Origin of the sequence: Streptomyces sp. NPDC008092 (assembly GCF_042957285.1) — a bacterium.
Lineage (GTDB): Bacteria > Actinomycetota > Actinomycetes > Streptomycetales > Streptomycetaceae > Streptomyces.
In genome coordinates this window covers 226,108-280,470 of sequence record NZ_JBIBHY010000009.1, presented here as the reverse complement: position 1 = coordinate 280,470, position 54,363 = coordinate 226,108, and the positions used below count along the sequence as shown (strand labels likewise).

At 72.9% G+C, this 54,363-nt stretch carries 57 protein-coding genes (2 of these 57 cut by a window edge); 28 read left to right on the top strand and 29 right to left on the bottom strand.

All coding sequences use genetic code 11. The features are described from left to right. The 5 genes from ACFZB3_RS29295 to ACFZB3_RS29275 all read left to right on the top strand — a co-directional run. On the top strand, nt 1-1,325 hold the 3' portion of the coding sequence (locus tag ACFZB3_RS29295) for an ABC transporter substrate-binding protein (protein WP_391380373.1). Its footprint begins 493 nt before the window's first position; 1,325 of the gene's 1,818 nt are visible here — the last part of the coding sequence; the start codon falls outside the window, past its left edge; its stop codon occupies nt 1,323-1,325. Between the two features lie 72 nt (nt 1,326-1,397). After that, nucleotides 1,398-2,384, top strand: coding sequence for an ABC transporter permease subunit (locus ACFZB3_RS29290; RefSeq protein ID WP_391380371.1), 987 nt, complete (start codon nt 1,398-1,400; stop codon nt 2,382-2,384). Continuing rightward, complete coding sequence (locus ACFZB3_RS29285; protein ID WP_391380369.1) at nt 2,377-3,297, top strand: ABC transporter permease subunit; 921 nt, start codon at nt 2,377-2,379, stop codon at nt 3,295-3,297. The genes ACFZB3_RS29290 and ACFZB3_RS29285 overlap by 8 nt, the downstream gene beginning before the upstream one ends. A 35-nt stretch (nt 3,298-3,332) precedes the next feature. Continuing rightward, a complete protein-coding gene (locus ACFZB3_RS29280; protein WP_391380643.1) occupies nt 3,333-4,424 on the top strand; it encodes an oligopeptide/dipeptide ABC transporter ATP-binding protein in 1,092 nt (363 codons plus the stop codon). Further along, nucleotides 4,421-5,482 carry an oligopeptide/dipeptide ABC transporter ATP-binding protein gene (locus ACFZB3_RS29275; protein ID WP_391380367.1) on the top strand — a complete coding sequence of 354 codons (1,062 nt, stop codon included), beginning with the start codon at nt 4,421-4,423 and terminating at the stop codon, nt 5,480-5,482. The genes ACFZB3_RS29280 and ACFZB3_RS29275 overlap by 4 nt, the downstream gene beginning before the upstream one ends. Here the strand turns inward: ACFZB3_RS29275 and ACFZB3_RS29270 are convergent. From ACFZB3_RS29270 to ACFZB3_RS29260, 3 genes are all read right to left on the bottom strand, one after another. After that, a complete protein-coding gene (locus ACFZB3_RS29270; RefSeq protein ID WP_391380365.1) occupies nt 5,455-6,525 on the bottom strand; it encodes a protein kinase family protein in 1,071 nt (356 codons plus the stop codon). The genes ACFZB3_RS29275 and ACFZB3_RS29270 overlap by 28 nt on opposite strands. A gap of 10 nt (nt 6,526-6,535) precedes the next feature. After that, nucleotides 6,536-6,730, bottom strand: coding sequence for a hypothetical protein (locus tag ACFZB3_RS29265; protein ID WP_391380363.1), 195 nt, complete (start codon nt 6,728-6,730; stop codon nt 6,536-6,538). Nucleotides 6,731-6,904: 174 nt separating this feature from the next. Continuing rightward, the gene (locus tag ACFZB3_RS29260) at nt 6,905-8,260 is read right to left on the bottom strand and encodes a M20/M25/M40 family metallo-hydrolase (protein WP_391380361.1); all 1,356 of its coding nucleotides are present in this window, start codon (nt 8,258-8,260) and stop codon (nt 6,905-6,907) included. A gap of 192 nt (nt 8,261-8,452) precedes the next feature. On the opposite strand from ACFZB3_RS29260, the gene ACFZB3_RS29255 reads away from it, so the two are divergent. Beyond that, nucleotides 8,453-9,736 (top strand): geranylgeranyl reductase family protein, encoded by a 1,284-nt coding sequence (locus ACFZB3_RS29255; RefSeq protein ID WP_391380359.1) that lies wholly within the window; start codon nt 8,453-8,455, stop codon nt 9,734-9,736. Here the strand turns inward: ACFZB3_RS29255 and ACFZB3_RS29250 are convergent. Then, nucleotides 9,726-10,190 carry a nitroreductase/quinone reductase family protein gene (locus tag ACFZB3_RS29250; protein WP_391380357.1) on the bottom strand — a complete coding sequence of 155 codons (465 nt, stop codon included), beginning with the start codon at nt 10,188-10,190 and terminating at the stop codon, nt 9,726-9,728. The genes ACFZB3_RS29255 and ACFZB3_RS29250 overlap by 11 nt on opposite strands. Before the next feature lie 205 nt (nt 10,191-10,395). On the opposite strand from ACFZB3_RS29250, the gene ACFZB3_RS29245 reads away from it, so the two are divergent. Next, nucleotides 10,396-11,103, top strand: a complete 708-nt coding sequence (locus tag ACFZB3_RS29245; RefSeq protein WP_391380354.1) for a WHG domain-containing protein — start codon at nt 10,396-10,398, stop codon at nt 11,101-11,103. A 10-nt stretch (nt 11,104-11,113) separates the two neighbouring features. Here the strand turns inward: ACFZB3_RS29245 and ACFZB3_RS29240 are convergent, their stop codons facing one another. Then, nucleotides 11,114-11,608: an FBP domain-containing protein gene (locus tag ACFZB3_RS29240; RefSeq protein ID WP_391380351.1), complete on the bottom strand. Its 495-nt coding sequence runs from the start codon at nt 11,606-11,608 to the stop codon at nt 11,114-11,116. Between the two features lie 78 nt (nt 11,609-11,686). Between ACFZB3_RS29240 and ACFZB3_RS29235 the strand changes: the two genes are divergently transcribed. Next, nucleotides 11,687-12,259: a WHG domain-containing protein gene (locus ACFZB3_RS29235; protein WP_391380348.1), complete on the top strand. Its 573-nt coding sequence runs from the start codon at nt 11,687-11,689 to the stop codon at nt 12,257-12,259. Between the two features lie 24 nt (nt 12,260-12,283). Beyond that, the gene (locus ACFZB3_RS29230; protein WP_391380345.1) at nt 12,284-13,543 is read left to right on the top strand and encodes a GDSL-type esterase/lipase family protein; all 1,260 of its coding nucleotides are present in this window, start codon (nt 12,284-12,286) and stop codon (nt 13,541-13,543) included. 11 nt (nt 13,544-13,554) lie between these two features. On the opposite strand, the gene ACFZB3_RS29225 is transcribed toward ACFZB3_RS29230, so the two are convergent. After that, complete coding sequence (locus ACFZB3_RS29225) at nt 13,555-14,667, bottom strand: zinc-binding dehydrogenase (protein ID WP_391380342.1); 1,113 nt, start codon at nt 14,665-14,667, stop codon at nt 13,555-13,557. Nucleotides 14,668-14,868: 201 nt separating this feature from the next. Here ACFZB3_RS29225 and ACFZB3_RS29220 point away from each other — a divergent pair, with 201 nt between their 5' ends. The 3 genes from ACFZB3_RS29220 to ACFZB3_RS29210 all read left to right on the top strand — a co-directional run bounded on the left by ACFZB3_RS29220 (nt 14,869) and on the right by ACFZB3_RS29210 (nt 17,626). Further along, nucleotides 14,869-15,531, top strand: a complete 663-nt coding sequence (locus ACFZB3_RS29220) for a WHG domain-containing protein (RefSeq protein ID WP_391380341.1) — start codon at nt 14,869-14,871, stop codon at nt 15,529-15,531. 137 nt (nt 15,532-15,668) lie between these two features. Beyond that, entirely contained in the window at nt 15,669-16,964 is a 1,296-nt protein-coding gene (locus ACFZB3_RS29215; protein ID WP_391380339.1) for a histidine kinase, read from the top strand. After that, the gene (locus ACFZB3_RS29210) at nt 16,961-17,626 is read left to right on the top strand and encodes a response regulator (protein WP_391380337.1); all 666 of its coding nucleotides are present in this window, start codon (nt 16,961-16,963) and stop codon (nt 17,624-17,626) included. Before ACFZB3_RS29215 ends, ACFZB3_RS29210 begins: the two co-directional genes overlap by 4 nt. On the opposite strand, the gene ACFZB3_RS29205 is transcribed toward ACFZB3_RS29210, so the two are convergent. Both ACFZB3_RS29205 and ACFZB3_RS29200 read right to left on the bottom strand, forming a co-directional pair. Next, the gene (locus tag ACFZB3_RS29205) at nt 17,587-17,871 is read right to left on the bottom strand and encodes a DUF6332 family protein (RefSeq protein WP_391380335.1); all 285 of its coding nucleotides are present in this window, start codon (nt 17,869-17,871) and stop codon (nt 17,587-17,589) included. The genes ACFZB3_RS29210 and ACFZB3_RS29205 overlap by 40 nt on opposite strands. Before the next feature lie 73 nt (nt 17,872-17,944). Next, nucleotides 17,945-19,420, bottom strand: coding sequence for an MFS transporter (locus tag ACFZB3_RS29200; protein ID WP_391380332.1), 1,476 nt, complete (start codon nt 19,418-19,420; stop codon nt 17,945-17,947). An 86-nt stretch (nt 19,421-19,506) separates the two neighbouring features. On the opposite strand from ACFZB3_RS29200, the gene ACFZB3_RS29195 reads away from it, so the two are divergent. Next, nucleotides 19,507-19,908, top strand: coding sequence for a MarR family transcriptional regulator (locus tag ACFZB3_RS29195; RefSeq protein ID WP_391380330.1), 402 nt, complete (start codon nt 19,507-19,509; stop codon nt 19,906-19,908). A gap of 42 nt (nt 19,909-19,950) precedes the next feature. On the opposite strand, the gene ACFZB3_RS29190 is transcribed toward ACFZB3_RS29195, so the two are convergent. From ACFZB3_RS29190 to ACFZB3_RS29180, 3 genes are read right to left on the bottom strand one after another with little or no spacing between them, the layout of a single operon-like run. Continuing rightward, nucleotides 19,951-20,685, bottom strand: a complete 735-nt coding sequence (locus tag ACFZB3_RS29190) for a maleylpyruvate isomerase N-terminal domain-containing protein (RefSeq protein WP_391380328.1) — start codon at nt 20,683-20,685, stop codon at nt 19,951-19,953. 37 nt (nt 20,686-20,722) lie between these two features. Then, complete coding sequence (locus ACFZB3_RS29185; protein ID WP_391380325.1) at nt 20,723-21,427, bottom strand: type II CAAX prenyl endopeptidase Rce1 family protein; 705 nt, start codon at nt 21,425-21,427, stop codon at nt 20,723-20,725. A gap of 13 nt (nt 21,428-21,440) precedes the next feature. Continuing rightward, entirely contained in the window at nt 21,441-21,674 is a 234-nt protein-coding gene (locus ACFZB3_RS29180; protein WP_391380323.1) for a hypothetical protein, read from the bottom strand. A 122-nt stretch (nt 21,675-21,796) separates the two neighbouring features. Here ACFZB3_RS29180 and ACFZB3_RS29175 point away from each other — a divergent pair, with 122 nt between their 5' ends. Further along, complete coding sequence (locus tag ACFZB3_RS29175) at nt 21,797-23,542, top strand: alpha/beta-hydrolase family protein (protein ID WP_391380320.1); 1,746 nt, start codon at nt 21,797-21,799, stop codon at nt 23,540-23,542. A 39-nt stretch (nt 23,543-23,581) separates the two neighbouring features. Here ACFZB3_RS29175 and ACFZB3_RS29170 read toward each other — a convergent pair whose 3' ends face one another. Both ACFZB3_RS29170 and ACFZB3_RS29165 read right to left on the bottom strand, forming a co-directional pair. Then, on the bottom strand, nt 23,582-24,748 hold the full coding sequence (locus ACFZB3_RS29170) for an MFS transporter (protein ID WP_391380317.1): 1,167 nt from the start codon (nt 24,746-24,748) through the stop codon (nt 23,582-23,584). A gap of 103 nt (nt 24,749-24,851) precedes the next feature. Next, nucleotides 24,852-26,246 (bottom strand): aminotransferase class I/II-fold pyridoxal phosphate-dependent enzyme, encoded by a 1,395-nt coding sequence (locus ACFZB3_RS29165; RefSeq protein WP_391380315.1) that lies wholly within the window; start codon nt 26,244-26,246, stop codon nt 24,852-24,854. A gap of 227 nt (nt 26,247-26,473) precedes the next feature. Here ACFZB3_RS29165 and ACFZB3_RS29160 point away from each other — a divergent pair, with 227 nt between their 5' ends. The 3 genes from ACFZB3_RS29160 to ACFZB3_RS29150 all read left to right on the top strand — a co-directional run bounded on the left by ACFZB3_RS29160 (nt 26,474) and on the right by ACFZB3_RS29150 (nt 29,068). Then, the gene (locus ACFZB3_RS29160; protein ID WP_391380313.1) at nt 26,474-27,697 is read left to right on the top strand and encodes a Tm-1-like ATP-binding domain-containing protein; all 1,224 of its coding nucleotides are present in this window, start codon (nt 26,474-26,476) and stop codon (nt 27,695-27,697) included. A 73-nt stretch (nt 27,698-27,770) separates the two neighbouring features. Further along, the gene (locus tag ACFZB3_RS29155) at nt 27,771-28,595 is read left to right on the top strand and encodes a phosphoenolpyruvate hydrolase family protein (protein ID WP_391380311.1); all 825 of its coding nucleotides are present in this window, start codon (nt 27,771-27,773) and stop codon (nt 28,593-28,595) included. A gap of 41 nt (nt 28,596-28,636) precedes the next feature. Next, complete coding sequence (locus tag ACFZB3_RS29150; RefSeq protein ID WP_391380309.1) at nt 28,637-29,068, top strand: cupin domain-containing protein; 432 nt, start codon at nt 28,637-28,639, stop codon at nt 29,066-29,068. Nucleotides 29,069-29,105: 37 nt separating this feature from the next. Here the strand turns inward: ACFZB3_RS29150 and ACFZB3_RS29145 are convergent, their stop codons facing one another. Beyond that, the gene (locus ACFZB3_RS29145) at nt 29,106-29,741 is read right to left on the bottom strand and encodes a TetR family transcriptional regulator (protein WP_391380307.1); all 636 of its coding nucleotides are present in this window, start codon (nt 29,739-29,741) and stop codon (nt 29,106-29,108) included. 58 nt (nt 29,742-29,799) lie between these two features. On the opposite strand from ACFZB3_RS29145, the gene ACFZB3_RS29140 reads away from it, so the two are divergent. From ACFZB3_RS29140 to ACFZB3_RS29130, 3 genes are all read left to right on the top strand, one after another. After that, nucleotides 29,800-30,477 (top strand): class II aldolase/adducin family protein, encoded by a 678-nt coding sequence (locus tag ACFZB3_RS29140; protein ID WP_391380305.1) that lies wholly within the window; start codon nt 29,800-29,802, stop codon nt 30,475-30,477. Continuing rightward, nucleotides 30,474-31,403 carry a PfkB family carbohydrate kinase gene (locus ACFZB3_RS29135; RefSeq protein WP_391380303.1) on the top strand — a complete coding sequence of 310 codons (930 nt, stop codon included), beginning with the start codon at nt 30,474-30,476 and terminating at the stop codon, nt 31,401-31,403. The genes ACFZB3_RS29140 and ACFZB3_RS29135 overlap by 4 nt, the downstream gene beginning before the upstream one ends. A gap of 204 nt (nt 31,404-31,607) precedes the next feature. Further along, nucleotides 31,608-32,003 carry a luciferase family protein gene (locus ACFZB3_RS29130; protein ID WP_391380301.1) on the top strand — a complete coding sequence of 132 codons (396 nt, stop codon included), beginning with the start codon at nt 31,608-31,610 and terminating at the stop codon, nt 32,001-32,003. Between the two features lie 36 nt (nt 32,004-32,039). Here ACFZB3_RS29130 and ACFZB3_RS29125 read toward each other — a convergent pair whose 3' ends face one another. Next, a complete protein-coding gene (locus ACFZB3_RS29125) occupies nt 32,040-32,819 on the bottom strand; it encodes a DeoR family transcriptional regulator (RefSeq protein WP_391380299.1) in 780 nt (259 codons plus the stop codon). Between the two features lie 133 nt (nt 32,820-32,952). On the opposite strand from ACFZB3_RS29125, the gene ACFZB3_RS29120 reads away from it, so the two are divergent. Beyond that, a complete protein-coding gene (locus ACFZB3_RS29120) occupies nt 32,953-33,846 on the top strand; it encodes an SIS domain-containing protein (protein ID WP_391380297.1) in 894 nt (297 codons plus the stop codon). Nucleotides 33,847-33,848: 2 nt separating this feature from the next. Next, entirely contained in the window at nt 33,849-34,715 is an 867-nt protein-coding gene (locus ACFZB3_RS29115; RefSeq protein WP_391380295.1) for a ketose-bisphosphate aldolase, read from the top strand. On the opposite strand, the gene ACFZB3_RS29110 is transcribed toward ACFZB3_RS29115, so the two are convergent. Beyond that, nucleotides 34,702-35,832: a methyltransferase gene (locus ACFZB3_RS29110; protein WP_391380293.1), complete on the bottom strand. Its 1,131-nt coding sequence runs from the start codon at nt 35,830-35,832 to the stop codon at nt 34,702-34,704. The genes ACFZB3_RS29115 and ACFZB3_RS29110 overlap by 14 nt on opposite strands. Nucleotides 35,833-35,899: 67 nt before the next feature. Here ACFZB3_RS29110 and ACFZB3_RS29105 point away from each other — a divergent pair, with 67 nt between their 5' ends. Both ACFZB3_RS29105 and ACFZB3_RS29100 read left to right on the top strand, forming a co-directional pair. Further along, a complete protein-coding gene (locus ACFZB3_RS29105) occupies nt 35,900-36,550 on the top strand; it encodes an alpha-ketoglutarate-dependent dioxygenase AlkB (RefSeq protein WP_391380291.1) in 651 nt (216 codons plus the stop codon). A gap of 123 nt (nt 36,551-36,673) precedes the next feature. Continuing rightward, nucleotides 36,674-37,909, top strand: coding sequence for an ROK family protein (locus tag ACFZB3_RS29100; protein WP_391380289.1), 1,236 nt, complete (start codon nt 36,674-36,676; stop codon nt 37,907-37,909). 124 nt (nt 37,910-38,033) lie between these two features. Here the strand turns inward: ACFZB3_RS29100 and ACFZB3_RS29095 are convergent, their stop codons facing one another. Genes ACFZB3_RS29095 through ACFZB3_RS29080 form a run of 4 tightly spaced genes read right to left on the bottom strand, consistent with a single transcriptional unit; the run spans nt 38,034 to nt 40,503 of the window. Further along, a complete protein-coding gene (locus ACFZB3_RS29095; RefSeq protein WP_391380286.1) occupies nt 38,034-38,942 on the bottom strand; it encodes a phosphotriesterase in 909 nt (302 codons plus the stop codon). Next, nucleotides 38,939-39,523 (bottom strand): DUF4865 family protein, encoded by a 585-nt coding sequence (locus ACFZB3_RS29090; protein ID WP_391380285.1) that lies wholly within the window; start codon nt 39,521-39,523, stop codon nt 38,939-38,941. Before ACFZB3_RS29090 ends, ACFZB3_RS29095 begins: the two co-directional genes overlap by 4 nt. A gap of 15 nt (nt 39,524-39,538) precedes the next feature. Then, nucleotides 39,539-39,928, bottom strand: coding sequence for a cupin domain-containing protein (locus tag ACFZB3_RS29085; RefSeq protein WP_391380283.1), 390 nt, complete (start codon nt 39,926-39,928; stop codon nt 39,539-39,541). Between the two features lie 5 nt (nt 39,929-39,933). After that, nucleotides 39,934-40,503 (bottom strand): TetR family transcriptional regulator C-terminal domain-containing protein, encoded by a 570-nt coding sequence (locus ACFZB3_RS29080; RefSeq protein WP_391380282.1) that lies wholly within the window; start codon nt 40,501-40,503, stop codon nt 39,934-39,936. A 160-nt stretch (nt 40,504-40,663) separates the two neighbouring features. Between ACFZB3_RS29080 and ACFZB3_RS29075 the strand changes: the two genes are divergently transcribed. Then, entirely contained in the window at nt 40,664-40,954 is a 291-nt protein-coding gene (locus ACFZB3_RS29075; protein ID WP_391380280.1) for an SHOCT domain-containing protein, read from the top strand. A gap of 49 nt (nt 40,955-41,003) precedes the next feature. Here ACFZB3_RS29075 and ACFZB3_RS29070 read toward each other — a convergent pair whose 3' ends face one another. Together ACFZB3_RS29070 and ACFZB3_RS29065 are read right to left on the bottom strand one after the other, a co-directional pair. Then, the gene (locus ACFZB3_RS29070; protein WP_391380278.1) at nt 41,004-41,594 is read right to left on the bottom strand and encodes an ATP-binding protein; all 591 of its coding nucleotides are present in this window, start codon (nt 41,592-41,594) and stop codon (nt 41,004-41,006) included. Nucleotides 41,595-41,808: 214 nt separating this feature from the next. Beyond that, nucleotides 41,809-42,132, bottom strand: coding sequence for a hypothetical protein (locus ACFZB3_RS29065; protein WP_391380275.1), 324 nt, complete (start codon nt 42,130-42,132; stop codon nt 41,809-41,811). Between the two features lie 368 nt (nt 42,133-42,500). On the opposite strand from ACFZB3_RS29065, the gene ACFZB3_RS29060 reads away from it, so the two are divergent. After that, nucleotides 42,501-43,625, top strand: a complete 1,125-nt coding sequence (locus ACFZB3_RS29060) for a pyridoxal-phosphate dependent enzyme (protein WP_391380273.1) — start codon at nt 42,501-42,503, stop codon at nt 43,623-43,625. 4 nt (nt 43,626-43,629) lie between these two features. Here ACFZB3_RS29060 and ACFZB3_RS29055 read toward each other — a convergent pair whose 3' ends face one another. Next, nucleotides 43,630-44,100, bottom strand: a complete 471-nt coding sequence (locus ACFZB3_RS29055; protein ID WP_391380271.1) for an SRPBCC family protein — start codon at nt 44,098-44,100, stop codon at nt 43,630-43,632. Between the two features lie 88 nt (nt 44,101-44,188). After that, nucleotides 44,189-45,007, bottom strand: a complete 819-nt coding sequence (locus ACFZB3_RS29050; RefSeq protein ID WP_391380269.1) for a DeoR family transcriptional regulator — start codon at nt 45,005-45,007, stop codon at nt 44,189-44,191. Between the two features lie 293 nt (nt 45,008-45,300). Here ACFZB3_RS29050 and ACFZB3_RS29045 point away from each other — a divergent pair, with 293 nt between their 5' ends. After that, a complete protein-coding gene (locus tag ACFZB3_RS29045; RefSeq protein ID WP_391380268.1) occupies nt 45,301-47,613 on the top strand; it encodes a hypothetical protein in 2,313 nt (770 codons plus the stop codon). On the opposite strand, the gene ACFZB3_RS29040 is transcribed toward ACFZB3_RS29045, so the two are convergent. From ACFZB3_RS29040 to ACFZB3_RS29025, 4 genes are all read right to left on the bottom strand, one after another. Next, nucleotides 47,614-50,052, bottom strand: a complete 2,439-nt coding sequence (locus tag ACFZB3_RS29040; RefSeq protein WP_391380266.1) for a right-handed parallel beta-helix repeat-containing protein — start codon at nt 50,050-50,052, stop codon at nt 47,614-47,616. A gap of 175 nt (nt 50,053-50,227) precedes the next feature. Further along, the gene (locus ACFZB3_RS29035; RefSeq protein WP_391380264.1) at nt 50,228-50,833 is read right to left on the bottom strand and encodes a hypothetical protein; all 606 of its coding nucleotides are present in this window, start codon (nt 50,831-50,833) and stop codon (nt 50,228-50,230) included. Nucleotides 50,834-51,184: 351 nt separating this feature from the next. After that, on the bottom strand, nt 51,185-52,009 hold the full coding sequence (locus ACFZB3_RS29030; protein WP_391380262.1) for an MOSC N-terminal beta barrel domain-containing protein: 825 nt from the start codon (nt 52,007-52,009) through the stop codon (nt 51,185-51,187). 42 nt (nt 52,010-52,051) lie between these two features. Next, complete coding sequence (locus tag ACFZB3_RS29025; protein ID WP_352362959.1) at nt 52,052-52,510, bottom strand: DUF6643 family protein; 459 nt, start codon at nt 52,508-52,510, stop codon at nt 52,052-52,054. 279 nt (nt 52,511-52,789) lie between these two features. Here ACFZB3_RS29025 and ACFZB3_RS29020 point away from each other — a divergent pair, with 279 nt between their 5' ends. Continuing rightward, the gene (locus tag ACFZB3_RS29020; protein ID WP_391380641.1) at nt 52,790-54,154 is read left to right on the top strand and encodes a TerD family protein; all 1,365 of its coding nucleotides are present in this window, start codon (nt 52,790-52,792) and stop codon (nt 54,152-54,154) included. A 22-nt stretch (nt 54,155-54,176) separates the two neighbouring features. Here the strand turns inward: ACFZB3_RS29020 and ACFZB3_RS29015 are convergent, their stop codons facing one another. Continuing rightward, nucleotides 54,177-54,363: the end of a glycosyltransferase gene (locus tag ACFZB3_RS29015; protein WP_391380259.1), read on the bottom strand. It continues 1,007 nt past the right edge of the window; the window shows 187 of its 1,194 coding nt (coding positions 1,008-1,194); its start codon lies off the right edge, out of view — the gene reads right to left on this strand; its stop codon occupies nt 54,177-54,179.

Sequence of the window (54,363 nt, the reverse complement as noted above, 5' to 3'; positions counted from 1 at the left end):
CGCCCGCCAGCGACTCCACCCAGACCAAGGGCTGTCTGCCGGAGAGCACCGCCGGCTACGACCGCATCAAGTCGGTCACCGGCTCCGACAACGGCAAGACCGTCACCGTGGTGATGGCCAAGCCCTACGCCGACTGGAAGTCCCTGTTCGGCGCGGGCTACCCGTTCTACCCGGCACACGTCGCCGAGAAGGTCTCCGGTGCCAAGGCGGGCGACGCGGCCCACATGACGGCCGCCCAGCTGACCCAGGGCTGGCAGTACTTCCAGAAGAACCCGCCCACCAAGTACGCGACCGCGGGCCCGTACAGGATGACCGAGTGGGTGGACAACGACCACGCCACCTATGAGCCCGACCCGAAGTGGACGGGCACGAAGGCCACCCTGCAGCGGCTGATCTTCAAGGTCATCTCGGACGCCACCCAGGAGCCGATCGCGCTGCGCAACAACGAGGTCCAGGGCATCTACCCGCAGCCCGAGGTCGACCTCGTCAACCAGGTCAAGGCCATCCCCGATGTCACGTACACCATCGGCAGCGGGCTGACCTGGGAGCACTTCGACCTCAACCTGCACAACCCGGTGATCGGCAAGTACCTGGCCCTGAGGCAGGCGATGTTCACGGCGATCAGCGTCAAGGACATCATGGCCAAGACGGTCGCCCAGTTCGATCCCGGCGTGAAACAGCTCTACAACCACAACTTCGTGCCGGGAACCGCCGGTTACAAGGACGTGGTCAGCGCCAGCGGCCAGGGCTCGGGTGACCTCACCAAGGCCAAGAAGTACCTGACCGACGCCAGGTTCACCGGAGTCGGCACCGCCCTGAAGACCCCGGACGGCACGGCCGTCGGGCCCTTCAACTGCCGCTACACCACCGGCAACCAGATCCGGCAGAGCGAGTGCCAGATCCTGCAGAGCGACCTCGCCAACCTCGGGATCAAGGTCACGATCAAGCCGATCGGCGCCGCCGACCTCGGCACGGTCCTGGCCGGCCACCAGTACGACATCGTCGTCTTCGCCTGGGTCGCCTCGCCGTTCGCGATCAGCGGCGCCCAGCAGCTGTGGACGACCGGGGCCGGCGGCAACTACGGCGGCTACAGCAACAAGAAGGTCGACTCCCTGATCAGCACGGCCATCGGCGAGACCGACCAGACCAAGGCCGCGGCCCTGCTCAACCAGGCCGACCAGCTGATGGTGAACGACGCCTACGTGCTGCCGCTCTACCAGAAGCCGACCTTCCTCGCGGTGCAGACCCGGTTCGTCAACATGCGCAACAACTCCACCAACGTCGGACCGCCGTACAACGTCGGCGAGTGGGGCCTCAAGAAGTAACCCCCAGCGACCGGCCGGACCGACTCCCGGCCCCGGAGACCCCGGGGCCGGGCCTCCGCGAGAGAAGACCGCATGCTCGCCTACACCGTGCGCCGCATCCTCGTCTCCCTACCCGTCCTGATCGTCTCGACGTTCGTCGTCTTCCTGGTCGTCGTCAACTCCGGCGACCCGGTGGCCAACTTCGCCACCTCCCGGCAACCGCCGCCCAGCAAGGCCGCCGTGACCGCCTTCGCCCGGCACATCCACGCCGACCAACCGGTCGTGGAACGCTACTGGAACTGGATCACCGGCGTCCTGCACGGCGACTGGGGACCGTCCGTCCAGACCAACCTGGACATCGGCCACGACCTGTTCACCCGCTTCCGGGTCACCGTCACCCTGGTCGCCGCCGCCATGCTGCTCGCCCTCGTGATGGCGGTCGTCTTCGGCGTGTTCAGCGCGATCCGCCAGTACAGCGCCGCCGACTACACCATCACCTTCCTCGGCTTCCTGTTCCTCGCCATGCCCGTGTTCTGGTTCGCGGTGCTGCTCAAGCAGGCCGGGATCTGGTTCAACCAGGAGACCGGCAGCCAGTTCCTCGGCACGATCGGCGAGAAGTCCCCGTACCTCGAAGTCGACACCACCTGGAACGAGTTCACCGACCGCGTCGGCCATCTGATCCTGCCCACCATCACCCTCGCCCTGGTCTCCTTCGCCTCCTGGACCCGCTACACCCGGGCCTCCATGCTCGAAGTCCTCGACAGCGACTACGTCCGGCTCGCCCGCGCCAAGGGGCTGCGCCGCGGCCGGGTGCTGGTCCGGCACGCCCTGCGCACCGCCCTGATCCCGCTCGCCACCGTCACCGCCCTCGACATCGCGATCATCCTCGGCGGCGCGGTCATCACCGAGACGATCTTCCAGTGGCACGGCATGGGCGAGATGCTCGTCGAGGCCGCCACCACCCTCGACGTCTACCGGACCATGGCCTGGCTGCTGCTGTCCGCCGTCGTCGTGATCGTCTTCAACCTCTTCGCCGACCTCCTCTACGCCGTACTCGACCCGAGGATCCGCTATGACTGACATCGGAGCACTCGGGCCGGCCGGCACCCGGACGCCGGGCGGCGACCACGAGTTCACCGTCGCCCAGCGCAGCCAGACCCAGCTCGTCCTGCGCCGCTTCCTGCGCCACCGGGCCGCGATGATCAGCCTGGTCGTCTTCCTGCTGATCGTGCTGTGGGCCTTCGCCGGCCCGCACTTCTGGCACTACTCCTACGCCAGGTTCACCCCGGACAACTCCCGACCGCCGTCCTGGAAACATCCGTTCGGCACGGACTCCTCCGGGTACGACGCCTACGCGCAGGTGATGCGCGGCACCCAGACCTCCCTGAAGATCGCCATCCTGATCGCGCTCGGCTCGACCCTGGTCGGCGCCGTGTGGGGAGCCGTCGCCGGCTTCTACCGGGGATTCGTCGACGCGCTGATGATGCGCATCGCCGATCTCGTGCTCACCCTCCCGCTGTTCGCGATCGCGCTGGTCATCTCCTCCCGCAGCGGCGGCTCCTGGTACTGGATCGCCGCGGTGATCGCCGGACTCACCTGGGCCTACGTGTCCCGGGTGGTGCGCTCCTCCGTACTCTCCCTGCGCGAGAAGGAGTTCGTGGAGGCCGCCCGGGCGCTCGGCGCCTCCGACACCCGGATCATCTTCCGGCACCTGCTGCCCAACGCGCTCGGCCCGATCATCGTGAACGCCACGATCCTGGTCGCCACCGGCATCCTCACCGAGACCGCCCTGTCCTTCCTCGGATTCGGCGTCCAACCGCCCGACACCTCCCTCGGGTTGCTGGTCGCCCAGGCGCAGACCGCGGTCGACACCCGGCCCTGGCTCTTCTACATCCCCGGCGCCTTCATCATCGCCATCGCCCTCACCGTCAACTTCATCGGCGACGGGCTCCGCGACGCCTTCGACCCCCGGCAGCAAAGGGTGCGACAGTGACCGACACCGACACCGGCACAGGGAACGGCAAGGGCATCGACAGGGTGCTGGGGAAGGGCGAGGAGTCCGGTGCCGTCCTCGAAGTCGAGGACCTGAGCGTGGAGTTCCCCACCGAGGACGGGACCGTACGGGCGGTGCGCGGCGCCGGCTACCGGCTGGAGCGGGGTAAGGCGCTGGGCATCGTCGGCGAGTCGGGATCGGGCAAGTCGGTCACCGCCCTGGCCGTGATGGGGCTGCTGCCCGGCTCGGCCCGGGTGCGCGGCTCGGTCCGGTTCGAGGGCACCGAGCTGCTCGGGATGTCCGACGCCCGGCTCTCCGACGTACGGGGCAGCGGCATCGCCATGGTCTTCCAGGACCCGATGACCTCCCTCAATCCCGTCTACACGGTCGGCTACCAGATCGCCGAGACCCTCCTCAGACACCATCCCAGGCTCGGCAGGCGCCCCGCCCGCGCCCGCGCCGTCGAACTCCTCGGCACGGTCGGCATCCCGAGCCCCGAGCGGCGCGTCGACAGCTACCCGCACGAACTCTCCGGCGGCATGCGCCAGCGCGTCGTCATCGCCATCGCGATCGCCAACGACCCGGACGTCATCATCGCCGACGAGCCCACCACCGCCCTCGACGTCACCGTCCAGGCCCAGATCCTGGAGGCCCTGGAGGCCGCCCGCGCCGAGACCGGTGCCGCCCTCGTCCTGATCACCCACGACCTGGGCGTGGTCGCAGGACACACCGACCGGGTCGCCGTCATGTACGCCGGGCGGATCGTCGAGACCGGCTCGGTCGAGGACATCTTCTACACCCCGCGCATGCCCTACACCCTGGGCCTGCTCGGCTCCCTGCCCCGCCTCGACCGCGAGGAGGACCGCCTGACCCCCATCACCGGCTCCCCGCCCTCGCTGCTCAACCTGCCCCCGGGCTGCCCCTTCGCCCCGCGCTGCCCGATGCGCCGGGAGCTCTGCGACAGCACCGAACCTGCCCTGCGCCCGGTCGGATCCGGCGCCCACCGCAGCGCCTGCCACTTCGCCGAGGACCTGGCCGGCACGGCGGCGGGCGAGGTCTTCGACGCCGTCGGCGCCGACACCGAGGCGCTGGCCCGGTTCGCGGACCTGGAGGACGATTCCCGATGACGGATCCGCTGCCCCCGCTGCCCCCGCTGCCGGGTCACGCCGGCACCGGCGACCCCGTCCTCCAGGTCCGCGACCTCGTCAAGCACTTCCCGGTGATGTCGCGGGGCGTGGTCCGACGCCGGGTCGGCGACGTGCACGCCGTCTGCGGGGTCTCCTTCGACCTGTACGAGAACGAGACGCTGGGCCTGGTCGGCGAGTCCGGCTCCGGCAAGACGACCGTGTCCCGGACCCTGCTCAACCTGGAGACGGCCACCTCGGGCTCCGTCCACTACCGGGGCCGGCTCCTCACCGACCTGAGCAGACGTCAGATGCGGCCGCTGCGCCGCGAGTTGCAGATCGTCTTCCAGGACCCGTACGCCTCCCTGGACCCCCGGATCTCCGTCCACGAGATCGTCGCCGAACCCCTGCGCATCCACGGCCGCTACGGTCCCGGCGCCGCCGACGAGGTACGCGAACTGCTGCGCCTGGTCGGCCTCAACCCCGAGCACGGCAACCGTTTCGCGCACGAGTTCTCCGGCGGGCAGCGCCAGCGGATCGGCATCGCACGGGCGTTGGCGCTGCGCCCCAAGGTGGTCGTGCTGGACGAGCCGGTCTCCGCGCTGGACGTGTCCATCCAGGCCGGCGTCCTCAACCTGCTGATGGACCTCCAGAGCGAACTGGGCCTGTCCTTCCTGTTCGTGGCGCACGACCTCTCCGTGATGCGGCATGTCGCCCGCCGGGTCGCGGTGATGTACCTGGGCCGCCTGGTGGAGATCGCCCCCGCCCGGCAGCTCTTCGCCCGCCCCGCCCACCCCTACACCCAGGCCCTGGTCTCGGCCATCCCGCTGCCCGACCCGCGCAAGGAACGCGCCCGGAGACGGATCACCGTCCAGGGCGACGTCCCGAGCCCGGTCCGCCCGCCCAGCGGCTGCCGGTTCCGCACCCGCTGCCCCAAGTTCGCGAGCCAGCTCACCGACAGCGAGCGCACCGCCTGCGTCGAGCAGGTGCCGGACCTGGTCGACCGGGGCGGCGGCAGCCCGGTCGCCTGTCACTACGCGGAGAGCGTGCAGTTGCTGTGACCGTCCGGGTACGGGAACGGCGTCAGCCGGCTCTCCCGCTCCACCCGTCGGCAGAAGACCTCCATGCCGACGGCGAGCGGGGCGTGCCGCACCAGCAGGTCGGCGGCGGCCCGCGGGACGTTCTCGGGCCGGGTGCCGCCCGCGCAGGCCCGCACGAACTCCGCGCGCTCCTCGCCCCGGTACCCGTACAGGGCGGTGACCAGCCAGACCACCAGGTAGTAGAGGGTGTACGCGCGGTCGTAGTGCCGGTGCCGGCCGAAGAAGTCCCGTTCGTCGGCGGCCAGCCGGAAGCGGGAGCTGAGGGCCAGCCCGAAGTCGGTGAGGTACAGCTGTCGGCCGTCCGTGAGGATGTTGCGGAAGTGGGCGTCGAGGTGCAGGAGATGGGTGCCCGAGAGGAACGCGGTGAGGTCCTCCAGCCCGCGGGCCGTGAAGGCGCAGGCCGGGTCCGCCCGGTCCGTGCGTAGTTCGGCGTCCAGCCAGTCGTGCAGGGTGGACGGCACGTGCTCCAGGAACAGGGTGAGGCTCGCGGAGGCGTCCCGCAGGCCCTCGACGCGCTCCCGTACCCCCGTGGAGCCGCCCCAGTAGGCCACGGCCCTGTCGATGTCCGCGAGTTCGCCGGACAGCGGGACGGGCGTGGTGGGCAGGATCCGCCAGTGGTGCAGCAGCGGGAAACCGGGGAACCGGCCCGCCAGCACCCAGTTCGTCGTCACCTCGTGCGCGGCCAGCTCCCGCCAGGCCCCGAACCCCGGGCCGCCGACCGCGCCGATGCCGTAGTGGCAGTACGGCGGCAGACCGAAGAGGTTCGCGGTGGAGCGGGCGTGCCGCGGTTCCCGTTCCCGGTCGGTCAGGGGGATCCGCTTCACGAACACCGGGCTGCCGCCCACCGCGACCCGTACGGTTCTGCCGCCGATCCCGGTGCCGAGCGGTTCGCCGGCTCCGACCAGCTCGGCCAGTTCGGCGTCGCCGAGCAGGGCCAGGGAGGTCGCGATGCCGGTGTGGAGGGCGATGCGGCGCGCGGTGTCGGTCCTCGCGGTGTCGGTCATCCCTCCATGGTCACTGCGGCGGGCCGTAGCTGTCCGCGGATTCCCGCAGTACCTGCGACGCGTCGGCGGTCACCGGGTCCCCGTGGCCGAAGCACGCCGTTTCCGTGTCCGGGGCGCCCGGCCGCCGGAAGGACGCGACGGCCCGCTCCCGGTCGAGGTTGAACACCCCGGGCATCACCGCACCGGTGCCCGGCCCGGCCACCACCGCGTCACCGGTGAGAACAGCACACCGTCCGACGGGAGATGGACGGCGATGCCGCCGTGCGTGTGCCCGCGGACGAGGACCCCCGTCCACGACGAGGGTCCTCCGCGGTGGGCGGAGCGATTCCGCCCACCGCGTACGCCGGCCGAGCGTGGATCGCCGGCCGGCCCGGGTGTGTCAGCCCGCCGCGTAGTTCCGCAGGAACAGTGCCTCGGCCACCGACAGGTGCTCCAGTTCCTCCGGGGACACGCTCTCGTTGACGGCGTGGATCTGCGCCTCCGGCTCGCTCAGCCCGATCAGCAGGATCTCGGCCTGCGGGTAGAGGCCGGCGAGGGTGTTGCACAGTGGGATGGAGCCGCCCTGGCCGGCGTACTGCATCGTCTCGTCCGGGTAGGCGACCGCCATCGCGTCGGCCATCGCCCGGTACGCCGGGCTGGTGGTGTCCGCGCGGAACGGCTGGCCCTGGCCGACCGTCTCGGTCCGCACCCGGGCGCCCCAGGGCGTGTGCGCTTCCAGATGGGCCTGGAGGAGCTTGGTCGCCTCGGCCGCGTCCACGCCCGGCGGCACCCGGAGGCTGACCAGGGCGCGGGCGCCGGCCTGTACCGACGGGGTGGCGCCGACCACCGGCGGGCAGTCGATGCCGAGCACCGTGACCGCCGGACGGGCCCAGATGCGGTCCGCGACCGGACCGTCACCGATCAGCCCGACACCGTCCAGCACCTTGGCGTCCTTGCGGAACTGCTCCTCGTCGTACTCCAGCCCCTCCCACCGCGACTCCGGCGCGAGCCCGTCGACCGTCGTGGAACCGTCCTCGGCGCGCAGCGAGTCCAGGACGCGGATCAGCGCGGCCAGGGCGTCGGGGGCGGCCCCGCCGAACTGGCCCGAGTGCAGATTGCCCCGCAGCGTGTCGATCTGGATGCGGACCATGGTCATGCCCCGCAGCGTCGTGGTCACCGTCGGCAGCCCGACCCGGAAGTTGCCCGCGTCGCCGATGACGATCGCGTCCGCCGCCAGCAGCTCGGGGTGCTGCTCGGCGTACCGCTCCAGGCCGCCGGTGCCCATCTCCTCCGAGCCCTCGGCGATCACCTTGACGTTGACCGGTACGCCGCCGTTCGCCTTGAGCGCGCGCAGCGCCAGCAGGTGCATGATCACGCCGCCCTTGCAGTCGGCGGCACCGCGCCCGTACCAGCGGCCGTCCCGCTCGGTCAGTTCGAAGGGCGGGGTGGTCCAGGCGGCCTCGTCCAGCGGCGGCTGCACGTCGTAGTGCGCGTACAGCAGGACCGTTTTGGCACCCGCCGGGCCCGGCAGGTAGCCGTACACCGACTGCGTGCCGTCCGGGGTGTCCAGTACGGCGACGTCCGTGAAGTCCTCGGCGCGCAGTGCGTCGGCCACCCAGTTCGCGGCGCCCTCGCTCTCGCTCTTCGGGAACTGGGCGAAGTCCGCCACCGACTTGAAGGCCACCAGCTCGGCGAGCTCCGCCTTGGCCCTGGGCAGCAGGGCGGCGACGGTCTCGGCGACCGGATTGGACGACATGGGCACGCTCCTCGTGGGTGCGACGTTGAACTGGTGAGTGGACCGATCCTCCCACAGTGGCCTGCGGCGATCTCCGCCGTAGGATGCGGGGGGACAGGTGACAGGTGTCGGCCTACGGACGCACAGAACCTGGCCTGAGGCTTGATACGGCGTGATACGGCTTCTACGGCTTGATCGGAGCAGCGGACCATCGTGAGCGGCGAGAATTCTTCGGCGGACGACGTGCAGGCGGACGACGCGCAGCGGGTGTGGGACGTCGTCGTGGTGGGCGCGGGACCCGCAGGGGCCTCGGCCGCCTACGCGGCGGCGGTCGCCGGACGGCGCGTGCTGTTGCTGGAGAAGGCCGAGCTGCCCCGCTACAAGACCTGTGGCGGCGGCATCATCGGCCCCTCCCGCGACGCGCTGCCGCCCGGCTTCGAGCTGCCCCTCAAGGACCGGGTGCACGCGGTCACCTTCTCCAACAACGGACGGTTCACCCGCACCCGGCGCTCCAAGCAGATGATGTTCGGGCTGATCAACCGTCCCGAGTTCGACCAGCAGCTGGTCGAGCACGCCCAGAAGGCGGGCGCCGAGCTGCGGACGGGCGCCGCCGTGCAGCGCGTCGAGCAGCACGGCTCGGCGGTCCCGGACCGGCGGACGGTCGCGGTCGTGCTCCAGGGCGGCGAGACCCTGCTGGCCCGCGCGGTGGTCGGCGCCGACGGCAGCGCCAGCCGCATAGGCGCCCACGTCGGGGTGAAGGTCGACCAGGTCGACCTCGGCCTGGAGGCGGAGATCCCGGTACCGGAGACGGTCGCCGAGGACTGGAAGGGCCGCGTCCTGATCGACTGGGGCCCGATGCCGGGCAGTTACGGCTGGGTCTTCCCCAAGGGCGACACGCTGACGGTCGGCGTGATCTCCGCGCGCGGCGAAGGCGCCGCCACCAAGCGGTACTTGGAGGACTTCATCGCCCGGCTCGGCCTCGCCGGCTTCGAACCGAGCATCTCCTCCGGCCACCTGACCCGCTGCCGCGCCGACGACTCCCCGCTGTCCCGGGGCCGCGTGCTGGTCTGCGGTGACGCCGCGGGCCTGCTCGAACCGTGGACCCGCGAGGGCATCTCCTTCGCGCTGCGCTCGGGACGGCTCGCGGGGGAGTGGGCGGTGCGCATCGCCGAGGCCCACGACGCCGTCGACACCCGCCGCCAGGCGCTGAACTACGCCTTCGCCGTCAAGGCCGGCCTCGGCGTCGAGATGAGCGTCGGCAAGCGGATGCTCGCCGCGTTCGAGCGCCGGCCCGGCCTGTTCCACGCGGCGCTGACCGGGTTCCGTCCCGCCTGGCGGGCGTTCAAGGAGATCACCCAGGGCCGCACCTCCCTCGGCGAGCTCATCCGCTCCCACCCGCTCGCCCAGCGCGCCCTCACCGCCTTCGGCCCGGAGCCGGCGGCGAAGGAGAGCGCGCCGACGGAGGACGCGGCCGACGAGGAAGCCGTCACTCCGTGACGGTGACCCGGAAGACGGGGTGGTCGGCGCCGGCCGCGACGAGTTCGTCGTCGGAGGACCCGGCCGTCACCCCGGGGAAGTACTGCTTGACCTCCCAGCCCCACTTCTCCAGGTAGGCCCGCAGCACCGGGAGCTTCTCGGCATCGGGAAGCTCCACCACGGTGAACTGCCGCACCTTCCGCCCCACCCGCAGCTCTCCGCCGCCGGCCACGCGCATGTTCCGCACCCACTGGGAGTTGCCGCGCGCCGAGACCAGGTACTGGGTGCCGTCGTACGTGTGCGGGTTGACCGGGACGCGCTGCATCCTGCCGCTCCTGCGGCCACGCACCGACAGTTCCGCGCTGCCCGCGAGACTGATCCCGTGCCGGGCGAGCCAGCCGACGAGGCTGTTCACGCGGACGGCCACCGGGTTGGCCTCGGCGTAGTACGGCTGGGACGGCTTCGACGACGACATGGTGACCCCCACCTGCTTGGGAGAGCAGTGCTCTCGCTTGACGACCAGTGTGGGGAGATCGGTGATTCATTGCAAGAGCGGTGCTCTCTTTTTTGAGCGGTGCACTTGAATGCGAGAACCGCTCTGGTGCGTGATCGCTGGTCCAAATCAAGTGCACTGCTCCAAAACGTGTGCACCGCTCCGCAAGCGTGGCAAACTGCGCCCCATGAGCACTCCGCAGGGCGCCCGCGCGCGAGCCAGGATGGAAGTCACCACGGCCATCAAGGACGAGGCACGCAGACAGCTCGCGGCCGAGGGCGCGCCCAAGCTGTCGCTGCGGGCCGTGGCGCGCGAGCTCGGCATGGTCTCCTCGGCGCTCTACCGCTACTTCCCGAGCCGCGACGACCTGCTCACCGCGCTGATCATCGACGCCTACGACTCCCTCGGCGAGGCCGCCGAGACGGCCCACGCCGCTGCCGCCTCCGCCGCCGACGCGGCCCCGGCGCACCGCTGGGTCGCCGTGTGCGAGGCGGTACGCCGCTGGGCGCTGACCCACCCGCACGAGTACGCGCTGATCTACGGCTCCCCGGTGCCCGGCTACTCGGCGCCGGACACCACGATTCCGCCGGCGGCCCGGGTCGCCCTGGTCCTCGTCGGGATCCTGCGCGAGGCGTTCGAGGGGCGCGGGCTGGCCCGCACTCCCGTACCCGCCGAACTCGCCCCCGAGGCCCGCCGGATGGCCGACGAACTGGTGCCCGGACTGCCGCCGGAGGTGGCGGTGGCCATGGCCGCGGCGTGGGCCCAGCTGTTCGGGCTGGTGGGGTTCGAGCTGTTCGGTCAGTTCAAGGGGATCGTGGAGGAAGCGGAGCGGGAGCGGTTCTTCCGGCACGCGGCCGCGCAACTCGCCCACGGCGTCGGGCTGGTCTTCCCCTGACGGCGTCCGGTCATCCGGTCACCTTGTCCAGGAAGGCGGCGAGGTTCCCGGCCGTCCGCCGGATCTTCTCCTCCAGCGTGAGCGACTCCGGCATCCGCCCGCCCACGCCCGCGTCCCGCTTTCCCCGCACGTACAGGGAGCAGGCGAGGTCGCTGCAGAGGTAGGCGCCCACGGAGTTGCCCTGCTGCCCGGCCTTCCCCGCCTTGGCGGCGACCATCAGCGAGACGCCTCCGGTGTGCGTGGTCAGGCAGATCGAGCACATGCTGCGGCGGGTCTGCCAGGAGGCGGGGCTCGGGCAGCGCAGTGCCACCGCCCGCGCGGGACCGTCGTCCGGTGCGGTCACCAGGTAGGCGCGGTCGGGTGCCTGGGGGTCGCGCCAGCCGAAGTAGTCCAGGTCGGCCCACGGCCGTTCGTCCAGGTCGTGCGGGATGTTGAGGCGTTTCGCCGCGCCCTTGGTGCAGTTCACGAACGCGGCACGGATCTCTTGCTCGGCCAGCTGTCTCATGAAGCGCACGCTAATTTGCCTAAAGCTTTTAGGCAAATGCATAATCGGTTCAGGCAAGAGCGGATGCGAGGAGCGGCTGTGGCGCGAGCGGGACTGAGCACGGAACGGCTGGTCCGGGCCGGCGCCGAGCTGGCCGACGAGGTCGGCTTCGACCAGGTGACCGTCTCGGCGCTGGCCAGACGGTTCGACGTGAAGGTCGCCAGCCTGTACTCGCACGTCAAGAGCTCCCAGGACCTGAAGACCCGGATCGCCCTGCTGGCGCTGGAGGAACTCGCCGACCGGGCCGCCGACGCGCTGGCCGGACGGGCCGGCAAGGACGCCCTCGTCGCGTTCGCCGACGTCTACCGCGACTACGCCCGCGCCCACCCCGGCCGCTACGCGGCTGCCCGGCTGCCCCTCGACCCGGAGACGGCGGCAGCCAGCGCCGGCGTCCGGCACGCCCGGATGAGCCGGGCCATCCTGCGCGGCTACGACCTGGCCGAACCGGACGAGACCCATGCCGTCCGGATGCTCGGCAGCGTCTTCCACGGCTACGTCGACCTGGAACTCAGCGGCGGCTTCAGCCACAGCGCCCCCGACAGCCAGCAGTCCTGGACCCGCGTCCTCGACGCCCTCGACGCACTGCTGCGCAACTGGCCCGCACCGACCTGACCCCTCGTACGGAACGCAGAGGCGATGAACACCGACCCCCACTGGACCACCACGCCGATCACCGCCGGCCTCCTGCGCGGCGCCCTCGACCTGGAGCAGACGGAGCACGGCGTCCTGCCGCACCGGCTCCCGGCCCGGGCCCGCGCCCAGTGCGCCGACCCGCAGCTCGCCATGGTCGAGTCCCAGCCCTCCGGCGTACGCCTGGTGTTCCGCACCCGCGCCACCGCCCTGGAACTGGACACCCTCCCCACCAAGCGGCTCTACGTCGGCGCGCCACCGCGCCCGGACGGCGTCTACGACCTGCTCGTCGACGGCACCCTAGCCGGCCAGGGCAGCGTCTCCGGCGGCACGGTCCAGGTCGTCGACATGAGCGCCGGGAGCACGGAGCTGCGCCCCGGCCCGGTCGGCACCCTCCGCTTCACCGGCCTGCCCGGGCACGAGAAGACCGTCGAGATCTGGCTGCCGCACAACGAGACCACCGAACTGGTCGCCCTGCGCACCGACGCCCCGCTCACCGCCGCACCCGAGCACGGCCGCAAGGTCTGGCTGCACCACGGCAGTTCGATCAGCCACGGCTCCGACGCCGCGAGCCCCACCGCCATCTGGCCCGCACGCGCCGCCGCCCTCGCCGGGGTGGAGCTGGTCAACCTGGGGCTGGGCGGCAGCGCCCTGCTCGACCCGTTCACCGCCCGCGCCGTCCGGGACACCCCCGCCGACCTGATCAGCCTCAAACTCGGCATCAACGTCGTCAACACCGACCTGATGCGGCTGCGCGCCTTCGGCCCCGCCGTGCACGGCTTCCTCGACACCGTCCGCGAGGGGCACCCCACCACCCCGCTGCTGGTCGTCTCGCCGATCCTGTGCCCCATGCACGAGGACACACCGGGCCCCACCGCCATGGACCTGAGCGCGTTCGGCGCCGGCCGGCTCACCTTCACGGCCGCGGGCGACCCGGCCGAGCGCGCGAGCGGCAAGCTCACCCTGAACGTCATCCGGGACGAACTGTCCCGGATCGTCGCCCAGCGCGCGGCCGAGGACCCGAACCTGCACTACCTCGACGGCCGTGCCCTCTACGGCGCGGCCGACGCCGCCGAACTCCCGCTGCCCGACGGCCTCCACCCGGACGCGGCCACCCACCGCCGTATCGGCGAACGCTTCGCCGGGCTGGCTTTCGGCGACGGCGCTGCGTTCGCGGACGGCGGTGCGTTCGCTGAGGGGGGCGCGTTCACGCAGGGTGGCGCGTCGGCGGAGGGCGGCGCGTCGGCGGAGGGCGGCGGCCGCTGAGCCGGCGGTCCTCATCGGGCCGAGTCGGGCGAAGCCCCGTCGGCGCCGTCCGGGACCAGTACGACCTTCCCCGCGACCGTCCCCGACTCGGCGAGCCGCAGGGCCTCGGCGGCCCGGGACAGGGGCAGCCGCGCGGCGATGCGGGCGGTGACCTCGCCGCGCTCGAAGGCATGGAACACCTGGGTGAGGTCGGCGCTCAGCCGGGCCCGGAAGCGGTCCTTGCCGAGGGCGCGGCCCTCCCAGACGTTGAAGAAGCAGGCGTGCCGGCCGTTGGGCAGCGCGTTCCACAGCCACACCCGGCCGAGGATCTTCAGCACGGGGAGCTGCTTGGAGCCGGAGTCGTCGCGGGTGGTGGCGCTGCCGTAGGCGACGAGGGTGCCGCCCGGGGCGAGCAGCCGCCAGGAGTCGACGACGCTGCGGCCGCCGAGATGGTCGAAGACGGCGTCGACGCCGCCGGGGGCCAGTTCCCGGACCCGGGCCGGGACGTCGTCGGCGCGGTAGTCGACCGGGGTCACGCCCAGCTCCCGCAGCGCGTCGTGGTGCCGGGCGGAGGCGGTGCCGATCACCCGGAGGCCGGCCGCGCGGGCGAGCTGGACGAGGACCGTGCCGACGCCGCCGTTGGCCCCGTGCACCAGGATCGTGCCGCCGCTGCGCACCCTGGCCTTGCGGTGCAGCATCTGCCAGGCCGTGATGCCGTTGACGACCAGCGTCTCCGCCTCCGCCGCGCCGACACCGTCGGGCACCCGCACGGCGTCGGCCGCGTCGAGCACGACGTGGCTGGCCCAGCCGCCGACCTTCACCAGTGACGCCACCCGCTTGCCGACGAGCCCGGGCGCGACGCCCTCCCCGGCCGTGAGCACCGTGCCGACCAGGTCGTAGCCGGGGACGAAGGGGAAGGGCGGCTGGTCGTAGTAGCGGCCGCGGCGCATCTGCTGCTCCGCGAAGGAGACGCCGGTCGCCTCCATGCGGACGACGATCTGGCCGGCGGCGGGGGCCGGGATCCCGCGGCGCTCGATACGGAGGCCCTCCGGCTCCACGATGCCCGGCAGGACGACCTCGACGAGCTGGGTGCTTCCGGTGCCCGCGGTGTTTCCGGCGGTTCCTGCGGTCTCTTCGATTCCCATGACGACGGCCTCCGTGCGTAGCTGCGAGTAGATGCATTCACAAGCGGGAGAGGTTCTCGCTTGCGTTAGAAGCTATAACTAACATGACTGGCGCTCGCGGGAGTGTCAAGTCATTGCGGTGGTTGGAGGCTTCGCGACCGTTAGAAGTGCTCTCGAAAGTGATAACTTGAAACGAAGGTGTGCGAGAGGAGCGTGACGGTCATGGCGGCAGACGCGGACGCGGTGAGCCCCCGCGAGCGGTACCGGAGCCAGGTGCGAGCGGACATCAAGGCGCGCGCCTGGGAACAGATCGCCAAGTCAGGCGCGTCGGGCCTGTCCCTCAACGCGATCGCCAAGGAACTGGGCATGAGCGGACCGGCCCTCTACCGCTACTTCGGCAGCCGCGACGAGCTGATCACCGAGCTGATCCGGGACGCCTACCGCAGCCTGGCCGACACCTTCCGGGCCGCCGCCGGTTCCGCGGCCGGTATCGGCGGCCTCGCCCACGCCCTGCGCCGCTGGGCCCTCGACGATCCCCAGCGCTACTTCCTCGTCTACGGCACGCCGGTCCCCGGCTACCAGGCGCCCGAGGACATCACCGGCATCGCCCGGGAGATCATGGAGGCCCTGCTCGACGTCTGCGCGGCGGCCGAGCCCGAGGCGCCTGCGCCGGTCTCCGCCGGGTTCACCGCGCACCTCTCCCAGCACCGCGAGTGGGCCGGCGGCCACCCCGCGCCGCCGGGGGTGCTGCGCCGGGCGCTGGCCTTCTGGACCCGGATGCACGGGGTGCTCTCCCTCGAACTCGCCGGCCACTTCACGGGCATGGGCTTCGACCCGGACCGCCTGTTCGACGCCGAGGTGGCGGAGCTGGCACCCGGCCGCTGACCAGGCCGCTGACCAGGCCCCTGATCCGGTCGCCGACCAGCGCGGGCGGTCGGCCGCCACCTACTACCGGGGGAGTACGCGTGATCACCTCGCCGGGCTGACGCCCGCGCGGGGCGAGGGCGTCTAGCGTGGCGGTCATGGACGAGCGGCGGGTACGGGAGCGCGGCCCCGCGCAGTGGTGGTACCACGGCCCCCCGTGGTGGAACCACCCGGAAGCCACCGGCAGCCCCGGCACCGGAGCCACCACGACCGGCACCGCCCACCGCCACCGCCTGCCCTGGCGCTCCACCCTGCTGCTCACCGTCCTCGTCCTGGCCGGCTCGAACTTCGCCGCCCACACGCAGCCCCACCGCGAGCACCTCGACACATACGCCCGCCTGCTGCTCCTCGCCGCCTGTGCCCTGCTGCTGTGGCGGCACCGGCACCCCGTGACCGTGGCGTTCGGCACGGCCGCGCTCGCCCTGGTCTACCTCGGTGCCGGCTACCCGTACGGACCGGTCTTCGCGGCCGTCGCCGTGGCCTGCTTCAGCGCCGTCGTCGCCGGGCACCGCCGGGCCGCCTGGGCGGCCCTCGGGGTGCTGTGGGCCGGGCATCTGCTGATCTCGCTCTGGCTGTACCGGTGGCTGCCGCCGCCGGGCGACACGGGTGCGAACCCCGGCCAGGAGGTGTTCGTCGCCACCTGGGTGCTGATCATCGTCTCGCTGGCCGAGCTGGTCCGGCTGCGGCGCGAGCAGTGGGCGCGGGAGCGGGCCGACCGGGCCCAGGCGGCCCGGCGCCGCGCGGACGAGGAACGGCTGCGGATCGCTCAGGAGTTGCACGACGTCCTGGCGCACAGCATCTCCGTCATCAACGTCCAGGCGGGCATGGGACTCGCGCTTCTCGACTCCGACCCCGAGCAGGCCAGGTCGGCGCTGACCACCATCAAGGCGGCCAGCAAGGAGGCCCTCGGCGAGGTGCGTCAGGTGCTGGACACCCTGCGCGCCCCGGGAGACGCGCCGCGGGCGCCCGCGCCCGGTCTCGGGCGGCTGCCGGAACTGGTGGAGCAGGCGGCGAGCGCCGGACTCGCGGTGGACGTGACGGGGGAGCCGCCGCGCCTCGCGCCCGGCGCCGACCTGGCCGCCTTCCGCATCGTGCAGGAGGCCCTCACCAATGTCGTACGGCACTCGGGTTCGCGCCACGCGCGCGTGCGGCTCGAACACGGGGGAGGGGAGCTGCGGTTGCGGATCGACGACGACGGTCCGGCGACCGGCGCGGACGCGGGCGGCAGCGGGAACGGGCTGGCCGGGATGCGGGAGCGGGCGGCCGCCCTGGGTGGCGCGATCGAGGCGGGACCACGCACCGACGGCGGCTTCCGGGTGCTCGCCGTACTGCCCTTGGACGACCGGTACGGCCGCGACGGCCGCGACGGCGGGGATGACAGGGAGGACCGATGATCCGGGTGCTGCTCGCCGACGACCAGTCGCTGGTGCGGGCCGGTTTCCGGGCGTTGCTCGACGCGCAGCCGGACATCGAGGTGACCGGTGAGGCGGCGGACGGCGAGGAGGCGCTGCACAAGGTGCGCGAACTGCGCCCCGACGTCGTCCTGATGGACATCCGCATGCCGCGTCTGGACGGCCTGGCGGCGACCCGGCGGGTCACCGGCGAGCCGGAGCTGGCGGACGTCAAGGTGGTCATGCTGACGACGTTCGAGCTCGACGAGTACGTCTTCGAGGCGATCCGGTCCGGTGCCTCCGGCTTCCTGGTCAAGGACACCGAGCCGGACGAACTGGTGCGGGCGGTCCGGGCGGTGGTGGCCGGCGACGCGCTGCTGTCGCCGGGGGTGACGCGGCGGCTGATCGCGGAGTTCGCGGCCCGTTCCAAGGAGCCGGCCGCCGCCGACGTCCTCGCCCGGCTCACCGAGCGGGAGCGGGAGGTGATGGCCCTGGTCGGCATCGGACTGTCCAACGAGGAGATCGCCCGCCGGCTGGTCGTCAGCCCCCTCACCGCCAAGACCCACGTGAGCCGCACCATGATCAAGCTGGGCGCCCGCGACCGCGCCCAACTGGTCGTCCTGGCCTACGAGTCGGGGTTGGTGCGGCCGGGCTGGCTGGGCTGAGCCGAGCGCTGGTGACGGACCAGCACGCAGACGACCCGGGCGAGGAACAGCACGGTTGCGAGCACCGCGCCCACGACGGGCAGCGCGCGCTCCAGGCTCCGGGGCAGGTCGAACAGGAGGGCCGGACCGGCCACCGCCCCGAAGACGACGACGGCCGCGAACACCGCGCTGCAGAGCGCGTATCCGATCTCGACGGTGATCGCGTCCCGCTCGGCCCGGCTTCGCCGTCCCCCGTGCATCGTCATCCCGGCAGTCTCACAGCCGTGTGCCCGGCGGGGCAACGGGCCCCGCCGGGCACACGGTGGGAGGCGTCCCCGTTCAGTCGCGTGCGGACACGCGCTCCGCCTCCAGGGAGGTGGACTTGGCGATCACGACGGTCTGCTGCGGGCGCCGGGTGCGCAGCCCCGTGAGCGTGATCAGCAGCCCGGCGAGGGCCACGGCCGCCACCACCACGAACCCGGGACGGTAGCTGTCGAGCACCGCCTGCGGGGTCGCGTGGGCGGGCGCGCCCGCGGTGACCACGGCCGTGACGATGGCCAGGAAGATCGCTCCGCCCACCTGCACCGAGGTGTTGAGGAGCCCGGAGACCATGCCCTGCTCGTGGTCGTCGACGCCGTTGGTGGCCTGGATGTTGAGGGAGGGGAAGACCAGGGCGCAGGCCGCGCCGATCAGCAGCATCGACGGCAGGATCGCCGCCGCGTAGGCCGGGCTCAGGTCGACGCGGAGGAACAGGGCGTATCCGGCGACCATGAACGCGAAGCCCGCCGCGATCAGCCGCTGGGTGCCGAAGCGGTCCACGATCGCGCCGACCTTGGTCGAGGACACCGCCACGAGCGTGCCCGCGGGGAGGAAGGCCAGGGCGGTGTGCAGCGCGGACCAGCCGAGCAGGGACTGCATGTAGAGGGTGGTCAGGAACTGGAAGCCGACGTACGAGCCGAAGAAGGCGATCGCGCCGAGCTGGGCGCGGACCTGGTTGCCCGAGCGCAGTACGCCGAGGCGGATGAGCGGTCCGGGGGAACGGCGTTCGACCTGGACGAAGACGGTCAGCAGGACGGCGACCGCGAGGAAGGAGAGCAGGGTGCGGGCCGACGCCCAGCCCACCTGCGGCGCCTCCACGACGGTGAACACCAGGAGCAGCATGGAGGCGGTGCCGAGGATCGCGCCGGGGATGTCGTAGCCGTTGTGGTCGCGTTCGCGGGAGCTGCGCGGCAGCAGCCTGAGTCCGACGAGGAGCGCGATCAGGGCGATGGGGGCGGGCAGCAGCATGGTGAGGCGCCAGCTGGCCTCGGTGAGCAGGCCGGACAGCACCAGGCCCATGGAGAAGCCGGTGGCCGCGCAGGTGGTGTAGATGGAGAGGGCGCGGTTGCGCAGCGGGCCCTCCGGGAACGTGGTCGTGATGATCGAGAGGCCCGCCGGTGCGGTGAAGGCCGCGCTCAGGCCCTTGATGAAGCGGCTGGCGATCAGCAGCGGGCCCGAGTCGACGAGGCCCCCGAGGAGCGAGGCGAGCGCGAAGACGCCGAGGGCCACGAGGAACACCTGGCGCCGGCCGAGCAGGTCCGCGGTGCGGCCGCCGAGCAGCAGCAGGCCGCCGTATCCCAGGATGTAGCCGCTGACGATCCATTGCAGCGTCGAGGTGGACAGGTGCAGGTCGGAGCCGATCGACGGCAGGGCGACGCCGACCATCGACACGTCCAGCGCGTCCAGGAACATGGCGGCGCAGAGCACCAGCAGCGTGCCCCAGAGCCGGGGAGTCCAGCGTCCCTGGGAAGCGGGGGCGGTGAGCGGAGAGGTCATGGATCCAGACACTACATGCACATGCATCGAATGCAAACGCATTTAATTACGATGCAACAATCCCGATTCTCTGCTACGGTGCGCGAATGGCGGCGAAGAAGCCCGAACAGGCGCTCGTGGAGCAATGGCGGGACATCCTGGCCCTGCACGCCCGCACCCAGTGCGAGCTGGACCGTGCCCTGCACGGCCACGGTCTGTGCGGCAGTGACTTCGAGGTCCTCGACCTGCTCTCCGACGGCCCGGCGGCGGACGGCGGCTGCAGCTTCCGGGTGCAGGAGATCGCCGAGCGGGTGCACCTCAGCCAGAGCGCGCTGTCCCGGCTGATCGCCCGCCTGGAGAAGGACGGCCTGGTCGAGCGGGCCATGTGCCCCGAGGACCGGCGGGGCGTCCGGGTGGCGCTCACCGGCAAGGGCCGCACGCTGCACGGCGAGGTGCTGCCGGTGCAGCGCGCGGTGCTCACCCGGATGCTGGCCGCCGAGCCGGGCTGAGCCCGGCCGGACCGGCCGCTCGCCCTCGACGGCAGTTCGGAGTCAGATTCCGGAGTTCGTCAGCCACAGACCGGCCAGTTCCGGGTCGCCGATCACCTTCGGCACCGGCGCCCGGTTCCACAGGGCCAGGTACAACTGATCGGCGGGACCGGCGAGTTCGGCCGTCGCGTCCTGGGGCGCGCCGAGTTCCGTGACCGGCGGCCGCTCCGAGAGCCGTACGGTCCAGGCCGCGTCCGTGTCCACCGTGCGCACCGCCAGCACCCGCGGGTGCTCGCTGCGGACCCGGCTGCGTGAGCGGGCGTGGAAGCCGCGCAGCAGTTCGTCGATGCCGTCGACCGCGAAGCCCGTGCCGACCCGGGTGGCCGGCCCGCCCCGCGCCGCCTCGGCGTCGTACCGGTGGACGGTCGTCTCGTGGGCCTGCCTGCGGAGCCAGAAGGCCAGCGGTGAGGAGACGGGGGCGGGGTGGAAGGTCCAGCACGTCACGTCCCGCGGTGCGGCGCCCAGGGTGCCGACGAGCCGGCGGTGGCCGTCCGTGTACCAGTCGGTCAGTTCCGTGCCGTCGATGTCCGGGGGCTCCGGGACGGGGCGGGGCGAGGTCTCGGCGTCGGCGACCACACCGGCGGCCCACCGGTGGATGGTGCCGGTGTGCCGCAGCAGGTCGCGCACCTGCCAGCCCGGGCAGGTGGGCACCGGGGCGTCGAGCCCCGCGTCCGTGGCGGCCGCGGCCAGCAACCGGCCCTCCCGGTCGAGGATCTCGAGGAACTCAGCAGTCTCCATGCCGCGAGTCTGCCGGATGCGGGGCCGTTCCCTGCCGCTAGCGCAGCAGGAACCCCACCGCGTACCCGAGCGCGTTGACCGCCCAGTGCAGGCCCATCGGCGCCAGCAGGGAGCCGCTCCGATCGCGCAGCCAGCACAGCAGACACCCGGCCACGGCCGTGAACAGCACGGCGCCGACGTCCACCAGGACCGCCCCGGCGACCGACTGCCCGAAGAGCGAACCCAGCGTCGGCTTCTCCTTGTTGAGGTTCAGCGAGGGCAGGATGTGCCAGAGGCCGAAGAGCACGGAGGAGAGGACCGCTGCCGTCGTGGCCGTGCGCAGACGGCACAGCAGCGCGAACAGCACCCCGCGGAAGGCGGTCTCCTCCAGCAGCACCGTCCCCACGGGCACCGCGACCAGCGCCTTGAAGGCGATCTCCGCACCGCTCAGCGTGTCCGTCCGCTGGTCGGCGAACAGCCCGCGGGTGACCGGCAGCAGGGCCGCGCACAGATAGACCGCCGCGACGATCCCGATCAGGGCCGCCGCCCAACGCACCCCGTCCGCAAGGGCGTTCCGCCCCAGCCCCAGCTCCTGCCAACTGCCCCCGGCCCAGAACAGCAGCCCCACCAGGACGGCCGAGGCGAGGACCGCGGTGAACAGGATCCAGGACCCGGCCCAGCGGTTGTCCAGCAGGTTCGCCGCCACCAGCACCGCCACCACCGCCGCCACGGCGGTACGGGTGGGGAGCCGGGGGAGGCGCACGGCGGGCGCGATGTCAGAACCCGACCGGGCCGCGACGCGGCAGGCAGGTCGCGCGGTGCCCGCCGCTCCGGCTCCTGTTCCGGCCACGGCTCGGCACGGTACGGACGACGGTGACGGCCCCGGTCCCGGCCTTCCCCGGCAGGGCGCCGGTCCGGAGGGTGCGGTCGCAGGCGGGGACCGCGCCCGGCTCCGGCGCGACCACGGCGACGGACGAGGCGGCGTGCTCGGTCGTCCGGGCCCCGGCCATGCCCACCACGATGGGACACCCCCTGCGGCTCCGCACCTTTTCCCGGAGGGGAGCGCGGCCCGGAAGGATCTTCCGGATGCGGTGGCGGGTGCGGTGGCCGATCGTGGTCCCGAGGTGGCGAAGTGAGTGGTGCGGGCAGGGCTCTGAAGCGTACGAAGGAATGGACCCGGCGGACGGCGGAGCGGGTGCGCGGGCACCTGGGCCCCGACCGGGTGGTCCGGCGGCGGCCGTGCTGGGGCGGGACCACGGGCGCCGTCCTGTGCTACTGCCTGTCCCTCACCCCGTCCCTGCTCCCGCGGGCCTGGTGGCTGCAGGGACTCGCGGCCGGCGTGTCGGCGGCCGTCGGCTACGCCGTCGGGGCCGTACTGGAGACACTCGCCCGGCTGCTGCTCCGCTGGGCCGGGGCCCGCATCCGCCCGCGGGTCCGCCGTACCCTGTGGGCCGCGCTGGAGGTGCTCGGCGCCGCCGCGGTGGTCACCGCCACCGCCTGGAGCGTCCGTTGGGAGGGCCAGGTCCGCCGGGCGGTGACGCTGCCCCCGCACATCGTCCGGTGGCAGTGGGCGCTGGTCCCGGTCGTGGCCGCGTTCGTCGCGGTGCTGCTGCTCCTGATCGCCCGAACGGTGCGGCTGGGCACCCGCGTCGCCGCCCGCGCGTTCGACGCACTCGTCCCGCGGCCCGTCGCGTACGCCACCGGGGTCGTCCTCGCCGCGTTCGTGATCGTCGGCGTCGTCCAGGGCTTCCTGCTGCGCGCCGCGCTGGACGCGATCGAGAGCGGCGCCTCCCTCGCCGACCAGGGCACCACCAAGGGCGTGTACCGGCCAGGCCTGCCCACCCTCTCCGGCAGCCCCGGGTCCGCCGCGCACTGGGACACCCTGGGTGCCAAGGGCCGCGACTTCGTCGGCACCGCCACGCCCCGCGCCGACATCGCCGCCTTCACCGGCCGCCCGGCCGACGATCCGGTACGGGTCTACGTCGGCCTGCGCTCCGCCGACACCCTCGACGAACGCGCCGCCCTCGCCGTACGCGAACTCGAACGCACCGGCGGCTTCTCCCGCAGGATCCTCGCCGTCATGGGCACCACCGGCACCGGCTGGATCAACGACCAGGGCAGCAGACCCCTGGAGTACATGTGGGGCGGCGACACCGCCATGGTCGCCATGCAGTACTCCTACCTGCCCAGCTGGGTCTCCGCGCTCACCGAGGACGAGGCCGCCGCCACCGGGCGGGCCCTCTTCGACGCCGTCTACGCCAAGTGGCGGACGCTGCCCGCCGGTTCCCGCCCCCGGCTGCTCGTCTACGGCGAGAGCCTCGGCTCCTTCTCCATGGAGTCCGCCCTGAACGGCTCCCTGCCCACGCTCGTCGCGGAGACCGGCGGCGCCCTGTTCGTCGGCCCGACCTACGACAACCCGCTGTGGAAGTCCGTCACCGCGCAGCGGCAGCCGGGCAGCCCCGAGTGGCGTCCGGTGGTCGCCGACGGAGCACATGTGCGCTTCGCGCAGGTACCGGCCGACTACCGGATCCCGGACGCGCCCTGGGGCGAGCCGCGCGCGGTCTACCTCCAGAACGGCTCCGACCCGGTCGTCTGGTGGTCGCCCGACCTCGCCTTCCACAAGCCGGACTGGCTGGACCGGCCACGGGCCCGGGACGTCTCGGCGGCGATGCAGTGGTACCCGCTGCTGACGTTCTGGCAGGTGGCCTGCGACCTGGCCGGCGCCGACAGCGTGCCGGACGGGTTCGGCCACCGGTACGGAACCCTGCCGACGAGCGCGTGGGCGCGGATCACGAACCCGCCCGGGTGGACGGACGCCGACACGGCGAGGCTGGCCGGGATGCTGGAGTCGGTGCGCGAGCCGGGGCTGCTGGACTGAGCGGGCGTCGTGCCGTCCAGGGCCCGGCGGTGAGTTCGGTCAGTGCCCTGCCGTGCGCCGGGTCAGCAGTGCGATGGCGGCGGCGGTGGCGGCCAGGGCGGCGACGGTGGTGAGGGCGGTGGGGAGGGAGAGCCAGTCCGCCATGAAGCCGATGGCGGGCGGTCCGAGGAGCATGCCGCCGTAGCCGAAGGTGGAGGCGATGGCGACGCCCTCGGGGCCGGCCAGCCTGCCCGCGCGTTCGACGGCGACGGGGAAGAGGTTGGCGAGGCCGAGACCGGTGATCGCGAAGCCGAGGAGGGCCGCCCACAGGGCCGGGGCGAGCGCGCCGAGCAGCATGCCGGCCGCGGCGGTGGCGCCGCCGAGGACCAGGGTGCGCGTCTGGCCCAGGACCTCCAGCAGCTTCGTCCCGCTGAGCCGGCCGACGGTCATGGCGAGCGCGAAGCAGGAGAAGCCGACGGCGGCCACGCCGGGTGCGGCGCCCAGGTCCTGCTCCAGGTGCAGGGCGCTCCAGTCGGCCATGGCTCCCTCGCCGTAGGCCGTGCACAGGGCGATCAGGCCGAACGTGACGACGAGCAGCCGGGTGCCGGGCGCGAGGCGGCGCGGTGCGGCTGTCCCCTGCGGTGCGTCGTCGGCGGGGGGTGCCGGCGGTGGGGTGCGGAGAAGGGTGCGGCCGGCGAGCAGGGTGACCACGAGGCCGACGCCGGTGAGGCAGAGCAGGTGCTGCGTGGGGGTCAGCACGCCCGCGATCAGTGAGCCGAGACCCGAGCCGAGCATGCCGCCCAGGCTGAAGGCGGCGTGGAAACTGGGCATGATCGGGCGCCGCAGGGCTCGGACCAGGTCGACCGCTGCGCTGTTGAACGCGACGTTGATGCCGCCGTAGGCGCTGCCGAACACGAGCAGGACGGCGCCGAGGGCCGGGACCGAGTGGGTGAGCGGGGGCAGGGCGACGCTGAGGGAGAGCAGGACGGCGCAGACGACGGTCACCGGGTGGGCGCCGTAGCGGCGGCACAGCCGTCCGGTGAACATCATCGTGATCACGGCCCCGGCCGAGACGCCGAGCAGGGCGAGCCCCAGGGCACTGGCCGAGGCGCCGGTCTGTTCCTTGATGGCCGGGATACGGACGACCCATCCGGCGAAGACGAAGCCGTCCATGGCGAAGAAGACGGCCAGGGCGATACGGAGTCGGGTGAGGGCGTTTCCGGGCACGGCGTTGTGCGTCCGGGTTTTGTTTATTAGCGGCACAAACTCAGGCTAGGTGAGCGCCGGGGCTGGGACAAGGGCGGTGGGCGGGGGCCCGGTCCGGCGCCCGTCACGGCGCGTGGGTGCTCCGGAGGCCGGCGAGGAGCTCGGCCGCACCGGCGAACCGGGCCTGCGGGTGCCAGACGGGCAGCCGTACGAAGGTGCGGTGCCCGCCGTGCGGAGAGAAGGCCGGGCCGGCGGTGAGCCGGATGCCCCGGGCCAGGGCGTGCTGGGCGAGGGCCACGGCGTCCTGGCCGGTGTCGGTCCACAGGCCCGATCCGCCGGCGGGCGTGCTCCACCGCCAGCCGGGCAGCACCGTACGGAGCACCTCCTCGGTCACCGCGAACTGCTGTGCCAGGAACTCGCGGCGCAGCACGCGCTGCCGGTCCGCCCGGGGCAGCAGGAGGAGAGCCGCCAGCTGGTCGGCGACCGGCCCGCCCAGGTCGATGCCGCCGCGCAGCGCCGCGAGCCGCCCGACGATCTCCCGGGGCCCGCGCACCCACCCGACCCGGAGCCCGCCCCAGAACAGCTTGGACAACGTGCCCACGATCAGCAGGCGCTCCGGGTCGGCCATCCGCTCCAGCCCCGGCAGCGGGTCCGACCGGAACCAGCCGAGCTCCGCCTGCGACTGGTCGTCGACCACCAGGGTGCCGTGCCGGGCCGCGAGGCCGGCGACGGACCTGCGCTGCGGCTCCGGCACATGGACGCCGGTCGGGTTGTGCAGCGCGGTCTGGACGTAGAGGAGGTCCGCGTCGGCGACGGCGGCTTCGAGCAGGTCCAGGTCCGCGCCCACCGGGGTGAAGGGGACGCCGCGGACCCGGCCGCCCGCTCCGGCGAAGGCTTCCAGCGCGCCTCGGTAGCTGGGATCCTCGACGAGAGTGCGGGTGCCCGGCCCGGCGAGGGCCGTCGCGATCAGCCAGACGGCCTGCTGGGAACCGGCGGTCACCAGGACCTGGTCCGCACGCGTGGGCAGACCCTGCGCCGTGATCCGGGCGGCCAGCGCGGCCCGCAGCTCCGGCAGCCCCGCGGGGTGGTAGCCCGTCCCCCGGAGGTGGTGCCTGCGCAGCTGCCTGCCGACCTCCGGCATGACCTCCGCGACCAGTTCGGAGCCGGGCAGCGCCCCGGAGGAGAGATCGACGACCACCTGTCCGGCGCCGAACGAGGTCAGCCGTCCCTCGTCCGGCCGGACGAGACCCACGGCGCCCCGGACGTAGGTGCCCGACCCCCGCGCCGCGGCCAGGCGGCCGCTCGCCGTCAGCTCGGCGTACGCCCGCGCGACCGTGCCTCGCGCCACGCCGAGCGCGGCCGCCAGCGCACGCTGGCCGGGCATGCGCCATCCGGCGGGCAGGTACGAGCCGTCGATCAGCTCGGCGAGCGCGTCCCGGAGCGGCACGCTCACCGACGCCTCGCCGCGCCACACACCGAGCAGCCGCGCCACCCGCTCGGCGTCCTCGTCCGTCCGCATCGACCGCCCACCTTCCGGCTCGGATCAGTAGGCCTCGGACCACCAGGCGTCGGTCCATACCGCCCTGGTCCACTCGGCCTCGGTCCATTCCGCCTCGGTCTACCCCGCCTTCGTCCACTCCGGTCGCTCCACCTTGGTCCACTCGGCCCCAAGTGGACCAGTCACCGGGCTCCCGCCCCGCCACAATTCCTGGCACAGGGCTCGAAGAGGAGCAGGAGGCACGCACGATGGCCACGGTCGTTCTCATCGGCACGATGGACACCAAGGGCGAGGAGTACGCCTGGATCGCGGACCGGGTGCGTGCCCACGGGGCGAGCACCGTCACCGTCGACGTCGGCGTGTTCTCCGAGTACCCCGCGGACGTCACCGCCTCGGCGGTCGCCCGGGCCGGCGACGCCGATCTCACGGCGCTGCGGGAAGGCGGCGACCGGGGCGCGGCCATGGCGGCGATGGCCTCCGGCGCCGCCTCGGTGGTCCTCGCGCTGTACGCCGAGAACCGGCTGGACGGTGTGCTCGCCGTCGGCGGCTCGGGCGGTTCGTCGGTCGCGTCCCGGGCGATGCGCGCCCTGCCGGTCGGGGTGCCGAAGCTGCTCGTCTCCACGATGGCCTCGGGCGATGTCTCGCCGTACGTCGGCGAGAGCGACGTGACGCTCATGCACTCGGTCGTGGACGTCGCCGGGATCAACTCCGTCTCCGGACAGGTCTTCGGCAATGCCGCCGCCGCGATCGCCGCGATGGCCGCGGCGCAGGAAGCCCGCCGCACCGCACCGGCCGGCGAGCAGCGGCCCCTGGTCGGCGTGACGATGTTCGGCCTGACCACGCCCGCCGCCGACGAGGCACGGGCGGAACTCGCCGGACTCGGCTACGAGCCGCTCGTCTTCCACGCCACCGGCGCCGGCGGCCGCGCGCTGGAGAAACTCGCCCGCGACGGCCGGCTCGCCGGCGTGCTGGACCTCACCACCACGGAACTCGCCGACGACCTGGTGGGCGGTGTGCTGAGCGCGGGCCCGCACCGGCTGGAGGCGGCCGGGGAGCGGGGCATCCCGCAGGTCGTCTCGGTCGGCGCACTCGACATGGTCAACTTCGGGCCGCGGGAGACCGTGCCCGCCGGGTTCGACGCCCGGAGCCTCCTGGTCCACAACCCGACGGTCACGCTGATGCGGACCACCCCGGAGGAGAACGCCGAACTCGGCCGGCGGATCGGCACGAAGCTGTCCCGCGCCCACGGGCCGGTCGCGGTGGTCCTCCCGCTGCGCGGGGTGAGCGGCATCGACAAGGAGGACGGCCCGTTCCGGGACGCGGCGGCGGACGCGCAGCTCTTCGCGGCGCTGCGCGGCGCGCTGGACGGGTCGCCGGCCGAGATCATCGAGGTGGACCGGCACATCAACGACCCCGGGTTCGGGCGCGACGCCGCCCGGCAGCTGCACCGGCTGATCAGCTCCGGCCGGTGAGGACCCCGGACCCCGACTCGCACCCGCGGCGGACACCGACGGCGCCCGCGGGCGGATGGAAAGGAACGCGACCATGGACCGGAGCACGGCACTCGAACGGCTGCGGAAGACCGTGGCGGCAGGGCGGCCGGTCATCGGCGGCGGTGCCGGCACCGGCCTCTCCGCGAAGTCCGCCGAAGCCGGTGGCATCGACCTGCTCATCATCTACAACTCGGGTCGGTACCGGATGGCCGGCCGGGGCTCCCTCGCGGGCCTGCTCGCCTACGGTGACGCGAACGCCATCGTCATGGAGATGGCGGACGAGGTGCTCCCGGTGGTCAGGGACACCCCCGTGCTCGCCGGTGTCAACGGCACGGACCCGTTCCGGCAGATGGGCCGCTTCCTCGACCAGGTCGCGGAGGCCGGGTTCACCGGTGTGCAGAACTTCCCCACCGTCGGGCTCATCGACGGGGTCTTCCGCCAGAACCTGGAGGAGACCGGAATGGGCTTCGCACTGGAGGTCGAGATGATCGCGGCCGCGCACGAACGCGGCCTGCTGACCGCGCCGTACGTGTTCGACCCCGAGCAGGCCACCGCCATGGCCGAGGCCGGCGCCGACGTCCTCGTCCCGCACATGGGCCTGACCACCAAGGGCACCATCGGCGCCCACACCGCGTTCACCCTGGACGAGTGCGTGGCGCGCGTCCAGGCGATGCGGGACGCCGCGATCGCGGTCGATCCCGACATCCTGGTGCTGTGCCACGGCGGCCCCATCGCGGAACCCGCGGACGCCCAGTACGTCCTCGCACGGACCGAGGGCGTCGTGGGCTTCTTCGGCGCGAGCTCGATCGAGCGCCTGCCCACGGAGAGCGGCATCCGGCGGCAGACCGAGGACTTCAAGGCGATCAGCTTCCGGTGAACCGGACGAATCCGGCCCGAAGGACGACGAGGAGAGCAACCGTGAGCGCACCCGAGCCCAGGACCCGTACCGTGCCCGCCGAACTCCCGACCGAGGTCTTCGACTGGGGAAGCATCAAGTGGGGAGTGAGTGCCGGCCTGTTCCCCGGGGCGCCCCTCACCGCGGGCGAGGTGGTCATCAACCCCACCAAGGGGCACGACCTGCACACCCACCCGAACTCCGACGAGGTGCTGTACTTCGTGGACGGCGAGGGTGTCCAGACCGTCGGCGACTCGGGGGAGTTCCCGGTGACGGCGGGGGACTTCGTCTACGTGCCCAGGGGAACGCCGCACTCCACCTTCAACACCGGCTGGCGGCAGCTGCGCGTCATCGCGATCTACACGCCGGGCGGCGCCGAGCAGGCCCTGCGGGAACTGCCCGACTTCACCGCACTGACTCCAGGAGTGCAGCCGGTCTGGGAACGGGCCCGCTGACCGGAGCGGTGCCCACCGCGCCGCCGTTGCGCTGCGGCTACCTCGCGGCGAGGGCCGTGAGGTAGCCGCGCAGCATCACCTTCGCCTCGTCGAGGAGGGCGGCATCGCCCTCGGCGTCGCGGCGGAAGGCCTCCTGGGCGAGCGCGTCGGCGGCGAGCACGGCCGCCTGGCAGGCGTGGCCGAGCCCCTCGGTGTCGCCGGCGATGCCGAGCGCGAGCAGCACCCGGCGCACCCCGTCCGCCATCCGGCGCTTGTGCTCCCGGTCCGCCGCCCTGGTCCGGTCGGTCAGACCGCTGCCGAACCACAGGGCCCGGAAGCCCTGTTCGGTGCGGTAGAGCCCGGCGTAGGTGTCGATCAGCACGCCGACCGGATCGGACCAGCGCTCGGTCGCCGCGCTGCGCACGAACCCCTCCATCACCGCTTCGAGCCGGGCGAAGTACGTCGCGGCCAGCGCGTCGATGATCGCGTCCCGGTCGGGCAGGTACTGGTACAGCGAGCCGACCGAGACCCCGGCCTCCGCCGCGACCCGGGTGGTGGTCAGGGCCGGCACGCCCTCCGCGATCAGCACCCGCTCGGCCGCCTTGAGCACCCGTGCCAACCGGGCTTTGCTGCGGGCCTGTTGGGGAGTACGGCGCAGTACGGCGCCGGTCTCCTCGGCGGTCGGCCCGGTCACGCGACCACCCCTGAATCTGAACGTGACTTTGTTTCAGGTTTACGTTACCGTCGCGGCCATGACGGACTCAAGCTCCGCGCTGGTTCAGGAACGGGCCGCGGTGGCGGACGTCTGCCGTCGCCTGGGAGCGGCGGGCCTGCTCGTCGGAACGGCGGGAAACGTCAGCGTGCGGGTGGGGGACCGGGTCGCGGTCACCGCGACCGGCGCGGTGCTCGCCCAGCTCACCGCGGGCCAGGTGACGGTGGTCGACCTGGACGGCAAGGCCGTCGCCGGCACCCTGCAACCGACCTCCGAACTCGACCTGCACCTCGGGGTCTACCGCCGCTACGGCGCCGGCGCGGTCGTCCACACGCACGCCCCGATGGCCACCGCCCTCTCCTGCGTCCTCGACGAACTGCCCTGCATCCACTATCAGTTGCTCGCCCTCGGCGGCACCGTGCGGGTGGCCCCGTACGCCACCTTCGGCACCCCGGAACTCGCCGAGTCGGTGCTCGCCGCGCTCGACGGCCGCAGCGCGGCGCTGATGGCCAACCACGGCTCGGTCACCGTCGGACCGACCCTCGACAAGGCCGTCGAGAACGCCCTGTTGCTCGAATGGGCCTGCGGTGTCTACCAGCACGCGGCGGCCCTCGGAACACCCCGCGTCCTGGACGAGCGGCAGCAACTCGCGGTGATCGAGGCCGCGATCGCCCGGAACTACGGCACCACCCGATCCCTGCAGGAGGGCAAGCCATGAGAGTCGTCACGATGGGCGTGCACGTGCTGGACGTGCTGGTCCGGCCGGTGGACGCGATACCCGAGGGCCAGGGCGCCACCCTGGTCGAGGACATCAGGATGACCGCGGCCGGGACCGCCGGCGGGACCGCGCTGAGCCTCGCCAAACTCGGCGCCACCGTGCTCAGCGCCGGGGCGATCGGCGCCGACGCGACCGGCGACATGCTGGTGCAGCTGCTCGGCAGGGCCGGGATCGACACCGGGTTCCTCGTCCGCCGTACCGACACCGCGACGTCGGCGAGCGTGCTGCCCATCCGCCCCAACGGCGACCGGCCCTCCCTGCACCTGCTCGGCGCCAACATCACCTACGGCGTCGACGACGTGCCCTGGGACGCCCTCGCCGAAGCCGACCATCTCCACCTCGGCGGCCCGGAGTTGATCGGCGTCGACGTCGCCGCGCGCATCCTGCACTTCGCCAAGGAACACGACGTGACGACGTCCGTGGACCTGCTCGCGCCCGGCGTCCTCGGCAGCTTCGAGCAGATCGCGGCCGCCCTGCCGTACGTCGACCACCTCCTCCCCAACGACGACCAGGTACTGGGCTTCTCCGGCGAGGACGACCTGGTGGCCGGTGCGAAGAAACTGGTCGGCGCCGGCGCCGGGCTGGTCGCGGTCACCCGGGGCGGTGACGGGGCGCTGCTGGTCACCGCCGAGGGCGCCGAGCCGGTGCCCGCCTTCGAGACCGACGTCGTGGACACCACCGGCTGCGGCGACGCCTTCTCGGCCGGATTCGTCTACGGCATCGGGCTGGGCCGCACCCCGCACGACGCGGCCGTCCTCGGCAACGCCGTGGCGGCGCTGGTCGCCCAGGGCCTCGGCAGCGACCACGGGGAGTTCGACCTCACCACTGCCGACGCGTTCGCGGCGACGGGTGTCAGGCGGGCGTGAGGCCGGTGTCGGATGCGCGTAGAACGTGACGTCGGCCACGGTGGTCCCGGACGTCCGAGAGGTACCTTCCGTCCCTCGAACCACTGAAATCCTGCGGATATTCACTCGTCCCGGGCGTCTGTGTTCGGACAGAGTCCGGCAACAGCTCGGTTAATAACTGCTCGCTGGTTGGTTACCGGAGAGTGAGCGGTCCATGATGGCCCCATGACGTTGGCCTCGCGCGCTCTGGCGCAACTGGCGACCTGGCCCGACCTGACCGAGGCCGTACCGAGCTGCGGCCTGGGTCAGGCCGTGAGTTCGGTGCAGGGCGAGATCGCGCACTTCCACTCCGACCGCGATGTGGACCTGCGTCTCACCGCCCACGCCATCCGGCACTTCGCCAAGGACCTCAGGAGCACGGGGGCGATCCGGATCGTCCCGGGCTCGCAGTGGGTGACCATACGACTCGACGCCGCCAGCGACGTCGACCTGCTGCTGACCCTGGTGAGCGTCGCCCTCCAGGCCCAGCAGAGCTGGCCCGACCCGGCCGACCGGCCGGTGTTCGGCTGCAACGACCAGCGGGGCGCGGGATTCGTCAGCGCGGACACCAGCGGAATGTGACAGCGAACCGGGTCGCAGAGCCGCATCGCGGCACACTCACACGGTCAGGACCCGGACCCCCGCCTCCTCGAACCGGCGCACCGTCTCCGGCGCCGCCGCCGTGTCCGTCACCAGCGTGTCCACCAGCTCCGCCGCGCAGATCCGGGCGAACGCCCGCCCGCCCAGCTTGCTGGAGTCGGCGGCGACGACCACGCGGGCCGCACGCTCGCACAGCACCCGGTTGACCGCGGCCTCCGCCTCGTCATGGGCCGCGGCCCCGTGGACCACGTCGAAGCCGACCACCCCGAGCACCGCCACATCGAGGGTGATCTGACCCAGTACCCCGTCCGCGAGCGGCCCGACGAGCTCGTACGACTGCGGGCGTGCCACCCCGCCCGTCACCACGATCTTGAACTGGGGTCGCACCGCGAGTTCGTTCGCGATGTTGAGCGCGTTCGTGACGACCGTCAGCGCCGGCGTTCCGGTGGCCAGGTCGCCCCGCACGGCCAGGGCCCGGGCCACCTCCGTGGTGGTCGTACCGCCCGTCAGCCCCACCGCCTCGCCCGGCGCGACCAGCTCCGCCACCGCCTTGGCGATCCGCTGCTTCTCCGAGGCCTGCCGGGCCGTCTTGTAGCGCAACGGCAGCTCGTAGGACACCCCGTGCACCACCGCCCCGCCCCGGGTGCGCACCAGCATCTGCTGCTCGGCCAGCTGGTCGAGGTCCCGGCGGATGGTGGCCGCCGAGACCGCCAGCTCGGCCGCCGCCTCCTCGACATCGAGGCGGCCGCGCTCGACCAGCAATTCGAGCAGCGCCTTCCAGCGGGCGTCGCGCGTCATCCGCCGCCTCCGTTCTTCGATCTTCTGGCGACCTTAGCGCACCTGGTCTTCGATGGAATGCTTGATTGTGATTGAAAGGTGGCTCTATCTTGCAAGAACAATCACCATGGCCATCCAGGGGAGGGAGAGTGGTATGTCACATACCACCGAAGAACTGAGCAGCCAGCCCGAGTGCTGGACCCGGGCCGCCACCGAAGCCGCCCGCCAGGCGCACGTGCTCCCCGCCCCGGGCGAGCGGGTCGCGATCGTCGGCTGCGGCACCTCGTTCTTCATGGCCCAGGCCGCCGCCGTACTGCGCGAGTCCACGGGCCACGGCGAGACGGACGCCTTCGCCGCGTCGGAGTTCCCGCACGGACGGTCGTACGACCGGGTCCTGGCCCTCACCCGGTCCGGCACCACCACCGAAGTGCTCGACCTGCTGGGCGGGTTGAAGGGGCGCGTGCGCACCGCCGCGATCACCGCCGACCCCGGCACCCCTGTCGCGGAGGCCGCCGACGACCTCGTCGTCCTGGACTTCGCCGACGAACGCTCCGTCGTCCAGACCCGGTTCGCCACCAGCGCGTTCACCCTGCTCCGCGCCCACCTCGGGCTGCACACCGACGCCGTGGTCACCGACGCCCGTACCGCGCTGGCGGCTCCGCTGCCGCCGGGACTGGCCGAGTGCACCCAGTTCACCTTCCTGGGACGCGGCTGGAGCGTCGGCCTCGCGAGCGAGGCCGGGCTCAAGATGCGCGAGGCCTCGCTGTCCTGGACCGAGGCCTACCCGGCGATGGAGTACCGGCACGGCCCGATCAGCGTCACCACCCGCGCCACGGCCACCTGGATGTTCGGCCCGGCGCCCGCCGGACTCGCCGAACAGGTCGGCGCCACCGGGGGGTTGTGGATACAGGGCACTCTCGACCCGCTCGCCGAACTGGTCCGCGCCCAGCGACTGGCGGTCGCCGTCGCCACCGCCCGCGGCCTCGACCCCGACCGGCCGCGCCATCTCAGCCGCTCGGTGGTCCTCACCCCGACCGGCGGGGAGTGAGCGTGCCCCTCGCCACCACCGGTGCACTGCTGAGCCGGGCCGCCGAAGTCCGCTCCGCCGTCGCCGCGTTCAACGTCATCACCCTGGAACACGTGGAAGCCGTCGTCGCCGGTGCCGAGGCCGCCGGTTCACCCGTCGTCCTCCAAGTCAGCGAGAACGCAGTCAAGTTCCGCCACGGACGTCTCCTCCCGCTGGCCCGCGCCGCCACCGCGGCCGCCGAACGCGCCCACGTGCCCGTCGCGTTGCACCTCGACCACGTCCGGAGCGACGACCTGCTCCGGCAGGCCCCCGGCGCCGGATTCAGCTCGGTGATGTACGACGCGTCCCGGCTGCCGTACGCCGAGAACCGCGCCGCGACCGCGGCGGCCGTCGACTGGGCGCACAGCCAAGGCCTGTGGATCGAGGCGGAGTTGGGTGAGGTCGGCGGCAAGGACGGCAGGCCGGCGCTGGACGCGCACGCACCCGGGGCGCGTACCGACCCGGCCGAGGCGCGGGACTTCGTCGCCGGCACCGGTGTGGACGCGCTGGCCGTGGCGATCGGCAGCGCCCATGCCATGACCACCCGGACCGCCACCCTCGACCACGACCTCCTCGAACGCCTCTCGGCCGCCGTGCCGGTCCCGCTCGTCCTGCACGGCTCTTCCGGGGTCCCGGACGAGGGCCTGGTCGCCGCGGTCGCCGGCGGCATCGCCAAGGTCAATGTCGGCACCGCGCTCAACATGGCGATGACCGCGTCCGTCCGCCGCTTCCTCGCGGACCACCCCGAGGCCGTCGACTCCCGTACCTACCTCGGTGCCGGCAGGGAGGCGATGGCCCGCGAGGTGGCCCGGATCATCGGCGTGCTCGCCGCCGGGACTATCCGCGCCTGACCGCCTTCAGCACGACGAACTTCGGGTCGCTCGCGACCAGTTGGCTGTTGCCGAACAGCCGGCGCAGCGTCACGTGGTAGCCCAGGTGCCGGTTGCCGATCACCCGGAGTTCGCCGCCCGGCCGCAGCGCCCGCTTCGCCCCGCTGAACATCCGCCACGCCGTCGCGTCGGTGGTCGCCTGGTGGGAGTGGAACGGCGGGTTGTTCAGCACCACGTCCACACTCCCGGCGGCGACCCCGGCCAGTCCGTCGCCGACCCGGAACTCGGCATGCCCGGGCACGCCGTTGGCCTTGTAGGTGGCCTCCGCCGAGGCGACCGCCTGGAACGACTCGTCCACGAACAGCACCTCGGCGGTGGGGTCGGCCAGCGCCACCGCCGTGCCCACGACCCCGTTCCCGCACCCCAGGTCCACGATCCGCCGGCCCCCCTCGGGCAGATGCGCCAGGAAGAACCGCGTCCCGATGTCGAGCCGGTCGGCGCAGAAGACGCCCGCGTGGTTGACGACCGTACGTCCGGAGACCGCACCGATCCCGGCGGGGAGCGCGTAGCTGTACGGCCACGGATTCTCCGGGCGCTCCAGCGACGCATCCGGCGTGCAGTGGATCAGCCGGGCCTTCTGCTCGGCCAGGGAGGTCCGGGTCGGCCCGATGATCCGCTCGAACAACCGGAGCGTCGAGGAGTGGATCTCCTTGACCATGCCGGTGCCGATCACGACCGTCCCCGCGTGCACGGCGGGCGCCAGCCGCAGCAGCTGGTCCTCGAGGAGCGCAAGGCTCTTCGGCACCCGCACCAGCAGCACGTCCACCCGCTCCGGCGGTGGATCCTGGGTGGTCAGCAGCTGCACGGCGCCCGGCTCGACCCCCGCCCGCGCCAGGTTCGCGCGGGTCGCCTCCTGGCTCAGGTACGAGTCGGTGATCTGCGCCGGCCGGTGCTCCGCCAGCGCCGTGACCAGCGCGCCCCAGCGGTCGCCGAGCACCACGACCGTGCCGGACAGCGCGATCCGCTCCTGGTCGAGATACCGCAGCAGGTACGCGTCGGAGGCGTCCCAGGCACGCAGCCGGTCGCGCGGATCCTCCGGGAAGCGGGACAGCTCGAACTCGCCCCACGCAGTCGTCATACGGTCGCTCATCGTGCCTCCAGGCTAGCCGAACCCCAGCTCAGGCCAGGTCGGGCAGGATGGGGGCATGGAGGATGAGCTCTTCCCGAGGGCGCGCGCCCGCATCGCGCCGGGCGCCGTGCACGTCCCCGACTGGCTGGACCCGGACCGCCAGCGCGCGCTGCTCGCCGCCTGCCGCGACTGGGCCCGGCCCCCGGCGGGCCTGCGCACGGTCCGCACACCCGGCGGCGGCACGATGACAGCCCGCCAGGTCTGCCTGGGCTGGCACTGGTACCCGTACGCCTACGCCCGCACGGCCGTCGACGGCGACGGCAGCCCCGTCAAGCCGTTCCCCGCCTGGCTCGGCGAACTGGGCCGCCGCGCGGTGGCCGACGCCCTGGGACCGGAGACGGTCGGCGGATTGTCGTACGACATCGCACTGATCAACTTCTACGACGCCGACGCCCGCATGGGCATGCACCGCGACGCCGACGAGAAGTCGCCCGCACCGGTGGTGTCACTGAGCCTGGGCGACAGGTGCGTGTTCCGCTTCGGCAACACGGAGAACAGAGGGAAGCCCTACACGGACGTGGAGCTGCGCTCGGGGGACCTGTTCGTGTTCGGGGGTGAGAGCAGACCGGCGTTCCACGGGGTGCCCAAGGTGTACCCGGGCACGGGACCGGCGGAGCTGGGTCTGGCCGGCCGTCTGAACGTGACTCTTCGAATGAGCGGTTTGTGAAGCGCGCCCCGAAGGGGCCCGGGGCTGAATTGACATGCGGCTCCGCCGCGTGGGCGCGACCAGCCCCGACGGCGCCGCACCTTCGATACGGCCCCTCCTGCGGATCATGGCAGACTCCCTTTCATGAGCGGCAAGGCGGCCCCCGGCCCGACGGGGAACGGAACCTCGAAGACCCGGTTGGACAGAGGACGCGGCGCACTCGGCCCCGCCCTGGAACTCGTGCACACCGGCCGCGCCCCCACCCGCGCGGTGCTCACCGCGGAACTGGGTGTCACCCGCGCCACGGCCGGCGCCGTCGCCGCGGAACTGGAGGCGCTCGGCCTGATCAGGGTCGACGCCCACCCGGGCGCCGCCGCGGGTTCGCAGGGCCGCCCCTCGCACCGCCTGGAGGTCGCCGAGAACGGCCCCGTCGCACTCGCCGCGCAGGTCCACGCCGACGGCTTCCGCGCGGCGCTGGTCGGCCTGGGCGGCCGGATCGTCGCGACCGCGCCCGGCTGCGAGACCGTCGACGCCGACCCGGCGAAGGTGCTCGGCTCGGTGGTCGAGGCGGGCGCCGACCTCCTGCGCACCACCGGCCTCCGCTGCGTCGGCGCCGGTCTCGCCGTACCGTCCGCCGTCGCCGAACCGGAGGGCCTGGCCCTCAACCCCCTCCACCTGGCCTGGCCGGTGGGGGCGCCCGTGCGCCGGATCTTCGCGGAGTGCGTGCGCGCGGCCGGGATCACCGGCCCGGCGTTCGCGGGCAACGACGTGAACCTGGCCGCGCTCGCCGAGCACCGGCACGGCGCGGGCCGGGGCGCCCGGGACCTGCTGTGCGTGGCCACCGGACACCGGGGCGTCGGCGGCGCGCTGGTCCTGGACGGCCGCCTGCACACGGGGAGTTCGGGCCTGGCCCTGGAGGTCGGCCACCTCGCCGTGAACCCCGAGGGCCGCCCCTGCCACTGCGGCAGCCGGGGCTGCCTGGACGTGGAGGCCGATCCCCTGGCGCTGCTGATCGAGGCGGGGCGCGAGCCCGGCCCCGAGGTGTCGCTGCTCCGGCAGGCGGAGGACCTGATCCGCGACCACTACGCCGACCCGACCGTCCGCAGGGCAGCCGAGGCGCTGATCGACCGGCTCGGCCTCGGCCTGGCGGGGCTCGTCAACATCCTCAACCCCGACCGCATCATCCTCGGCGGCCTGCACCGCACCCTCCTGGACGCCGACCCGGAGCGGCTGCGCGCCGTGGTCGCCGACCGCAGTCTGTGGGGCCAGAGCGGCAGCGTGCCGATCCTGCCGTGCACGCTCAGCCACAACAGCCTGGTGGGAGCGGCCGAGTTGGCCTGGCAGCCGGTGCTGGACGACCCGCTGGGGGCACTTCGGTGACCACGGTCCGGCGCCGCCCGCCCGCCACCGTGCCGTCCGACTCCGGCACGCCGCGCGGCCGGCCACGACGGAGTTGCGGCCGGCGGACGGCAGGACGCGGCACGTCCAGCCGAGCGCCCGGCGGCTAACGCCAGTCGACGGCGAAGGCCCGGGCCGGGTTGCCGGTGAGGATCCGGTCGACGTGCTCCGCACCCAGCTCGGCCACCAGCCGCGGCCGCACCCGCCGCAGCAGGTACGGCATCCCGGGCCCGCCGTCCACCGACCGCGCCCCGGCCACCACGGTGTCCCCGCCGAGCAGCAGCCGGTCCCCGAACCCCGCCTCGGCCAGCGCCCGTACGGCCTCGGGCATCCGCCAGTCGGTGGCGTGGTTGGCCCGGGACGGCCCGTCGAAGGCCAGCCAGCAGCCGGAGGCGGCGGCCTCCCGCTGGACGACCGGGTCGGGGGAGCGGTTCAGGTGGCCGAGGACCACCCGGTCGCCGGGGACGCCCAACTCCCCGCAGAGCAGGTCGAGTACGTCGAGCGCGCCGGTGCCCAGCTCCAGATGGACGGCGATCGGCGCACCCGTCGCGTGGTGGGCCTCGGCCGCCGCCGCCATGGTCCAGCGGGTGTGCGCGTCGAGGTGGTGGAAGCCGCCCGCCACCTTGACCAGGCCGGCGCGTACCCCGGACGTCCCGATGCCCTCGGTCAGTTCGGAGACGAAGACCTCGGCGAGTCGCCCGCGCAGTCCGTCGAGCTGCTCCGGGGCGTAGTGCGCCGCCTGGTGGAGTCCCGTCGCACAGACCACGTGCACACCGGTGGACCGGGACAGCAGCGGCAGATCGGCGGCCCGCCGCCCCATCCCGAGCGGCGTCCACTGCACGACGGCCGCCCCGCCCGCCGCGCGGAACGCCGCCAGTTCGGCCCGGGCGGCGCTCGCGTCGTTGAGCTCCTGCCCCGGCAGGAGCGGGCTGCGGAGGAAGAGGTGGTCGTGCGCGTCGCAGACGCCCAGATCCTCCGGCCGGATGTCACCGAGGACCGTCCGGACACCGTTCACCACTGCCGCCCGCGCGGCAGCGCGCCGCGTCCCGGCGCCGACAGGTGCAGTACCTGGTAGACGTCGCCCTCGGCCTTGGGCGTGTCGTGCTCCCAGAGCGAGAAATGGACCAGCTCCCAGGCGTGCGTGTCCACGGCGGCCGCGGCGAGCACCGCACCGTCCCCGGCCGCCAGCCGCCCGGTCTCCTCCGCCGCGCCGGCCATGAAGGCGGCCAACTCCACACCGTCCGGCACCGGTTGGCGCCGCCGTACGGCGAACGCGGCGGGGGAGCGGGCGGCGCTGCCCTCCTCGAAGGCCAGGCCCGTCCACTGCCGTATCCGCGGCCGTCCGAAGTCGTCGACGGGTCCCTGGAAGGCGCCAGCCCAGAGGAAGGCGTTCATGCCCCGCACGGTGTTCCAGAGATAGAACGGCCCGTACTGGTTCACCGGCGAGCCGTGGTGTCCCCGCTCGCGCACGAGGTAGGTCTTGATGCCGAGGCCGTCCCAGTCGTCCAGCAGATGCCCGACGCGCGCGACGCGGGAGCGGATGACGCCCATGTCGTAGTCCGCGGGCAGGGTGAACTCGTACTGCATGGCGTGCATGGTGGCGGACCCTCCTCAGGCCGGGTAGTCGGTCACGTGCTCGTGCCACTCGGCGGTCGTGCCGTCCTCGGCGGCCTCCACGACCGCGAGATGCGTCATGAAGGTGCGCGGCCCGGCGCCGTGCCAGTGCCATTCGCCCGGCTCGATCCACACCGTGTCGCCCGCCCGGATCGCCTCCGGCTCGCCGCCTCTGCGCTGCACCAGCCCCTCGCCCGCCAGCACGTGCAGTACCTGGCCGTGCGGATGCCGGTGCCAGGCGGTGTGGGCACCGGGCGCGAAGTGGACGCTGAACATGCGCAGCCGGGACGGGGCGGCGGGCGCGGCGATCTCGTCCAGCCACACCGTGCCGGTGAAGTTCTCCGCCGGGCCCTGCCGGGTGTCCGGGCGCTCCCTGGTGATGTGCACGTACGTCAACTCCTCAGTAGGGACAGCAGTCCGCGCACCCCGGCGTCGAACGCGGCGGGGGAACCGGACGCCCGGGCGAGCACGTAGCCGCCCTGCACGGTCGCGAGCACGGTCGCGGCGATCTCCTCGCCGTCCACCCGGGGGCCGAACTGCCCCTGTTCCTTGCCCTCTTCGACGATCCCGGCGATCAGCTCCCGGATCCGGTCGAGCGTCTCGTCGACCGGCGCGCGCAGCTCGTCGCTCGCGATGACGTCCGGGTCCATGGTCAGCCGGCCGACCGGGCAGCCGCGCAGGACGTCGCGCTCGCGCCGCAGATACGCCTCGATCCGCTCGTACGGCGTGCCGGGTCCGGTGAGCAGGGCCTCGGCGGTGGCCAGCAGTTCCCCGGCGGTACGCCGGATCGCCGCCAGGGCCAGGTCAGGCTTGCCCTTGAAGTGGTGGTACATGCTGCCCTGGCCGGCGCCCGCGCGCTCCAGGATCGCCTTGGGGCTCGTGCCGACGTAGCCGCGCTCCCACAGCAGCTCGCGGGTGGACTCGATCAACCGCTCCGACGTGCTCATGCGCCGACTGTACATACTAGTAGTTACAGAGCGCCAGTTGTTTTCGGGAGCAGGCGCCCGGCCGCCGTGTACTCCCCGGGAGGTACGGCCGGTGCCGTCGGCCGCACGACGACCCGGACCCCTTGCGGGGGTCAGTCTCGACACATCACCACGAGACTCTGGGGAGTTGACCGACATGGAGACCCTGGCGAACTGGAACGGCGGGCCCGGCCCGTGGATCCTGTTCTTCCCGCTGATCTGGGCGGCCGTCGTGATCGGCGCCGTCACGTTCCTGCGCCGCACCGTGTGGCGCGGCCGCGGCGGACCCTGGCGCCCGTTGGACGCCGGTCGTCCGTCCGGCGACTCGCCGCTCGCCCTCCTCGGCCGCCGCTTCGCCTCCGGCGAGATCGACGAGGACGAGTACTGGCGCAGGCTGTCCGTCCTGGAGGAGCAGTTCGGCCGCATCGGCAAGGGCGGTGCGGCGTGACGCGGCGGTAACGCAGGGGAGAGACCCGGCGAGGAGACTCACCGCCCGCTCAACTGGCGACAGCCGAGCGGGCGGGAGCGTGTGCGGCGCCGGGGACGGCGGCGGCCGCGTGTGCGGGAGCCGGGGCGCCGACGGGTGCGGGCGCCGGCGCCCCGGCGGTCGCGGGTTCCGGGCCGGCCGTCAGGCAGGGTGCCGGTTCGGCGACGCGGCGCTGTGGACGGGCCGCCTTGGGGGCGGCCGTCGATGCCGGCAGGGTGAACCAGACGACCTTGCCGTCGTCGTGCGGCCGTACCCCCCAGCTCTCGCTGACCGCGGCCACCATCGCGAGACCCCGCCCGCAGGTGGCCATCGGCGCGATCTCCGTGCCGTCCTCGACCACCGGAAGGCGCGGATCGTGGTCACGGACCGACACCGTGAGGCGGTCGAGCTGGAGCTCGATCTCCACGGTGCAGTTCTTGTCGGTCTGCGCGTGCCGGTGGACGTTGGTGAGCAACTCCGTCACACCGAGCGCGGCCCGGTCGATCAGCGGGTCGAGATGCCAGTAGCGCAATTGCGCAGATACGATTCTGCGAACCTGGCCGATCCGCGAGGGCAATGCTTGGAGCTCCACCGAGCAGTGTCTGCTTGGGTGTTTGATCACGGCTGCGACTCCCCGACGTGAGGTCCGGAAGAACACGGAGAACGGATCCAGCAGGGCGCCGCCGTCCACGGGGCCGCCTGCTGTCGTGGCCGGCGGGCTGGTTCGCAGCGTTATCGCCGGTAAACCCAGAGTGACGTGAGACAAGCGTGACCCAGCGCGTACGGTCCCGCAACTCGCCGTGGTCGGGCGGTCGCGCCCCGCGGGTCCGTGCGGCTCAGCGCTCACGCCCCGCGGCCCGGCGTACCGCCTCGATGAAGCGGCGCGCCGCGGGCGGACCGGGCTCGCCCGGTGCCGGGTCGTGGTCACCCAGGGTGAGTGAGTAGCGCTGGCCGTTGAGGTCGGCCAGGGCCCGGTCCTCCGACGCGAACCACGGCTTCGAGGCCCGTACCGCCTGTACCGGCGCGCTGTCGATCTCGCTGCCGTAGCTGGTCAGCAACTGCAGCCTGCCGTCCCTTATCCGGACCTGCCCGGCCCGGGTGAGCGAACGCAGCCGCTTGTCGATCCGCACGCCCGTCGCCTTGAACTCCGGCTCCGCCATCCTGCCCCGCCCCTTTTCGACTTCCTCGGTCGCCGGTCCGGAAGCTTGTGGCCCCGGCCGGCGTGCTCCGGCTCGTGTCGTGATCCAGTGTGCGCCCCCGTTCGGGACGTTCGTCCCGTCCGGTGGCAGTCTGCCCGCCCCCGGCGCGGAGCACCAGTGCGCACGGGCCGCCGGGCGGGGGGCGCTCGGAGCATTCGCAGCCGTGCGCCCCCGAAGGGTTCGAGCCAGTGCCCGGCGCTGTTCCCCAGGGGTGCCTTTGAGACGCTCAAAGATGCGTTTATGCAGGTGAGAAGCGTGCGGAAGGTGTTTATGATCGGTGCGTCGGCCGCGTTCGGACGCCGTCGGCGCGAAGCGTAAGGAGTCCCGTCGTGAGCACCACCCCGCAGATCCGGACCGGCGCCACCCTCGACGTCGACCGCAGCGACGCCACCTATCGCGACTGGCTCAAAGAGGCCGTCCGCAAGGTCCAGGCGGACGCCAACCGCTCGGCGGACACGCACCTGCTGCGCTTCCCGCTGCCCGAGGCCTGGGGCATCGACCTCTACCTCAAGGACGAGTCGACGCATCCGACCGGAAGCCTCAAGCACCGGCTGGCCCGTTCGCTCTTCCTCTACGGCCTGTGCAACGGCTGGATCCGGCCGGACCGCCCGGTGATCGAGGCGTCCAGCGGCTCGACGGCCGTCTCCGAGGCGTACTTCGCCAAGCTCATCGGGGTGCCCTTCATCGCCGTCATGCCGCGCACCACCAGCGCCGAGAAGTGCCGTCTCATCGAATTCCACGGCGGGCAGTGCCACTTCGTGGACGACCCCCGGAAGGTGTACGAGGAGTCCGCGCGCCTCGCGGCGGAGGCCGGCGGTCACTACATGGACCAGTTCACCTACGCCGAACGGGCCACGGACTGGCGCGGCAACAACAACATCGCCGAATCCATCTTCCGCCAGCTGGAGTTGGAGCGGTTCCCGGAGCCGGCCTGGATCGTCGCCACGGCGGGGACCGGTGGCACGTCCGCGACGCTCGCGCGCTATGTGCACTACACCCAGCGCGACACCCGGATCTGTGTGGCCGACCCCGACAACTCCTGTTTCTTCGAGGGCTGGACCACCGGCGATCCGGACGTCACCTGCGACTGCGGGTCCCGCATCGAGGGCATCGGCCGGCCGCGGATGGAGCCGAGCTTCGTACCCGGAGCCGTCGACCGCATGATGAAGGTGCCGGACGCGGCGAGCGTGGCCGCGGTGCGGGCGCTGGAGCGGGCGATCGGGCGGAAGGCCGGAGGGTCGACCGGGACCGGGCTGTGGAGTGCGCTGAAGATCGTCGCCGAGATGGTGGCCGAGGGACGGCAGGGCAGCGTGGTCACCCTGCTCTGCGATCCGGGTGACCGGTACCTCGACAAGTACTACTCGGACACCTGGCTCGCCGGGCAGGGCCTGGACATCGCGCCCTACGCGGCGGCGATCGAGTCGCTGCTGGAGACCGGAGTCTGGCCCGGCTGAGCCGCTACCGCGACAGGCGCCGGTCCAGTTCGACGACCGCGCCCCGGAAGGCCCGGCCCAGCCCGGCGCGTGCCACCCTGACCGCGAGACGGAACGGTGCCGTGCCGTCCACGGCGAAGGTCCACTGCACGCGGGTGCCGCCGCCGGCGGGGACCAGCCGCCACTCCTCCGCGATGGCGTGCGCGCCCGGTGCGTTGGTCAGGTCCACCCGGTAGGCGTACACCTCCGCCTCCTTGGCCGCGATGATCGTCTCCCGGAAACGCCCGCCGCCCCTGAGCCGGATGTCGCGCCCGGCGCCGTCGTCGACCGATTCGGCACGGGTCACCGCGGCGAACCACTCCGCCCAGCCGGGTACGTCGTCGTTGAGAGCGCGGAAGACCCGCTCGGGTGGCGCGGACATCTCCTGTGCGAAGACCAGGCGTACGGGCGCGGTCTCGACGAAGTCGAGCCCCACGGGGCGCAGACGGCGCGTCATGGACGAGAACCCCCTTGGCCGGTAAGGCGGTTGACCGGCTCCGCCACGATAACTGGCGGCCCGTCAGATGTCTGTACCGCCGACTCGGTCAGGCCTCCGCCTCGCCCGCCACCACCAGCCTGCGCAGATGCTCCGAGATCTCCGCACGTGCGTCGGAGGGCAGTCCGGCGTCCGTGACCAGCGTGTCGATCTGCTCCAGCTTGGCGAACGAACTGAGGCCCACCGTGCCCCACTTGGTGTGGTCGGCGACCACCACGACGCGCCGGGCCGACTGCACCAGGCGGCGGTTGGTCTCCGCCTCCGCGAGGTTCGGCGTGGAGAGACCGGCCTCGATCGATATGCCGTGCACGCCGAGGAAGAGCAGGTCGAAGTGGAGCGCCGCGATCGCCTGGTCGGCCACCGGGCCCACCAGGGAGTCGGACGGGGTGCGGACCCCGCCGGTCAGGACCACCGTCGCCGCGCCCTGGCGCTGCCCGGAGACCCGCTGGGCCGCGTGGAAGACGTCCGCGACCCGCACCGAGTTCGTCACCACGGTGAGGTCGGGGACCTCCAGGAGATGGTGTGCCAGCGCGTACGTCGTCGTCCCGCCGGACAGGGCGATCGCCGTACCCGGCACGACCAGTTCGGCGGCGGCCCGGGCGATGTCCTCCTTGGCGGTCAGCTCCAGCCCCGACTTGGCCTCGAACCCCGGCTCGTGCGTGCTCGCCTCGACCACCGGCACCGCACCGCCGTGCACCTTCTCCAGCACACCCTGCCGGGCCAGCGCGTCCAGGTCCCGGCGCACGGTCATGTCCGACACGCCGAGCTTGCGGGTCAGTTCGTTGACCCGTACGCCGCCCCGGCGCCGGACCTCGTCCAGGATCAGGGCGCGGCGCTGCTCCGCGAGGAGGTTCTGGTTCTCGCTCACGTACGCTCCGGTCCTCTCGCCTCAAACCGTCCGACACGCCCTGCGTACCGGCCCCGACCAGGACATTCCGTCCGGCTCCGGTGCGCGGGCGCCCCATCCTTTCACGGGACCGCACAGGTTGCGCCACTCCCTGTGTCGGCGCACACATGTCATTTGGTCACCACGTGTTGCACTGGACGTCACACACAACGGGGAGATTCCGTGCCGAGTGGTGTGCGTCACACCGGAATCGGCGATCCTGGAACCCGCACGGACACAGACCATCGGCGCGTCACGGGGGAAGTGCGAGAAGAGTGGAACGCGCGCACGATCGCACCGCCGCGGGCGGCCCCGCCGAGCGGCCGGCCGCGACGGAGATCGACCTGGAACTCCTGGTCCACGGGGTCGGCGGCACCACGCCCGAGAAGATGCTCGACGATCCGCGCACGGTGCGGATCACCGGGGACGGCACCGCCGCCGTCTTCCGGCGCGCCGAGGACGTCGACGCCGAGTCCCGGCCCGGCGACTACCGCGACCGGACGGTGCCCGAGGCGTACGTCTGGTGCAACCTCACCTCGGGCAACGCCTCCCGCGCACTGTGGCTGCTGCTTCTGCCGTTCATGGTGGTCAACCTCGCCCACTGGATGCGCCCCGCCGCCGACGACCGGCCGCGCACCGTGCGCTTCTACGGCCTGCTGGTCCGGCTCGCCGGGCTCACCCTCACCGTGCTGCTGGTCGCCGCCGCCTGCGAGGTCGCCCTGGACCTCGCCGCCTGGCAGTGCGCGGGCGTGCCGGCCTGCGCCCGGCGGCACACCTGGCTCGGTTTCCTCTCGCCGGCCGGATCCGACGGCGGCTGGTGGAGCGCACCCGGACGCCGCCTCGTCCTGGCCGCCCTGGTCCCCACCGCCCTCACCGGCCTGCTCTGGTACCTCTCGCACCGCACCTGGAGCGCCTACGAGTCCACCCGGCCCCTGGTCGGCGACCCCGAGCCCGGCCACACCTCCCTCGGCAGCCCCGGCTTCTGGTACGGACGCCGGCTGGTCGCCCGGCTGCGGGCCGCCCACACCGCGGCGGGCCTGCTCACCGTCGCCGCCGCCGTCCTCGCACCGGCGGCCTCCTTCGACCGCGGGCCGGGCGGAACCGCCGTACGGGACACGGCCGGGTGGCTGCTCACCGGTGCCCTGGTCGCCGGCGCCCTCGCCACGGTGTGGGTGGTCTGCCGCCGGGGCCGCAGCGAGAACCACCTCGACCAGGAACTCGACCGGCACCTCGTACGGTGCCTGCCGCTCGGCGCGCTCGCCCTGTTGCTGCTCGCGATGGTGTACGCCGGCTGGTCCCGGCCCGGGTGGCACTCCGTGGGACGGCTCGCCGGGGACACCACCTTCGGCGGTCTGGCCCTGGCCCAGGGCGTGCTGGTGATCGTCCTCGCGGCCGTCGCCCACGACCTGCACCGCCGGCTGCCCGACGCGCGCGCCGCGATGCGCGGCCTCGGCGGGCCCGCGGTCGCGCTGCTCGCCTGCGCGCTCGGCGGGGTGATCTCCGGCGGGGTCGCCCAGCGGGTCGCCGACTGGCTGGACGGCACCGGCACCTCCATCGCCGGACCGCCGGTACTGCTGACCTGGCAGGCGTCGGTGATCCCGCCGGTTCTCGTGGTGCTGCTCGCCGCGGTCGGGTGGCTGTCCTGGCACACCTCGCGGCTCGGCCGCACGGAACGCGCCGCCGTCGCCCTCGGCCACCCCGGGGAACCGGAGGACGCGGCCCGCAGCCGTCGTATCGCCCGGGTCCGGGCCATGGCCGTCCTCACCGACCGGACGCCGTTCGTCGTCACCGTGCTGTGCGCCGCCACGCTGGTGCTGGGCGCCGGGGCGCTGGTCGGCGCGCTGGCCACCGGGGAGACCCCGGACGCGGCCGCCGACCGGACGTACGCCCTGGTGCACGGCGCGGCCGAGACCTCGCAGGCGCTGGGCTCCTGGCTGGTCGGGTTCGGTTTCCTGCTCTTCGTCACCTGGGGCCGGCGCGCCTACAAGGACGCCTCCGCGCGGCGCACCATCGGCATCCTCTGGGACGTCGGCACCTTCTGGCCGCGCGCCGCCCACCCCTTCGCCCCGCCCTGCTACGCCGAGCGCGCCGTCCCCGACCTGACCTGGCGGATGGACACCTGGACCCGCCGCACCGGCGGCCGGCTGGTCATCTCCGGCCACTCCCAGGGCAGCGTCCTCGCCGCCGCGGCCGCCTGGCAGCTGACCCCGGCGGTCCGCAGCCGGGTCGCCCTGCTGACGTACGGCTCGCCGCTGGAGCGGCTGTACGGGCGCTGGTTCCCGGCCCACTTCGGCCCCGCCGAACTCGGCTCCCTGCACCGCGAGGTCGCCTGCTGGCGCAACCTCTACCGCCTCACCGACCCCATCGGCGGCCCCGTGCGGATCCCCGACGGAGCCGGCCCCCAGGTCGACCACGCGCCCCTCAAGGACCCCCTCGCCTACGGCCGCACCCCGGGACACCCGCTGCCCGCCCCGATCCTGGGCCACTCCGACTACCAGGCGGACCCGGCCTTCGCCGAGGAACGGGAGCGGCTGCTGGCCCGGCTGCGCCCGGAGCTGCCCGGGCAGCGGCCGCAACCGGGCGGCTGATCAGCCGACTTCGGGGAGGTCCTCCGCGTAGAGCAGGGTGAGGTCGTCGGTGGTCGGGTCGGCGAGCTGGGCGACCCGGCTCGCATGCCGCTCCACCATCGCCTCGAAGGTCTGGCGGGCGGTACGGCCGTTGCCGAACGCGGGGCCCTTCGGGAGCACCGTGAAGTACGTCAGCAGCGCCTCGGACGTGCCCGGCGCCAGCCGGTACTCGTGCTCGTCGGCCTGCTGCCCGACGATCCGCAGCAGCTCGTCCGGGCCGTAGTCGCTGAAGGTGATGGTCCGCGAGAAACGCGACGCCACACCGGGGTTGACCGAGAGGAAGCGCTCCATCTCCTCGGTGTAGCCCGCGACGATCACCACCACGGAGTCCCGGTGGTCCTCCATCAGCTTCACCAGGGTGTCGATGGCCTCCTTGCCGAAGTCCCGCCCGGCGTCCTCCGGCGACAGCGCGTACGCCTCGTCGATGAACAGCACTCCGCCGTGCGCCCGCTGGAAGGCCTCCTGGGTGCGGATCGCGGTGGAACCGATGTGCTCGCCGACCAGGTCGACCCGGGACACCTCGACCAGATGGCCCTTCTCCAGCACCCCGAGGGAGGCGAGGATCTCGCCGTAGAGCCGGGCGACCGTCGTCTTGCCGGTGCCGGGGGAGCCCGTGAACACCAGGTGCCGCTTGACGGACGCGGCCTTCAGGCCGGCCTGCTGGCGGCGCCGGCCGACCTCGATCATGTCGGTCAGCGCACGCACCTCGCGCTTGACGCTGTCCAGGCCGACCAGTGCGTCGAGTTCGCCGAGCACGGCCGTCGAGGTCCGTGCCGGCTCCTCGGGCGCGACGGGAGCGAGGAGCGGCTCCTGCTCGGTGCTGCGCTGGCCGGGGATCGCGCCCAGCAGGCCGGGGGACTGGTACGACGTCTGCACGGCCGTCTCGCGCGCCTCGGGCGGCCGCAGGCTGCCGCTCTCGTCGCTGGTGCAGTCCTCCACCACCGGGCCGGTGCCCGAGCCCGTGTCCGGACCGGCGTCCGCGAACTCGTAGCCCCCGCGAGCGCACCGCTCCGTGCGGCACTTGCGCAGGGTCGTACGGCAGCCGTCGATCACGTGGAAGCCGTAGCCGCCGCTGCCGGTGACCCGGCAGTTCTGGAAGGTGCCGCGGCCGCCCGCCGACACGTAGAAACCCGCCTCGGCCGGGGAGTCGACCGTGCACCGCTCGATGGTGGGGTCGGCGCCCTTGGTGACGATCACGCCGGTCTGGGTGCCGTCCACCGTGCAGTTGTTGAGGGTGCCGCCGCTGCCGTGGTCGCGGAACCAGGCGCCGGTGGCCGCGTCCCGGATCCGGCAGTCGTCCAGTTGCGCGGTGGCGCCGTCGCTCACCGACACCGCCGTGTTGCGCACCTGGGAGAGGTCGCTGTCGACGACGTCCGCGCGGGAGCCGCGGTCCAGCACGAACAGGGCGTCCGGCACGTCGTGCACCCGGCAGGAGTCCAGGACCACGGTGGCGCCGTCGCTCACCCACACCGCCGGATAGTCGCCCGTGCTGTCGAAGATCTCGCACTGGTTGGCGTCCACCCGGGTGCCCGGGTCCCACACCGACAGCCCGTTGCGCCCGAACTGACGCACTGTCGTGCGGGTCAGGGTGAGCACCGAACGCGAGCGCAGGTCGACCGCGTTCTCCGGGATGTCGTGGATACGGCAGTCGGCGAGGGTGAGCACCGCGTCGGTGTCGAGGGTGACCCCGTCGGCGGTGGTGCGGTGCACGTCGCAGTCGGTGAGGTGCGCCGTCGCCCGCGCGGTGACCTGCACACCGGAGCCGCGCACCTCGTAGATCTCGCAACCCACCGCTTCCAGCGAGGAGTTCTCCCCGGTCGCCGTCATGCCCGTGCCCGAGGCGTGGTGCACCCGGCAGCGCTCCAGCCGGGGGCGGCCGCCGCCGCGCACCGCCACGCCCGCCTGGCCGGCCGCCACGACCTCGCACTCCTCGAACACCCCGCCGCCGCCGTCGAGTACGGCGATGCCGATGCCCGCCGGGTTGTCCACGGTGCACCGCCGCACGGTCGGCCGGGCTCCGCCGCGCACCTCGATCCCGGCGGCGGACCGGGTGACGATCCGCACGTCCAGCAGCTCGGGAGTGCCCTCCTCGACCAGCAGCGCCGGGGCGGCCGCGTCCTGGCCCTCGACGTGCAGGTCCTGGACGACCGCCGAGGCGCGCACGGTCAGCGGGACCCCGTCCACGGGGGCGATGCGCACCGAACCGGGCGAGCCCTCCGGGCCGCGCAGCGTCACCGCGCGCTGGACGACGAGGTTCTCCCGGTAGGTGCCGGGCGCGACCGTGAGGACGTCGCCGTCGGCGGCGGCCTCCAGGGCGGCGGCGAGCGAGGCGTACTCACCTGTGCGGCGGCGCCACCTCGATGTGCCGGTGTGCGTCACCTGGACCGTGCCCTGTGCCATGGCGTTGCCGTGCCCCCACCTCGTCGTACAGATCGCTCGCTCGCCTTCGGGGCGGCACCGCGGACGGTGCCCGGCCCCTGCGGTTCGCTCGCGCGCGGGTCGATGCCGAATGCGCTTCGGCCGGTCCACCGTAGCGTGCGCCGAGGTGGTGGGTTGACCAGAGACGGAAAGGCCGTCAGCTGCCCGTCCCGGCCTTGCCCCAGTCCGGGCCGGCCCGGTCCCAGGCCTGGTCCCACCGCGCGTATCTGCGACGGACCATACGCCAGACGATCATCCGCCTGGCGCTGTCGACCAGCCCCGCGGTGAGCAGGGCCGCGCCGAACCCGGCCAGCACCGCGTGGGTCGTCGCCGTCACGGCGTCCAGCGGGCGGGCCGTTATGAGGCCGTGCCGGTCCGTCCAGACGTCGAAGTGGTCGCCCTTGTGCGGGGATTTGAGGGTGGTCAGGACCGGGCCGTGCCGGTGGGTGCCGTCCGGCGCGGTCCAGTCGGCGAGCACCCGGCTACGGGGGTCGTGGGCGCTGGTGGCGTCCGGGTCGGGCTCCACCGGGGCGCCGCCCAGCTTGCGCACCACCGTGGCCAGGACGAGATGCCGGTCGTGCTGCTGCTGGCGGACCGACCGCTGCAGGGTGGCCTGGGCCGCGGCGCCGACGAACGAGCCGAGCACCGGCGCGGCCACCACGATCAGCACCAGTGCCACCAGGGCCACCCAGGCCTCGGCCAGGTCGGTCGCACGGCGCAGCGGATTGTGCCGCCAGCGCCACAGGCCGCGGATCGCTCGCACCGACCACCACCCCCTTCCCGCTCCGTGATAACCCCCGCCCGGTCCGTTCACCCGAGCCCCTGGCCGAAGAGAGAGCGAAATCACCCCGGCCGGGACTCTCATGAACTTCTCACGACCCCAACGACCGGGCCGCGGGCTCGGGTTCCCGCCGAGTCGGAGATCACTCGACTTCCGGTCGAGGCCGGCTCGACCGAGAACGGCTCGGCCATGGGCGGCTCCCGCGTGGGCGGATCGGCGGATGGGCGGCTCCGGCGTGGGCGGATCGGCGGATGGGTGGATCGCCGGATCGCCGGATGAGTGGACGGGCGGATGCGCGGATCGGTGCGAGGTGTCGCCTCGGGGGCCCGGACGTCAGCCGAGGACCCGGACCGGGTCCCCGACCCGGATCGTGCCGGGGGAGCGCGGTACCAGGTTCTGGCCGAAGACGAGCTGGTTGCCGAACCTGCGGTGCCGCGCCAGCGTCCGCAGCGGCTCGCGGCCGCGCTCGGCGTCGGCCTGGTCGGTGGTGGTCACGACGCACCGCCCGCACATCTTCGCGACCCGGAACTCGACCTCGCCGATCGCGATCCGCTCCCAGTCGTCCTCGGCCCAGGCCCGGGTGCCCCGCACGACCACGTTCGGCCGGAACCGGTTCATGGGCAGCGGGCCCTCGTCGGCGTGCTCGCCCCGCGCGATCAGGGAGTTGAGGGCGTCCAGCGAGGCCTGCGCGGTGACCAGCAGGGGGAAGCCGTCGGCGAAGCTCACCGTCTCGCCCGGCAGCGCGTGGTCCGGGTCGATCGGGCGGCGGTTCGCGGGGTCGTCCATGTGCGCGAGGCGGACGTCGGCCTCCAGATACGCGCCGCACCACGCATGGGCCGCCTCCGCCGCGAGGACCGCCTCCACCTTCGTACCGAAGATGTCCACCGGCACCGTCACCCCCGGCTCCGGGACCGGCACCGCCAGGGGCGTGCGCCCGGGCGCGGACAGGCGTACGCCGCCGCCGGGCAGCAGCTCGGCAGCGGCCAGCGCGAGGCGCGGCTGCGCCCGCTGGGTGACGACCTTTCCCCCGTCGTCGATCAGAACCCAGCGTCGGTCACCGGCCAGCCCCCAGGGCTCCACGACGGCCTCCCGGGGCGAGAAGCCCCGGAGCGCCTTGACCGGGTGAACGTGGATCGACTGCAGTTCCGCCATCCCCATGACGCCATCGTGCCAGGCGGCACCGACATCGGGGGATGCCGGTCAGTAGCCGCGGTACTGCTGCTGTTGCTGGTTGTTGTACGGGTCCTGGTACGGAGCCGCCTGCGCGGGGCGCGGAGCCGCCGGGCGCATCGCCTCGTAGCCCGTGCCGCCCATCATCGGACGGGGCGGCTGCGGCTGCTGCGCGGGGTAGCCGCGCGGTCCCGTCGCCTGCTGGGGGATGTACGCCGTGGGCGCCTGCTGCAGCGGCGCGGGCTGCTGCATCTGCTGCGGGTAGCCGTAGCCCGGGGCCGGCTGGGAGGGGCCCGCCGGGAGAGCGGGCAGTGCCGACGGCAGCGCGGGCAGGTTGCTGAAGCTGCTGGGCGCGTCGTAGGCGGGAGGAACCCGGATCGGGGCGATCTGAGGGGTGCCCCGTTCGGCCACGAGCGAGTCGTAGATCGGAGTGTCCGGGAAGGAGGCGGAGTAGTAGCCGCCGCCATAGGTGGAGCGGGGGGAGGTCATGGCACATAAGTTAAGCCCACGATGTGCTGGTTGGGGAGACCGATAAGAGGGTTGTTTTCCGTGTCGGCAGTGACGCCGGATCCCCAATCCGAGCGAACTCGGCAAAAAAGGACGGCAATGAGCGTTCGGATCGTGTAAAGGCCGAGTTCCGAGCCGGTTACCGGCAGTTGGCCAGGGATCTTCCTGTGCCGCTCATGGGAGATACCTGTCCCCGGGAATAGGTTGTGAGGGTAGGGATGACCTGGGGCGGCCGGGGCGTGCCCGGCGTGCCGACACATGATGGGGGCGGACATGTCAATGTCGAAAGGATCGAATACGCCGGTGCCGACCACGGCGCTGCGCGTCGAATTGGGCCGGCGCTCCGGCCCGGGTGTCCCCGACGCGGACGCCTCGGCGCTCCTGCTGGTCGCCGGGAAAGTGCGCTCCGACGGCGACTTCGTCTTCTACAACCAGCCCGCGCACGCCTCGGGCGCGGTCCGGCACGAGGGCAAACGGCGCTCGGGCGACCTGGTCACCGACACCCTTTTCGTCGACCTCGCGCGCGTGGAGAACCAGATCGAGCGGATCGTCCTCGCGGCCTCCGCGGACGGTGGAACGTTCGGGCAGGTCCCCGGTCTCTATGTCGAGATCCGGAACGCGGCCGACGGGAATGTGGTGGCCCGCTTCGACAGTACGGGAGCCACGGTGGAAACCGCTTTCGTGCTCGGCGAGTTGTATCGCCGCCAGGGCGGCTGGAAGTTCCGTGCGGTGGGACAGGGATACAGCAGCGGACTGGAAGGGCTTGCTACCGACTTCGGGATCACGGTGGACGAGCCGCAGCACCCGGTGCAGCCGCCCATGACGCAGGCCGCCCCGCCGGCCCCGGTACCGGCCGCTCCGCCGGCTCCGGCTCCCGGCACTCCGCCGGTCCCCGCGCCGGTCGCCCCGCCGCGGCCTGTCACCCCGCCCTTCCCGCAGCACCCGGTGCCGACCTCCGCCGGTCTGCCCGTCCCGCCACCGCCCCCGCCGACCGCCCCCGTGCGGCTGTCCAAGGTGACGCTCACCAAGGCCGCCCCCTCCGTCTCCCTGGCCAAGCAGGGCGGCACCTCGGGCGCGCTACGGGTCAACCTCAACTGGCAGGTCCGCAAAGAGCTCCCCGGCTGGGGCGGCCGGCGCGGCGCAGCCAGTGCGCTCGACCTCGACCTGTGCGCCCTGTACGAGCTGGCCGACGGGCGCAAGGGCGTCGTCCAGGCGCTGGGCAACGCCTTCGGCGCCCTGAACCGGCCGCCGTACATCCACCTCGACGGCGACGACCGCACCGGCGCCGTGTCGAGCGGTGAGAACCTCACCGTCAACCTCGATCACAAACAGGACTTCCGGCGCATCCTGATCTTCGTGACGATCTACCAGGGCGCCTCGTCCTTCGCCGACCTGCACGCCACGGTCACCCTCCAGCCCCAGCACGGCGCCCCGGTCGACTTCTCCCTGGACGAGTGCACGGTCCCCTCGACCGTGTGCGCGCTCGCCCTGCTCACCAGCACCGGCGGCGACCTGGTCGTGCAGCGCGAGGCGCGCTACCTGGTCCCGGAGCGCGGGGTGAGCCCGCAGCGGACCGTCGACCGCGCCTACGGCTGGGGCATGAACTGGACGCCCGGCCGCAAATGACGCGAGGAGCGGCGCGGGCCGGTCAGCCTTCGTCGGCGACCGTGCCGGGACGCGCGTAGGTACGGCCCTTCCAGGCCGCCCCGCGCCCCCGGTAGTGCTGCACCGCCGAGTCGACCGTCATGAGGAGGTAGAGGAACGCGGTGAACGGCAGCAGCGGGGCGAGCCACAGCGGCTGCCGGTAGTAGCGGAGCATCGGCAGGTACGTCGCG

Excerpts from the sequence above, each read along its gene's own strand:
- ACFZB3_RS29290 (WP_391380371.1), top strand. The coding sequence starts at position 1,398 with ATGCTCGCCTACACCGTGCGCCGCATCCTCGTCTCCCTACCCGTCCTG.
- ACFZB3_RS29285 (WP_391380369.1), top strand. The coding sequence starts at position 2,377 with ATGACTGACATCGGAGCACTCGGGCCGGCCGGCACCCGGACGCCGGGC.
- ACFZB3_RS29275 (WP_391380367.1), top strand. The coding sequence starts at position 4,421 with ATGACGGATCCGCTGCCCCCGCTGCCCCCGCTGCCGGGTCACGCCGGC.
- ACFZB3_RS29270 (WP_391380365.1), bottom strand. The coding sequence starts at position 6,525 with ATGACCGACACCGCGAGGACCGACACCGCGCGCCGCATCGCCCTCCAC.
- ACFZB3_RS29260 (WP_391380361.1), bottom strand. The coding sequence starts at position 8,260 with ATGTCGTCCAATCCGGTCGCCGAGACCGTCGCCGCCCTGCTGCCCAGG.
- ACFZB3_RS29250 (WP_391380357.1), bottom strand. The coding sequence starts at position 10,190 with ATGTCGTCGTCGAAGCCGTCCCAGCCGTACTACGCCGAGGCCAACCCG.
- ACFZB3_RS29245 (WP_391380354.1), top strand. The coding sequence starts at position 10,396 with ATGAGCACTCCGCAGGGCGCCCGCGCGCGAGCCAGGATGGAAGTCACC.
- ACFZB3_RS29240 (WP_391380351.1), bottom strand. The coding sequence starts at position 11,608 with ATGAGACAGCTGGCCGAGCAAGAGATCCGTGCCGCGTTCGTGAACTGC.
- ACFZB3_RS29230 (WP_391380345.1), top strand. The coding sequence starts at position 12,284 with ATGAACACCGACCCCCACTGGACCACCACGCCGATCACCGCCGGCCTC.
- ACFZB3_RS29225 (WP_391380342.1), bottom strand. The coding sequence starts at position 14,667 with ATGGGAATCGAAGAGACCGCAGGAACCGCCGGAAACACCGCGGGCACC.
- ACFZB3_RS29220 (WP_391380341.1), top strand. The coding sequence starts at position 14,869 with ATGGCGGCAGACGCGGACGCGGTGAGCCCCCGCGAGCGGTACCGGAGC.
- ACFZB3_RS29215 (WP_391380339.1), top strand. The coding sequence starts at position 15,669 with ATGGACGAGCGGCGGGTACGGGAGCGCGGCCCCGCGCAGTGGTGGTAC.
- ACFZB3_RS29210 (WP_391380337.1), top strand. The coding sequence starts at position 16,961 with ATGATCCGGGTGCTGCTCGCCGACGACCAGTCGCTGGTGCGGGCCGGT.
- ACFZB3_RS29205 (WP_391380335.1), bottom strand. The coding sequence starts at position 17,871 with ATGACGATGCACGGGGGACGGCGAAGCCGGGCCGAGCGGGACGCGATC.
- ACFZB3_RS29200 (WP_391380332.1), bottom strand. The coding sequence starts at position 19,420 with ATGACCTCTCCGCTCACCGCCCCCGCTTCCCAGGGACGCTGGACTCCC.
- ACFZB3_RS29195 (WP_391380330.1), top strand. The coding sequence starts at position 19,507 with ATGGCGGCGAAGAAGCCCGAACAGGCGCTCGTGGAGCAATGGCGGGAC.
- ACFZB3_RS29190 (WP_391380328.1), bottom strand. The coding sequence starts at position 20,685 with ATGGAGACTGCTGAGTTCCTCGAGATCCTCGACCGGGAGGGCCGGTTG.
- ACFZB3_RS29180 (WP_391380323.1), bottom strand. The coding sequence starts at position 21,674 with ATGGCCGGGGCCCGGACGACCGAGCACGCCGCCTCGTCCGTCGCCGTG.
- ACFZB3_RS29165 (WP_391380315.1), bottom strand. The coding sequence starts at position 26,246 with ATGCGGACGGACGAGGACGCCGAGCGGGTGGCGCGGCTGCTCGGTGTG.
- ACFZB3_RS29160 (WP_391380313.1), top strand. The coding sequence starts at position 26,474 with ATGGCCACGGTCGTTCTCATCGGCACGATGGACACCAAGGGCGAGGAG.
- ACFZB3_RS29155 (WP_391380311.1), top strand. The coding sequence starts at position 27,771 with ATGGACCGGAGCACGGCACTCGAACGGCTGCGGAAGACCGTGGCGGCA.
- ACFZB3_RS29140 (WP_391380305.1), top strand. The coding sequence starts at position 29,800 with ATGACGGACTCAAGCTCCGCGCTGGTTCAGGAACGGGCCGCGGTGGCG.
- ACFZB3_RS29135 (WP_391380303.1), top strand. The coding sequence starts at position 30,474 with ATGAGAGTCGTCACGATGGGCGTGCACGTGCTGGACGTGCTGGTCCGG.
- ACFZB3_RS29130 (WP_391380301.1), top strand. The coding sequence starts at position 31,608 with ATGACGTTGGCCTCGCGCGCTCTGGCGCAACTGGCGACCTGGCCCGAC.
- ACFZB3_RS29125 (WP_391380299.1), bottom strand. The coding sequence starts at position 32,819 with ATGACGCGCGACGCCCGCTGGAAGGCGCTGCTCGAATTGCTGGTCGAG.
- ACFZB3_RS29120 (WP_391380297.1), top strand. The coding sequence starts at position 32,953 with ATGTCACATACCACCGAAGAACTGAGCAGCCAGCCCGAGTGCTGGACC.
- ACFZB3_RS29110 (WP_391380293.1), bottom strand. The coding sequence starts at position 35,832 with ATGACGACTGCGTGGGGCGAGTTCGAGCTGTCCCGCTTCCCGGAGGAT.
- ACFZB3_RS29105 (WP_391380291.1), top strand. The coding sequence starts at position 35,900 with ATGGAGGATGAGCTCTTCCCGAGGGCGCGCGCCCGCATCGCGCCGGGC.
- ACFZB3_RS29100 (WP_391380289.1), top strand. The coding sequence starts at position 36,674 with ATGAGCGGCAAGGCGGCCCCCGGCCCGACGGGGAACGGAACCTCGAAG.
- ACFZB3_RS29090 (WP_391380285.1), bottom strand. The coding sequence starts at position 39,523 with ATGCACGCCATGCAGTACGAGTTCACCCTGCCCGCGGACTACGACATG.
- ACFZB3_RS29080 (WP_391380282.1), bottom strand. The coding sequence starts at position 40,503 with ATGTACAGTCGGCGCATGAGCACGTCGGAGCGGTTGATCGAGTCCACC.
- ACFZB3_RS29075 (WP_391380280.1), top strand. The coding sequence starts at position 40,664 with ATGGAGACCCTGGCGAACTGGAACGGCGGGCCCGGCCCGTGGATCCTG.
- ACFZB3_RS29065 (WP_391380275.1), bottom strand. The coding sequence starts at position 42,132 with ATGGCGGAGCCGGAGTTCAAGGCGACGGGCGTGCGGATCGACAAGCGG.
- ACFZB3_RS29055 (WP_391380271.1), bottom strand. The coding sequence starts at position 44,100 with ATGACGCGCCGTCTGCGCCCCGTGGGGCTCGACTTCGTCGAGACCGCG.
- ACFZB3_RS29040 (WP_391380266.1), bottom strand. The coding sequence starts at position 50,052 with ATGGCACAGGGCACGGTCCAGGTGACGCACACCGGCACATCGAGGTGG.
- ACFZB3_RS29030 (WP_391380262.1), bottom strand. The coding sequence starts at position 52,009 with ATGGGGATGGCGGAACTGCAGTCGATCCACGTTCACCCGGTCAAGGCG.
- ACFZB3_RS29025 (WP_352362959.1), bottom strand. The coding sequence starts at position 52,510 with ATGACCTCCCCCCGCTCCACCTATGGCGGCGGCTACTACTCCGCCTCC.
- ACFZB3_RS29020 (WP_391380641.1), top strand. The coding sequence starts at position 52,790 with ATGGGGGCGGACATGTCAATGTCGAAAGGATCGAATACGCCGGTGCCG.